The following is a 53,352-nucleotide window of genomic DNA, read 5'->3' on the forward strand; positions in this document are numbered from 1 at the left end:
TCGATACTTGATGATGATGGAAGATCCTGTAAGATCCCCCTAAACTCCATATGAAATCATAGGGTTACCAGTGACTTCCGCTTTTTTGCCCCAGGCAGCTTCCCAGGGATTGCAGAGCGTCTTCGATGCCAGGCTCAACAGCCGTGCTCGCCGTTTCCTGCGCAGTGCCAAGGCCGATACCACCCTCAATGCCTATCAGGCGGATACCCGTATCTTCGTCCACTGGTGCCAGTTGCAGGGACTGGATCCCCTGGCCTGCAATCACCTCGATATCATGAATTTCCTGGCGGATCAGGCCGATGGGGTACTCGCCCACTGGGTCTGGCTCGACAAGACCCGGGGCAGGGGAGAGCTGCGCAATGGGGAGCCGAGAAAACCGGCCACCCTGGTGCGCCGTCTGGCTGGGATCCGTTACGCCTTTCGTCAGAAGGGGATCGATCCCATGCCCACCGAGCACAGCGAGATCAAGGAGATGATGCGGGGGATAGTGCGTCTGGGTGATACGCGCAAGCGCAAGACTGGGGCCTTGACCCTGCAACCTCTGGCCCGGGTGCTGGAGGCGATCGACACAGATAACCTGGCGGGCCTGCGAGACCATACCTTGTTGCTGCTGATGTTCAGCGGAGCCCTGCGCCGCTCCGAGGCTGCCCGTATCGAGGTCGAGGATCTCGACTTCGTCGGGCGCGGAGTCAGGCTACGTCTCAAGCCGAGCAAGCATCAGCTTCATGAGACTGAGATAGCCCTGATCCCGGGGAGGGAACATTGCCCCATCGCGGCCCTGCGCCACTGGTTGACCATGAGTGGCATCAGCCAAGGGGCCCTGTTTCGCCGCATGACCCGCTGGGGCCAGCTCACCCAGGAACCGCTCGGGCCGCAGGGCATCAACCTGATGATCAAGCGGCGCACCGGCATGGCCATCGACGATCTCTATGTCAGCGGCCACAGCCTGAGAAGGGGGTTCATCACCTCGGCGGTGACGGCCGGCAAGCCGATGAACAAGATCATCGAGGTCACCCGCCACAAGGACATGCGCACCCTGCAGGAGTACTTCGATGACGCCAACAAGTTCGATGACCATGCCCTGCAGGGTCTGCTGTGAGTCATGTGCTGTCACTGCGTTACGCAGTTTTTTATGTTAAATGAACAGATGTCATGCACACCGTGATGGGGGAGTCCCAGCCAAGGTGGCCCTTCCTTCCCATCCCCTCAGCCTTTACCATGGTCGTCGGCTGGCCATGCAGGTGCCCGCCCGTCACTCCTCTGTTTCCCTGGAGAGTGAATGAGAGATAACGAATGACTTTTCTGGAGAAAGCAGCCCTATGAGCCAACAAGAGAAGCCTGAAAGGCCCCTCGACAATGCCCAGCGCCAGCGCCAGCACGTGAAGCGCAAGCAGGAGAGCCACAGCCGGTTGCAGTGCTGGATCAGTCTGCGCCATGCGAGTCGGCTGGCCGAGCTGGGTCGCCGGCTCGAAGATAGCCAGGCCTCCCTCATCGAGCAGGCGATCGATCTGCTCTATCAACATGAATGCCAGCAAGAGAAAACACCGGAGCCAGAGCCGCGCCAGTCAGCGTCCGAGATAACACATCCACGGCGGGCCCTGGCCGACACTGTGACGGAGTGAGAGATAACGAATTGCTTTGATAAAAAAAGCCAGGTACGAATTCCATGTACCTGGCATAGGGGAATTGGCTCCTTGCAGAGCCGTGCGCTAACTGGTTGCGGATAAAATAAAGCTTAGCCAAGGGGGAAGGCTTTGCAAGATCTGGAAAAATTTTCAACCAGTGTGTGGGTTTTTAAGACTCAAACAAGTTCGTGTCACGGACCAGATCCCGGGGCAGGGCATTCTTGATCCGGCTGCCGACCCACTTGCCGAGTCCCAGGGCATAACCCTGATAGCGCAGGATCACCTCGCCCTGACCGCTCTCTCCCGCCGGATGCAGATCCCGGCCCATCATGAATTCCCGCGCCTGATCGCTATCGAGCTCGACCCAGCCCTTGCTGGCCAGGTGGCCCTGGGCCAGTGCCCACTCGTGGGTGAGGCGATAGCCTTTCTTGTGGGTCTGCGCCAGCTTGAGACCGATACGGTCCAGCCGGATCTTGTTCATCAGCCGGGGGGCGAAGGGGAGGGGGAAGAGCCAGATCTCGTCATCGCGCACGAACAGGGCTCCCTCGGGGGCGATCCCATAATCGCGGATCAGCGCGTCTCTGAGGGAGGCTGCGTCGCGCTCCGCCATGGGGGTGAAGGGAAACTTGCCGAGGCGCCCTGGCTTGAACATGGGGTTGGTCACCGAGTGCCGCTTGCGCAACCTGGCGACGAAAAAGCCTTCACTGTCGTAGATCTGGGGCCAAACATGCAGGTATCCCTCCTGGGTACAGGCCTGCTCCGCACCGGGAAAGAGATCCCCCAGGGATTCGAAGCAGAGGGCATCTCCGAAGCGTTCGACCATGAAGCGGCAGATATCCTGGTTCTCTTCATGACTCAGGGTGCAGGTGGAGTAGACGATGACGCCGCCTGGCTTCAAGGCATGAAAGGCGCTCTCCAGCAGGGTGCGCTGCACCTGGGCAATTTCCCCTATGCTGGCCAGGCTCCAGTTGCGAAAGGCATCCTCATCCTTGCGCACCGTCCCTTCCCCCGAGCAGGGGGCATCGAGCAGGATGGCGTCGAAGGTTTCCGGCAACCACTGGCCGAATACCTTGGCATCGAAGTGGCTGAGCCCTATGTTGCTCACCCCGCAGCGCTGGACATTGGCCGCCAGCACCTTGACCCGGCTGCTGGAAAACTCGTTGGCGACCAGCATGCCGCGGTTCCCCATCAGGGCGGATATCTGGGTACTCTTCGAGCCCGGTGCCGCCGCCGCATCGAGCAACAGCTCGGCCTCGCTCACCCCGGCGGCGGCGAACAGGGCCGTCACCGGCAGCATGGAACTCGCCTCCTGGATATAGAAGAGACCGAGCAGGTGCTCCGCCGTGTTGCCAAGGGGCACGGTGTCGTCGGCCCGGGTCAGCCAGAAACCGGTTTCGCACCAGGGCACGGGAGCCAGGGTCCAGCCCTTCTCGGCCATGCGGGCCTGAAAGTCGGCGACGGCGATCTTGAGGGTGTTGACCCGGATGCTGCGGCGCAGGGGGCGGCGGCAGCTGGCCACGAACTCCGCCATGGAGAGATGGGCAGGCATGATGGCGGCGATGTGGCTCAAAAACGCGTCGGGAAGTAGGGTATTGTCGTGCACTTGGCATCTCGCTGGCCCAAAAACAGGGGCGATATGCTAGCACATCTTGCCGGCATGGCAGAGCGTCATGGCGCCGCCCTGTCAGGAAAGGGGCGCCAAAAAGCAGCCCGGCACTGGGCCGGGCTGCTCGGAGGATGAGGATGGCTCAATGGGTGAGCCGCGGACTCCAGCCGAGCCACTCCTCATCGGCCTTCTCATGGAGGGGGAAGCTCTGGCCGCTGCGCACCCTGGCCCCGGTGTTCTGCTCCGGGGTGGTGAAGGCGATCCCCCCCGCCACCAGACTCTGCAAGGTCTCCACCTGTATGGTGCCCCCGGTCAGGCCTATGTCGGCCTTGACCCCGGACACATTCCAGAAGCGGCTGTTGGCGCGCACCAGGTAGGCATAGTCAGGCTCCACCTGCACCTGGATCTGCACCTCGCTGCCATCGGGGGCGAGCGCCACCTGGCTCACGCTGCCCACCACCATCTTGCGAAACAGCAGGGGGCTGCCGACCGCCAGACCATTGAGGGCCGGGCTCTTGAGGGTGAGCATCAAGCCGGAGTGCGGCGACTCATGCAAGGGGAATCGGGTCTTGCCCGCCCCCTGGCCTGGGGTCGCCTCGATGAAGGCCCCCTTCACCAGGGTATCCAGGTGCGTGACGCCGGCAAAGCCGAGCTTGGCCTGCACCAGGGTGAAGCTGGCCCCGGACTGCAGGAAGCGATCGGCGTACCTGGCCTCGAGTTCGGCCAGGAAGATCACCTGGCCCATGGCCGGATCCAGCGCCACCCCCTTGACCTTGCCTATGGTGACGCCGCGATAGCGGATGGCAGAGCCTTCACCCAGACCGGGATTGCGGGAGGCGACCAGGGTGAAGGGGCGCACCATGGCCTGGGCCTGCTCCCTGTCGTCGAACAGCTTGCCATTGCCCTGACTGGTGGGGGAGTTGTCAAACTCTATCCCTCCCCGCAGCAGGGTGGCCAGGTTGCCCGCCTTGATGCGCACCCCGTCCAGCCCCACGTGAGTGTCGATGGCCGCCTTCTTCCAGAACTGGGTCTGGCTGCCCACCAGGGGGGCATAGACGGCATCTATCTCCAGGGCGATGCGCACCTCGCCGCCTTTCACCACCAGCTGGGTCACCTTGCCCGCCTGCAATCCCAGGTAAAACACCGGGGTGCCGATGGCGATGCCATCGGCCTGGCTCGCCCTCAGCCACCAGGTCTTGGCCACGGCCTTGGCCGAGCCGAGCAGGGCCAACTGCTCATCGGGATAGAGCCGATCGATGCGCCCGCCCTGACGGGCCTGCACCAGCTTGATGCCACCGGCCAGCCAGCTCGCTGCCGGGCTGGTTTCCACCTTGATGCCGCTGAGGTCGGCCTGGATCTGCAGCGGCGTCGCTCGATAGAAGCGAGCCCGCTCGAGCAGGGCACCATGGGTTTTTTCGATGAACACCCTGACCTTTGCGTTGCCGCCGGCATCCAGGGAGAGGGCACGAATGCTGCCCACCTGCAATCCCTTGTACCAGACCGGCGCCCCCTCGCTCAGGCCGGCGAGATCCTCCGTGGCCAGGGTCAGCTCCCGGCCCTTGGTCTCTGCCTGGGCACTGAGGATCAGGGTCTCGGCCCTGGGGCCCGCCACATAGTCGAGACGGATGGCAGGGCCGGCCAGCAGACGGTCGCCGTGCTCTATCCCCGCCAGGGAGAGCTTGACGCTCTCCCACACCAGACGGCTGTTGCGGGTGATGCGAAACGCCTGCTCAGGACTTATCAGGGCGCTCACCTCCCGCCCCTTGTCGGTCAGGCGAATGGGGTCGAGTCGTCCAATTTCTATGCCCTCGTAGAGGATGGGCATCCCCTCCTTGACCGGCAGATCCCCCACCTGCAGCCGCACTCGCTCGCCCCGGGCGGCCTCGGCCAGTCCCTTGTAGAGGACGAAGGTGGCGCCGCGCTCGGCCACGGGCGATTCGGCGGGCGAGTCGAAGGCGATGCCACCGCTCAGGATGGAGGCCAGGCTGCCCGCCTCCACGCTGACGCCGGCCAGGCTGAAGTTGCCCTTGATGCCGCTGATGTTCCAGAAACGGGTATCGGCCTTCACCAGGTGTTCGAAACGCGGCTCGATCACGATATCCAGCAACACCTGCTTGTCCTCCTCGCCAAGCCGGGTATTGATGACGCTGCCCACCTCCAGGCCGCGAAAATAGAGCTTGGCCCCTATCCCCACCGAGCCGAGGGAGTCGGCGCTCAGGTGCAGGGTGCGCCCCTGGGCCTGATAACCGGGGGGAGGGCCGTCGAGGGCATCGAACTCGTTGGCGACGGGATTGCTTTCCCGCCCTGGCTGCACATTGATGTAGTTGCCAGAGACCAGGGTATCGAGACCGGAGATCTCGGTCAGCGACGCCTTGGGGCTGACCAGCCAGAAGCCGGTGCCCTTGCGCATCAGGGCCCGGGCCCGACTGTCCACCTTGGCGAGCACGGCAATCTTGCGGCCATCTTCGGCCAGCGCCAGATCCTGCACCACCCCGATGGCCACCCCCTGGTAACGCAGTTGGGTCTTGCCCGGCAAGATGCCGTTCCCCTGCTCGAAGTTGATGCGGATCTGCTCGCCGCTGTTCTGGTATTGCTGATAGAGAAAACCCGCCGCCAGCAAGAGGGCGATGAGGGGCAGCAACCAGACCGGCGACAACCAGCGATGTTTCTTGATGACGGGTTCAGCCCCGACCATACCGACTCCTTATGGGGCGCTTGCGCGGCCCGCTGATCAGAAACGAAAAGATTAACGGGCCGCCTTGTCCCACAGCAGCCGGGTATCGAGCATGCGGGCCGAGAGCATGGTGAGCACCACCACCCCGGCGAAGGCCGTCGCCCCCGGGCCTGCCTGCACGTTGAGCAGCACGCCCCTATCGACCAGGGCGACCATGAGCGAGATCACAAACAGATCCAGCATGGACCAGCGACCGATGAAATCGATGATGCGATACATCACCAGCTGGCGTCGACGCCGCACCGGCTTGCGCCGCTGCAACTGCCAGCAGATCCAGCCCAGCCCCAGGATCTTCATGACGGGCACCACTATGCTGGCGGTGAGCACTATGGTGGCGATACCGGACATCTTGCTGCGATAAAGCGCCATGATGCCGCTGAAAATGGTGTCCGATTGCAGCAACCCCTTGTTGTAGAAATGGGTGATGGGCAAGAGATTGGCCGGCAGCAGCATGAAGGTCGCCAGGGCCAGCAGTCCCCATGACCAGCGCAGGGAGTGGGGGGTTCGCAGGTGAAGGGCGCCGTGACAGCGGGGACAGAGGCGATGGGGGACAAAGCGCACCAGCAGGCCGCAGTGATGGCAGCGACACATGCCGAGCTCGCGGGCGCTGATCAGCGTCTGTTCCCTCGCCATCTCATCTTCTCGCTCAGTTTCCCTCATCGGGCTCCCCCTCGGCAACCTGGGGATCCAGGGCGACCCGCTCCCAGTAAGGGGCCGGATTGAACAGGATCAGCAGGGTCATGTTGAGCAGCATCAGGATGGAGAGGCTGAGCAGGCCACCCCCCAGGCGCACGTCGGCGATGTCGACCAGCTTGAACAGGGCGACCAGCAGGCTGACCAGATAGACCTCCAGCATGGCCCAGTGACGAAACACCTCCACCGCCTTGAGGGTCACGGGAATGACGCCAAGCCGGGTCGCCAGGCCAGAGGCCAGCAGCAGGATCCCCAGCAGCAGCCCGGTCGGCGCCAGCACGGCGCACCAGAGCACCAGGGCCGAGACCCAGTACTCATGGGCCTGCCACAGCATCTGGATGCCGCGCAGCAACGTCGCCTGGGAGTTCTCGCCGGCCAGGCGCAGATAGAGCAGGGGTTCGAAAAACGCCGAGGGGAGCAGCAGCAGACCGGTGAGGGAGAGCGCCATCAACTGGGAGGGGCGAAACCCGTAACGACCATAGAGGTGCTGGTGGCAGCGGGGGCAATGGGCGTGACGGCGCAGGGGCAATAACTTGCGGGCGATCAGCAAGTCGCAGGCCGGACAGACGATCACGTTATTGGGATCCGACATACGTTTCAACCTGTTGAAGGAGTGGGTGAAATTTACCTTAAAACCGGCTGGCTGTCTTGCCTCTCTCCCCCAGTGCCACGAAAGTATGATTGACGTTAACGTAAAGGTAATATTAGATAATCAGACCCGACAAATGAAAGGAGTCATGATGTCCAGCCCAATCCCCTCGGCCGGTCGCCGTTTTCGCGATGCCCTTACCCAGGAAGCCCCGTTGCAGATCGTGGGCACCATCAATGCCTACATGGCGCTCATGGCAGAGCGCAGCGGTTTTCGCGCCCTCTATCTCTCCGGCGCCGGGGTGGCCAATGCCTCCTACGGCCTGCCGGATCTCGGCATGACCTCGATGAATGACGTGCTGATCGACGCCGAGCGCATCACGGCCGCCACCCGGCTGCCGCTGCTGGTGGACATAGACACTGGCTGGGGCGGTGCCTTCAACATAGCGCGCACCATTCGCGCGTTCGAGCGGGCCGGGGTGGCCGCCGTCCACATGGAGGATCAGGTCGCGCAGAAGCGCTGCGGCCACAGGCCCAACAAGGCGGTGGTGAGCCAGGGGGAGATGGTGGACAGGATCAAGGCGGCGGTCGATGCCCGTCAGGATACAGACTTCGTCATCATGGCCCGTACCGATGCCCTGGCGGTGGAAGGCATAGGGGATGCCCTGGAGCGGGTCGCCGCCTATGTGGCCGCCGGGGCCGACATGATCTTCGCCGAGGCGGTGACCGAGCTTGGCCAATACGATCTGTTTGCCAAGGCCGCCGGGGTGCCCATCCTCGCCAACATGACCGAATTTGGCAAGACAGAGCTGTTTGACAGGTCGCGACTCGCCGAACACGGGGTGGGCATGGTGCTCTACCCCTTGAGCGCCAGCCGGGCGGCCAACCAGGCCGCCCTCAATGTCTACCAGCACATTCGCCAGGAGGGCCATCAGCGGGCCGTCGTGGAGAGCATGCAGACCCGGGAGGCCCTCTACGACTTCCTCGGATATCACCACTACGAACAGACCCTGGATCGTCTGTTCACCACCAAGGATTAGGAGGTTCGTCATGGGACAAGCAGCGAAAGAGCAAGGGGCAAGCAAGCCCCTTGGCGGCGCAGGATTGCGGGGGCAGAGCGCGGGGGAGACCAGCATCTGCACCGTCGGCAAGAGCGGTACCGGGCTCACCTACCGGGGCTATGACATTCAGGAGCTGGCCAGGGGGGCCGAGTTTGAGGAGGTGGCCCATCTGCTGCTCAAGGGCGCACTGCCCAGCGCCGCCGAGCTTGCGGCCTATCAGGCCCGGCTGCGCGCCATGCGCACCCTGCCCGCGGCCCTGCGCGAGGTACTCGAGCTCATTCCCGCCGATGCCCACCCCATGGACGTGCTGCGCACCGGCTGTTCCATGCTGGGGGATCTCGAGCCCGAAGATGGCTTCGAGCACGAACACCATGTGGCCGATCGGCTGCTGGCGGCTTTTCCCGGGATCCTGCTCTACTGGTACAAGTTCAGTCACGAGGGAGTGCGCATCGACACGGATACCTCGGAAACCTGCATCGGCGGCCACTTTCTCGCCCTGCTGCATCAGGCCCCCCCCAGCGAGCTGGCACGCCGGGTCATGAACGTCTCCCTCATCCTCTATGCCGAGCATGAATTCAACGCTTCCACCTTCGCCGCCCGAGTCTGCGCCTCGACCCTGTCGGACATGTTCTCCTGCGTCACCGCCGCCATCGGTACCCTGCGTGGTCCGCTCCACGGCGGTGCCAATGAGGCGGCCATGGCCATGATCGCACCCTGGCAGGACGAGGCACAGGCGCGGCGCGAACTGCTCGCCAAGCTGGCCGCCAAGGAGAAGATCATGGGCTTTGGCCACGCCGTCTACCGCACCTCGGATCCCCGCAATGCCATCATCAAGGAGTGGGCCGCCAAGCTGGCGGAAGCGGCGGGGGATGACAGGCTCTATCGCGTCTCCTGCGAGGCGGAGCGGGTGATGTGGGACGAGAAGGCGCTCTTCCCCAATGCCGACTTCTTCCATGCCAGCGCCTATCACTACCTGGGGATCCCGACCAAGCTGTTCACCCCCATCTTCGTCTGCTCCCGGGTCACCGGCTGGTGCGCCCACATCATGGAGCAGCGCGAGCACAACCGCATCATACGCCCGAGCGCCGACTACATAGGTCCGGCTCCCCGGCATTTTGTCTCCCTGCAGCAACGCTGAGGGGAGTACTCACCCGTCTCCCCACTCACCACAACGATAAGGAAATCATGATGTCCGCCAACGTCGACCTCAACCACAGACCCGAACCGGATCCCATCCTGGTCGAGATTGCCGATTACGTCTGTCACCAGCCCATCACCAGCCAGCTGGCCCTCGATACCGCCCGCTACTGCCTGCTCGACACCCTGGGCTGCGGCCTGCTGGCGCTGCGCTTTCCCGAGTGCACCAAGCACCTGGGCCCCATAGTGCCGGGCACCCAGGTGCCGCACGGTGCCCGGGTACCCGGCACCCAACTCTGCCTGGATCCGGTCAAGGGGGCGTTCGATATCGGCACCCTCATCCGCTGGCTCGACTACAACGACACCTGGCTCGCCGCCGAGTGGGGCCACCCCTCCGACAACCTGGGCGCCATTCTGGCCACCGCCGACTGGCTATCCCGTACCCGGGTTGCCGAGGGCAAGGCGCCCCTCACCATGGCCGAGGTGCTCATCGCCATGGTCAAGGCCCACGAGATCCAGGGCATCCTGGCCCTGGAGAATGCCTTCAACCGGGTCGGACTGGACCATGTGGTGCTGGTCAAGGTGGCGAGCACCGCCGTGGTGACCCGGATGCTGGGGGGAAGCCGGGATCAGGTGATCGACGCCCTCTCCCAGGCCTTCGTCGATGGCCAGAGCCTGCGCACCTATCGCCATGCTCCCAACGCCGGATCCCGCAAGAGCTGGGCCGCCGGCGATGCCACCTCCCGTGCCGTGCGCCTGGCCCTCATCACCATGAGCGGCGAGATGGGCTATCCCGGGGTGCTCAGCGCCCCCAACTGGGGATTCTATGACGTGCTGTTTGGGGGCAACCGCTTCGCCGTCAACCAGCCTTTCGCCAGTTACGTGATGGAGAATGTGCTGTTCAAGATAAGCTACCCGGCCGAATTCCATGCCCAGACCGCGGTGGAGTGCGCCCTCAAGCTGCACGCCGAGGTGAAGGACCGCCTCGACGAGATCGACAAGATAGTGCTCACCACCCATGAGTCGGCCATTCGCATCATCAGCAAGGTGGGCCCTCTCAACAACCCGGCGGACCGGGATCACTGCCTGCAATACATGGTGGCGGTGCCCCTCATCTTCGGTCGGCTGGTGGCCGAAGACTACGAGGATGACGTGGCGGCCGATCCCCGCATCGACGCCCTGCGCGCCAGGATGCTGGTGGAGGAGGACAAGGGCTACAGCCGCGACTACCTGGAATCGGACAAGCGATCCATCGCCAACGCCATCCAGATCTTCTTCAAGGATGGCAGCCACACCGCCAGGGTCCACGTCGCCTATCCGGTGGGTCATCAGCGCCGACGGGAGGAGGGGATCCCCCTGCTGCTGGCCAAGTACAGGGCCAATCTGGCGACCCGCTTCCCGGCCAAACGGGTCGAGGCCCTCTATCGTCTCGGCCAGGACAGGGAGGCGCTCGCCGCCATGCCGGTCAATCAGTTCATGGACCTGCTGGTGATCTGACGCCTCATCTTCCAATGCAATGCCCGCCACCCGGCGGGCATTTTGCTATGGGCGCCGCGCCCCCATGCTCAGGCCAGTGCCCGGATTTGCGATACTGTACGTTTATACATATACTTCTACCATCATCAACAAGGAGGCAATCATGGCCGTTGAAATCAAATATGTCGTCATGCGTGGGGGAGTAGAGAAGATGACCTTTACCAGCAAGAAAGAGGCCGACGCCTATGACAAGCTGCTCGACACCGCCGACGAGCTGCTGCAGTTGCTGGTCGGGGCTCCGGTCGAGCTCGCCCCCGAGCAGCAGGAGAGCCTGGCGTTCTACCTGGCACAGCAGCGGGATCTGCTGCAGACCGTGCTGCGGGGCGGCAAGGCGCAGCCCCTTGTCCCGGAGACAGACAAGGAAGCGAGCAAGGAGAAGAGTGCCAAGGAAAAACCCCTCAAGAGCGTGGCCTGAGGCAACCCAAGGGAGGGCAAGGGTCGGCTCGCCCCTATGCGCTGCACCGTGCCGTTTGCCCACTTGGGTCTCACCCGTTCTTGTTGCGACAGGCAACACCATGACGGCAAGGCCGAACCATGGGGCACCTGGTTATTGCGATGGCAACCGTGATGGCGAGCAACCGTCAGTCAGCGGGCTGGGACGGGTTGCCATGGCTGCATCTGAGGTGCATCGAGCAGAGGCCAGCGCCAGAGGAAAACCGGCATCCATTCAAACAAAAGCATAAGCAGTCAAACTTGAAAGTATTTCCCCGAAAATTTCCTAACAACCATGAATGGTTAAGCAATAACCTGCATAAACAAGGTGCATCTGGTACGCCAGAGCGCAACCGGGTGATCGCGGCAATGCGTCTGCGACCTATCATCCACTCCTGGCAATCACTCTATCTCAGGCAATCATCATGCACTCCCAGATCCCGCTTCCCCCTGCCATGCCTCTGTTCGACGGACTCGCCCACCTGGAGGCGGGCAATGCCCAGGTCAATCACTACCTGGCTCAGCTCAGCCTAAATCGGGTACCGGATGCGGGCCTGGTGTACGAGCTTGCGGTCGACTGGCTGCTTGAGCAGCGTCACAGCGAGAACAACTACAAGACCTATCGCAGCGAACTCACCACCTTCCTGCATTGGTGTTTTGCCGAGATGGCCATCAGCCCGCAGGATCTGAGTCGCCGCATCATGATGCGCTACCTCGATTACTGCCAGGCACCGCCTCCGTCCCTGATCGCCTATCGCAATGTGGCCCAGTTCATCAGCGACAAGGAGTGGGGAGAGCGTTTGCCCAATCCCCAGTGGCGCCCCTTCCTTGGCAAGCGGGAGCTGGGCCGCGAGCTCCCTTATCGGCTGAGCGAGCAGGCCATGAAGACCAAGCTCGCCATCCTCTCGGCCTTCTTCCAGTTCCTCATCCAGGAGGAGTACATGGACAAGAATCCGGCCCTGTTGCTGCAACGGGCCAAGCGCCCCCTGGCACAGGAGCAGGATCACCAGGGCAAGGCATTCAGCCAGTTGCAATGGTCCTATGTGATGCAGGCGGCGGATCAGCTGGCCGAGGCACAGCCGAGCCAGCATGAACGCACCCGTTTCCTTGTCTGTCTCATGTATGCCTGTTACCTGCGCATCTCCGAGGTGGCGGCCCGGCCCGGTTTCACCCCCGTCATGAGCCAGTTTCGACGCGATGGCAAGACAGGGGTATGGGGCTATTTCATTCCCCGCAGCAAGGGAGGCAAGCGTCGCACCGTCGCCGTTTCCCAGGATCTGCTTGAGGCATTGACTCGCTACCGGCGCTTCCTCGGTCTCTCGCCGCTGCCGACCCCGGACGAACAGACCCCCTTGTTCGTGCGCCACAAGGCGGCGGCCCATGGTCGTGAGCAGGGAGAGCTCAATGCCAACCTCGGCATTCGCCAGCTGCGGGATCTGGTTGCCCTGGTGATAGAGGCGGGGGCCTCGCTGGCCGAAGCCGACGGTTTTACCCAGGATGGCGCCGAGATGCGGACCCTGACCCCTCACGCCATCCGTCATACCGGCATCACCCACGACATCAATCTCAATGGCCGTCCCTTGTCCCATGTCCAGGCCGATGCCGGCCACGACAGCATAGATACCACCTCGAAATACCTGCACACCGCCAACAGCGAGCGCCATGAGAGTGCCTCAGCCAAACGGCTGGATCCCCTGCTAGGCAGGTGAGAGATAACAGACGAGGGATATCAGATTGGCTCGCCCATGGGTCTTGCTTTACTGACATCGGCTGAGCGGGTTTGAGAGTGGTCCAGACAGGCCCTCTTGTATCCGCTCACCCCAGCAGGCAAGATCTGCCCCATTCATCGGCCGGGTTGTCATGGGGTTCATATGCCGCGTTATGAGAGTCATGGGCTGCACAGCGCACAGATTGTGGGTCAGGTGATCACGAGCAAGCTCAGCGGCTCGTTCAACAGGGAAGGGTGCCTCTCCTGGGTGACCAGGATCAAGACCCTCATCGAAGGCCTCGATGGCAGACCATTCTGCCTGCTGATCGATACCCGGGACTACGAGGGCGGGACCGATGAGGCGCTCGCACTCGCAAATGAATTCAACCGCTGGCTCAATACCCAGCCGCTGGTCGCCAAGGCGCATCTGATCACCTCCCAGGTCCTCCATGCCATCGCCGTCGAGCGCGTGCCCCAACTCCAATACCAGACCATCAAGACCTTCAAGTGCATCGACGAGGCCCAGGCCTGGCTCGCCTCCCAGTTGAGCCAGGCCCAAGAAACTTGTGCGGCCGGGGACATGGGGATAAAGCCGCCCAGCTCGCCAGGGCAGGGGCACGAGGGCCCATGAAACAGACGCTGCGATAACGAAGACATATTTGGGAGAGGGGAGAGCCAAACCCACCGATGAGCCTGTGGCACTCTGTCCCCCATCGTCATCGATTGGCACCATGACGTACCAGACCTGAGCGCACTGATTGGCGGGTGGGAGAGGGGACAGGTTCCAGATCACGGGTAGACATCACGCCCGATGACAAGGTCGCCGGGTAGGGCGGAAGAGCGATGGGATGGAAGCGCCAGGGCGATAACGGGGCAGGGCGCCTTGACAGCAGATATACGCCAACGTGTTAGCCCAAGAGAAATTTCCGACGTGCTGCGTGCTGAATAGTAATACGGGGGTAATTCAATCCTCACATGCTCGATACAGCCACGGGACAGGGGGTATCTCTTACTTGATGCTTTTTTTATCACCATAAGGTTGTTTTGCAACCTAAACCCCCAATATCCGTATGGAACATATAGCTCGAAGAGGGGATATACACATGGCCAAGAATATTTGTGGTAACAAGGATGGGCAGAATGGCGAAAACCAAACTTACACCATTCCTGGGCGGGGGACAGTTCCTCGTGAAAAGCTTGTTGAAGAGATAAAGGAAGGAAAGCATCCTGACTTTCATATTTATGAGCGTAACAACGTCGAGTACGTGAGAGCTGATCCAGATAGTAATCAGCAAAACAACGTTGATAAGGATTAGGATTGATGCCGATAACCCTATTTATCGGCATCGGGCAGCTATGACCAGTCATCGAAGAAGACCCCCTGATCATAGAAGCCTTGCCAAGTGTCCTCAGTGACCTCGACCAGCTCAAAGGCGGTATCCGGGTACGTCATGGCCAGATAGACCCGCATCTCATGCAGGTCGCGGAACATCTCGACCTGACCCGCCACACACGCGGAAATGTCGCCTGTTGGCTCATCCTGCCAATAGACCTTGCGCTCGATGAGCGCGGGCAGATCCTGGTTTTGTGGGCTAGAGTGGGTCATGTGTGATGCAATCAAATGGTTGGTTGATTTCATTCAACCATGTGGCGAGTTGAATGGAAACAAGCCGTTTCTCGCCAAAATGGGTATGATGGGTCGATTGTCTAACCACTCAGGAGACAAAAACATGGACTCTAAAACGCTGCTTCTGGCCTACATGAGAGCCAAAAAGTACAGCCAATTCCAGGAAGTCGCCGCAGACCTGGGATTTACCAGCTCTTACATCTCAGCAGTGAACAAAGGAAAGTCACAACTCACTGATGCCACTGCAAAAAAAATGGCTGAAGCAGCTGGCTTAGACGTCAGCGAAGTGCTGTTAAGCATGGCGGCGGTCAGAGAGGAAGATCCGGAACTCAAACAGGCCTGGTATGACATCCTGGCGAAGTACACCAAAGGAGCCGGCACAGCGGTAGCCCTTGCCATAGCTGTGTTTGCGACCTCTAGCGACGGGCCTAACCTTACTGCGCATAATGTATATTATGTTAAATCAACTATTCCATTTCCTGTCACGCCTATACGAACTGTGTATAATGGCAACAATTGCTCCTCTCTCCGACCGGATGTCTTAAGTGGCTGAATTAACATCAGAACAACTGAAACCCGCTTTTGCGATTGACCTCTTTGCTCCCCTGAGCGAACTCGACCCCATTCCCTTTGCCGCCTTGCAACCCAGAGCCATTTCAGCCATCAAGCGTCTGGCCAGTTTCGACGGCGATTGCCCTGTGATGCTGATCAACGGCTTCCCCGGCGCAGACTACGAACAGGTGTGCCGCACCCTGATTGCCGACACCCATGGCAAGGACGGCGATCTGTTCGATCTCTGCTATACCGAGAACCTCAACAATCCGTTCAAGCCCATCTGGCTGCGACTGCAACCGGGCACAGGGTTCGAATTTTGCGAGATGGTTGGCGAGCTGCTCAAGCTGATGAGTCATCATCTGGATGCCGAGCGCCTGGTGACCCGCATCATGCGCAAGCAGAAGGATGACCCCAAGATAGCCGACTTCCTGTCGGATCTGTCGGCCCATGTCGCCCTCGGCCTCGAGTTTCAGCACCCCGTGCTCATCAACCTGCTGATCCATCACGAAGATCAGCAGGCCCCCGTGGTCTATGGCCGGGATCTGAACTGGGACACCCTGTTTGGCTCCATCAACTATCAGACCGAGCAAGGCTCGGTCTACGCCAACCAGCATCTGCTGGAGCCGGGCCTGATGCGTCAGGCCAATGGCGGCTATCTCATCTTGCAACTCGATGAGCTGCTGGATCAGCCCCACCTCTGGTTCAAGCTCAAGAACGCCATGCTCAAGGGCGAACTGGACTGGAATGCCTACCAGGAAGGCAAGACCCTGACCCCCTTCTTCGCCCCTGAGGCGACGCCAATCCGTCTCAAGCTGATCCTGGTCGGCGATCGGTTGGAAGTGGCCGAATTCCAGATGCTCGATCGCGACATGTCGGAGCGGATCTTCCTGCGCGCTGACCTGGTCTCCGAGGTGGAAATTGACGATGAGCTGCCGGACTTTCTTGGCTATCTGGCCTGGATCCGCCAGCGCTGGTCCCTGCTGGATTTCACCCCGGCGGCTCAGGCGGCGCTCTGTCGTCACGCCAGCCGGCTGTGCGACCATCAGGAGTGGCTCTCCCTCTCCGAGGTGCAGCTGACCGCCCTGATGCGGCTGGCAGACAGCCTGGCCCGTGAACTGGAGGCCGACATCATCGATCAGGAGCACATCGTCAATGCCCTGGCCGAGCAGGATTTCCGCTTGAATTACCTGGTTGAACAGTCCGATCAGGGGGTGATCGATGGCCAGATCCTGCTGCAGACCGAGGGAGAAGAGATAGGCCAGATCAATGGCCTCTCCGTGATCCAGGTCGCCGGTCACCCCTACGATTTCGGCGAGCCGGTGCGCCTCACCGCCACCGTTCATCTGGGGGATGGCGACGTGGCGGATATCGAGCGCAAGGCGGAGCTAGCCGGTCATATCCACGCCAAGGCGATGATGATCATCCACGGCTATCTCTCCAACAAATTTGGGGCTGAGAACCCCTCGCCCCTGTCGGCCAACCTGGTATTCGAGCAGTCTTATCACGAGATTGATGGTGACAGCGCCTCCCTGACCGGCCTGTGCGCCCTGCTCTCTGCCCTCGCCCGCCAGCCCATCTATCAGCATTTTGCCGTCACCGGCGCCGTCGATCAGTTCGGTAACGTGCAGGCGGTCGGCGGGGTCAACGAGAAGATCGAGGGCTTCTTCCGGGTGTGCCAGATCCACGGCCTCAACGGCAAGCAAGGCATTCTGTTGCCCGGCACCAATGCCCAGCAACTGAACCTCTCCGACGAGGTGATTGCCGCCGTCGAGCAGGGACAGTTCCACATCCACCCGGTGGACCATGTGGAGGAAGCCATCGAGCTGCTGACCGGCTGCGTGGCCGGGGAGCCGGATATGCCGGACACCCTGTTCTACCGGATCCAGCAGCGACTGGATGATCTCAACGGCACCCTGCCCAAAACGGGCATAATGCGCACCATACTGGGCCGTCTGTTTGGCCATTAACAAGTGATCGGAGTTGTCTAGCGCACAGGTGTACGCTAGATTGGCTCCGCTTTGACTCATATGAAGGATACACAGCGTGACCCAAGATAAAACCGCCTCTGCAGCTCCCCTCTCCCTCTGTGAACAAGGCAAGACCTCGTTCTCCCGCGAGGAGCTGCTCGCCTGCAGCCGTGGTGAACTGTTTGGTGAGGGCAACAGCCAACTGCCCGCCCCCAACATGCTGATGATGGATCGCATCGTCACCATCAACGATAACGGCGGCGAGCACGGCAAGGGCGAGATCCTGGCAGAGCTCGACATCACGCCGGACCTCTGGTTCTTCGATTGCCACTTCCCGGGCGATCCCGTCATGCCTGGCTGCCTGGGCCTGGATGCCATGTGGCAGCTGGTCGGTTTCTTCCTCGGCTGGAAAGGGGGTCCCGGCAAGGGTCGTGCCCTGGGCGTGGGTGAAGTGAAGTTTACCGGCCAGATCCTGCCGACCGCCAAGAAGGTCACCTACAAGATCACCTTCAAGCGGGTCATCAACCGCAAGCTGGTCATGGGGATTGCCGATGGCGTGGTCGAGGTGGATGGTCGCCCCATCTACAGTGCCACCGACCTGAAAGTGGGCCTGTTCAAGGACACCACCAGTTTCTGATCTTGCCATGTCACGGCAAGCATCAACGCAAAGGGGCCTGTCGGGCCCCTTTCCTGTCTTTGAATGGTGATGAAGTGACTACTTCATGAAGAGTCCTGAACTCCGTCCTTCCATGGCTTCACGCCACCCCCCCAACCATTGGCCGCGGGCGTCCAGACACTGGTACGGACAAGATTCGCTTTGTTTACCGACAACGCCAGCCTGATAACCGCGAGCGCGAGCTCTCTCCAGACGGTCCCGTTTTTGTCTCTTCATATTCAACGACCCTCTTCGTGGAACGAAAAAAGCGACCAGTTTTTCACCGGTCGCTTTCATCATTAACGCAAGGCCAAAGTCAGGTCAAACAAAACTTCCCATGCTAATCGGGCCTTGTGACACAAGGCACTGAACTGCATTACATTTTTATGACCCGCTTTTTTCAGCCACGGCGACGCAGCCAGGCGAAAGGCAGACCCAGCAGAGTCAGCCAGAACAGGCTGCCACCACCACCGCCGCCATCGCCATCCTGACCAGTCTGGTTGACGACCGGAGCATTGGCCACCACACGATTGGCGGCTATGCCTTCGTAGTTGGGGCTGTCCGGGCTCAGCTTGACGCTGACCACGGTGGCATTGCTGCGGTTGTTAAGGTCGTTCTCGCTGGCGTAACGATAGGCGGTGGCTGCGACGGTGCCGTCCGCGCTGATGCCGCTGGCATAGGCGATGTGGTAGTAGGCGCCATTCTGGCTGCAGCTCTTGCTGCCGGCATCGTTCAGGCCGCAGATGAGGTCGTTGAGATACCAGTTGTTGCCGTTGGCGGCGTTGAGCAGGAAGGCTTCCTGCATGCGGTTGGTCCCGCCGCTCACCGGTTGGGTCTGATGACGGGAGTCGCGCCAGCCGACCACCATGTTGTGATCGTTGATGGCCGCAGCTTCCGAGTTGGCACCGTTGATCGGGCTGTTCTTGAGGGGCACGGCGGCATTGCTGGTCGGGCTGTTCAGGTTGAACACGAACATCTCGACCGGGCGGTTCTGGCCCTTGTTGGTACCAAAACGCTGGTTGCCTATCACATAGCCGTTGGCATTGACGCCGCTGGCCCAGCTGGCGCGCAGGCTGGCATCACTGTCATCGGGCTTGCCGTCGGACAGGGGAATGGCCTTGGTGGCACCGGCCGTCTTGCCGGTCAGGTCCAGGGTCCAGTAGGCGGCGAGATCCTGGCTGTGTTCCGCATACTCTTCGTCGGTGGCCGAATAACCGACCGCGACCCAGCTGCCATCCTTGAGCTTGGCCGCCTGGAGGGCGGAAGCGGTCTGCACCATGTTGGTGTCATCGTCGTAGTAGTTGGTTGGCTGGAACAGGGTGGCGGCGCCATTGTCCACCAGCCAGAAGGCGGCCTGGGTATCGACCCCCGGGCAGTAACGGTAGTCACCGAAGTTGTCGTCATCACCGCTGTAGCACTCCTTGTACTCGTCGGTGGTGACCTTGCGATTCTTGCCGGTGGCGGCAGTCCCTGTCACCAGGTACTGGCTGCCACTGATCTGGGCCACGCTGGTGGCGCTGCTCAGCACATTGGTGCCGTTGACCAGGTAGCTGCCTTCCAGGGCGACCTGGTTGCCATTGTTGATCACGGCGAAGCCGGTCCGGCTGTTGGCCAGCCCATTGACCGCATTCTTGGAGGCCTTGTAACCCACGTAGGTGCCGTTGTCCGGCCCCATGGCCACCGCCAGACCATCGGTCTCGCTGCCGGAAAGACCCAGGTTGTCGCGCTGGGAGCTGGCATCGAGGAAATCGCGGCGCCACTGGTAGCCAAAGTTGGCATTGTCTTCCCAGAAGGCGTCACAGACGTCACCGGAGAGGATGCAATCCTGCTCGAAACGGAATCTGTCTACCAGAAAATCCGAGAAGGGGGCGGAGGAGAAGAAGCTGCCCGCATCGTTCTTCAGTTTCACCGCCAGCACGCTGTTGTCGGCGCTGATCCCGGTCGCATAGCCCTGCCCCACTTCGGTAATGGTGAAGAAGGGACTCTGTGCCGCCTGCGCATTGAGGCTGGCGCCGACCAGTACGGCCAGTATGGATAATTGCTTTTTCATCTACGTCCTTAGTCCTGATGTTTCAACGCTTCCAACTCCTCCCAACGGGAGAAGGCCTGTTCCAGTGCCGCCTCGGCAGCACTCAGGGCATGTAGCTTCTGCTGTGTCTGCTCGGCACTGAGCGAGAAGAAGCCGGGCTCATTGATTTCGCCCTGCAATGTATCAAGTTCGGCCTCAAGTTGCTCCAATTTTGCAGGCAGAGATTCCAGCTCCAGTTGCAACTTGTAGGAGAGCTTGCGGCTCTTTTTGGCGGGTTCGCTCGTCGTCGCGACCGTCTCTGTCGCCACCTGGGCCTTGTTCGCCGACTTGGCCGGCTGCGCCGCCTGCTGGGCGCGGGTCGCCATCATGTCGGCATAGCCCCCCACGTAATCGCTGATCCGCCCATCTCCTTCGAACAGCCAGCAGCCGGTCACCGTATTGTCGATGAAGCGGCGATCGTGGCTGACCAGCAGCAGGGTGCCGGGATAATCGGTGAGCAGCTCTTCCAAAAGTTCCAGGGTTTCGACATCCAGGTCGTTGGTTGGTTCATCCAGAATCAACAAGTTACTGGGCTTCAAGAACAGCTTGGCCAACAGTAGACGGTTTTTCTCGCCCCCTGACAAGGCCTTGACCGGGGTCCGCGCCCGCTTGGGCTCGAACAGGAAGTCCTGCAGGTAACCCAGGATGTGGCGGGAGCGGCCACGCACCATGACTTCCTGCTTGCCCTCCCCCACGTTGTCCACCACGGTCTGCTCGGGATCGAGCTGCTCGCGGTACTGATCGAAATAGGCCACTTCCAGGTTGGTGCCCCCCTTGACCTGTCCGCGACTGGGGGCGAGTTGGCCCAGCAGGAGCTTGATCAGGGTGGATTTGCCGCAGCCGTTGGGGCCGACCAGGGCAATCTTGTCACCCCGCAGCACCTGCAAGTCCAGCCCCTGGAACAGGGTGCGATCGCCAAAGTCCAGCCCCAGTCCTTCGGTCTCGAACACCAGCTTGCCGGAGCGGCTGACCTCGTCCAGTTGCAGCTTGGCCTTGCCTTGCAGCTCGCGGCGCTGAGAGCGTTCCCTGCGCATCGCCTCCAGGGCGCGCACCCGACCTTCGTTGCGGGTGCGGCGGGCCTTGATGCCCTGGCGCACCCAGACCTCTTCCTGGGCCAGCTTGCGGTCGAACTCGGCATTTTGCAGCTCCTCGACCCGCAGCGCCTCCTCCTTGCCCTGCAGATACTCGTCGTAGTTGCCGGGCCAGGAGGTGATCACGCCGCGATCGAGATCGATGATCCGGGTCGCCAGCTTGTGGATGAACTCCCGGTCGTGGGAGATGAAGACGATGGCACCGCGAAAATCCTTGAGGAACTCTTCCAGCCAGTTGATGGCCTCGATGTCCAGGTGGTTGGTCGGCTCGTCCAGCAGCAGCAGATCCGGGTCGCAGGCGAGGGCCCGGGCCAGGGCCACCTTGCGCAGCCAGCCGCCCGAGAGACTGTCGAGGGTCACGTCGGGATCCAGTCCCAGCAGGGTCAGCACCTGGCTGATGCGGGTCTCGAACTGCCAGCCGTTCTGATAATCGAGCTGCTCTTGCAACTCGCTCATCTTGCGGATGTTGGCATCCGAGGGATCATGGCCCAGCTCCAGGGAGATGTGGTGATACTGCTTGAGCAGCTCGCCGACACCCGCCAGCCCTTCGGCGGCATAGTCAAACACGGTGATCTCGCTCGAGGCCGGGGGATCCTGCTCGAGGCGGGTCACTTTCAAGTCCTGCTGCAGCACCAGACGACCGTCGTCCAGGGGCAGTTCGCTTGCAATCACCTTCATCAGGGTGGACTTGCCCGCCCCGTTGCGCCCCACCAGACAGAGGCGCTCGCCCCGCTCTATGGTCAGCTCGGCGTTGTCGAGCAGCGGGAAATCACTGAACGACAGCGAGGCGCCGTGCAATGTTAATAAAGCCATGTTCGTTCCTTATTGCGTATGAAAAAACGGGCGGCAGACTCTGCCCCCGTTTTTTCGCCAAATCAGCACGACGCCTGACGCCCGGCCCAGGCCGTCAGCTGTGCCAGGGTGAAGGGCCAGCCCAGTTCGCGGCCTGCGTCATCGCGCAGCACAGGAATGCGCACCCGGTAGGCTGCAAGCCAGTGCGCATCCTCCATGATGTCGCACTGGCGCGTGCTGGCGGCAAGGCCGGCCTGCTCCACCAGCGCCCAGGCCTGTTCGCACAGGTGGCAGCCGTCGGTGTGAAACAGGGTCAGCATCAGCCTTGCGTCTCGGCGTGGGTGATGATCCAGCAGTTGTGGATGTGCTGGTTGCGCTCGAAATCCTTGGGCCGGGTCTTGCCGGTGATGTTCTGGGCCTTGAGACCCGCGGCCTCGAGACCGGCCAGATCCATCTTGAAGTGGCGCTTGTTGTTGGAGAACACCAGGGTGCCGTCCGCCGCCAGCAGGCGTTTGAGGTGCTGCATCAGCAGCAGGTGATCCCGCTGCACGTCGAAGCTCTCGTCCATCCGCTTGGAGTTGGAGAAGGTGGGCGGATCGATGAAGATGAGATCGTACTGATCCTCGGCCTCGGAGAGCCACTTCAGGCAATCGGCCTGGACAAACTTGTGTTGACGACCCACCAGGGAGTTGAGCCGCATGTTGTCCTGCGCCCAGTTGAGGTAGGTGTGGGACATGTCCACCGTGGTGGTCTCGCTCGCCCCGCCAAGGCCCGCGTGCACGGTGGCACTGCCGGTGTAGGCGAACAGGTTCAGGAAACGCTTGCCGCGGGCCATCTGGCCCAGCATGCGGCGGGTCTGACGGTGATCGAGGAAGAGGCCGGTATCCAGGTAGTCGTAGAGGTTGACCCAAAGCCGCGCCCCGTACTCCTGCACCTCCATCCGGTGCTGCTCTTCGGAGAGCTTCTGGTACTGCTGCTTGCCTTCCTGACGTTCACGCACCTTCAGGATCACCTTCTCGCCGTCCATGCCGGTCACCTTGATGGCGGCCTGCACCATGTCGAGCAGACGCTGACGGGTCTTCTGGGCGGGGATGTCCTTGGGCGCGGCGTACTCCTGCACCACCAGGTAGTCCCGATAGCGGTCGATGGCGGCGTTGTATTCCGGCAAGTCGGCGTCATAGAGGCGATAGCAGTCGATCCCCTCCTTGCTGGCCCACTTCTCGAGGGTCTTCAGATTCTTGCGCAGACGGTTGGCAAAGTCCTGGGCCACCTCTTTCTGGGAGGCCACGGAGTCCAGCGCAATCTGGTAGTTGCGCAGCTGGCACTCCAGGGCCCCGTTGAACAGGCGATACTGCTTGTCGGCCCGCAGGCGCAGGCAGCTCAAAAGCTCAGGAGAGGCAGACAAAATAGTGACCTTCCAGCCCTGGAAGCTGCGGCGCAGGGCATCGCCCAGGGCCTGGTGCACTTCCAGCAGAGCCGGGAATTCCCCCAGACGCTCGCCATAGGGCGGGTTGGAGATGAGCATGCCGACTTGGCGCGCCTCCCCGTCTGCGGCAGGCATCGGCAGCGGGTTCTCGAGCGCGGTGACATCGGCCTGCTTGAAGGTGATGAGGTGGGCTACCCCGGCCGCCTTGGCGTTGTCACGGGCCTTCATCAGAACCCGGGTATCCGCATCGCAACCGAACAGCTTCACCTCGCAGCGCTGCATGCCGCGCTTGGCACGCACCTGGGCTTCCATCATCAAGCTCTGCCACAACTCGCTATCGTGTTGCAGCCAGCGATCGAACCCGAAGCGTTCGCGGCGCAGGGCCGGCGCCATGTCGGCGGCGATGAAGGCCGCTTCGATGAGCAGGGTACCTGAGCCGCACATGGGGTCCATCATGGGCTCGCCGGCCCAGCCGCTACGGGCAATCATGGCCGCCGCCAGGTTCTCTTTGAGCGGCGCCTCCCCTGTGCCCTGACGGTAGAAACGCTGGTGCAGCGCCGGGCCGGACAGGTCCAGGGTGATGTTGGCCTTGCCCTTGCCCAGGTGCGCCATGATGCGGATGTCCGGGGATTTCTTGTCCACGTCCGGGCGCACATGGCCACGCTTGGTGAAGCGATCGACGATGGCATCCTTGATCTTGAGCGCGCCGTACTGGGTGTTGCGAATGGCGGGGTTGGTACCGGTGAAGTCCACGGCAATGGTGGCGGTACCGGAGAAGTGCTCTTCCCAGGGAATGGTGTGGGCGCCGAGATAGAGATCCAGATCGTCGTTCATCTGGAATTCGGACAGCACCAGCACGATGCGGGAGGCAAAGCGGCTCCACAGGCAGGCCTTGTAGCCGATGGCCAGTTCGCCCTTGAAGTGGACGCCGGCCACGGTCTCACGGACCTGCTCCGCACCCAGGTTGGTCAGCTCGACGGCCAACAGGTTTTCCAGCCCCTTGGGGCAGGTTGCAAAAAATTCTTTCATCACGCTCACGGGGAACCCATAAAAATAGGCCCGCATTATACCCCATTCGCGGCCGTCTTGGCTGCCCCGAACATCACCCACGCCCCTCAATTCACGAGCAAAGGGAGCACGCCGGATAAAAGCGGGGGGTGAACTGTCCCTCGTCCCTGCGCTCCTGCCCCGGGATCAGTACCTTCTCTTGAAAAAGGCAGCAGCAATATGGGCGTCGGGAGGGAGAGTCGATGGGACAACGTTGGTCTGCCTGCCGGCAGGCAAGAGAGGGAAGAAAGAAAGTTCTGTGGGGATCAGCCGACCTGGCGCAGCTCGGGAGCGGCCCTGTGGTAGAGGCCGAAGCGGTTGTTCATCACCTTGATCACGGCAAACCTCGGCATCAGCTTGTTGCCGCTCAGCATCAGTTCCTCGGTCAGATTGAGGCAGACGCTGGCTTGCTCCCCCGCCTCTATCACCATGAACACCCCTTCACCGTGCTGGGTGTGCATGACCACCAGCTCCCCCCGTTCCGGCATCAGCTGCTGACCCAGTTCAATAAAGAACCAGCTCTGGGGCATCAGGGGTTTATAAAAACGGCTCACCGCGATGGCATTTAATACCAGCTGCACCTGATGGGGAACGCTCCAATTGAGATCGGTGGCGTTGTCCATCAGCTGATAATAGAGGGAAGCATCATCGACACAGAAAGGCTGGGTAGTAAAAGAGGCAGGCACCAGCTGACGCCCTTGATATTCGGTCGCGAATATCATCTCATCGCTCAGTTCCAACATCAGACGGTCGGACTTCGCATCATAATGCCATTGCCATTGATCGTTCGGTTGGAGAAACATGAGACGCCCTTCCTTGCTGCAGTAATTCGACTCTATTCCAAGTCGATAATTTCGGCAACCTTAATTCCGGGCGTCTTTATATTAAATCGACCAGATACGTCAGATATTGGTCACTATCTCTTTCACCAGGGCCGGTCCCTTGTAAATAAAGCCGCTATATATTTGGACCAGAGTGGCACCGGCTTGCAGCTTCTCCCGGGCAGCCATGGCGCTGTCGACGCCCCCGACACCGATAATAGGAATGGCTCCTTTCAGCTCCTGAGCCAATAAACGGATCACCTCGGTGCTTTTGTGCTGAAGGGGTCGGCCGCTCAATCCCCCAGCCTCACCGGCATGGGGCATGTCATAGATCATTTCACGGGCGAGCGTGGTATTGGTGGCGATGACACCATCGATGCCATTTTTCAACAAGGATCCGGCCACCTGTTTAATTTCATCCAGGCTGAGATCCGGGGCGATTTTAACCGCCAGCGGCACATACTTTTTATATTGCGCCGCCAGCACTTGCTGACGCTCTTTGAGGGCGGCCAGCAGTTCATCCAGTGCGTCCCCATACTGCAGCTGGCGCAGGCCCGGGGTATTGGGAGAGGAGATGTTGACGGCGATATAACCGGCATGATCATAAACCTTGTCCATGCAGATCAGATAATCGTCTTTGCCATTCTCGATGGGCGTATCTTTATTCTTGCCGATATTAATGCCGATCACTCCCTGATATTTGGCGGCCTTGACCCGATCCACCAGATGATCCACCCCAAGGTTGTTGAAGCCCATGCGGTTGATGATCCCCTCGGCCGGTATCACCCGAAACAGGCGAGGCTTGTCGTTGCCGCTCTGGGGCTTGGGAGTCACTGTGCCCACTTCAATGAAGCCGAATCCCATGGCACCGAAGGCGTCGATGCACTCGCCGTCCTTGTCGAGCCCTGCCGCCAGACCGACCGGATTGGCAAAATTAAGCCCCATGCAGGTGACGGGGCGTTGGGGCAAGGATTGGCGGAAAAAGATATCGAGCGGTGTGCCATGAAGACGGGCGAGTTGCTTGAGGGAGAGCTCGTGAGCCTGCTCCGGATCCAGCTTGAACAATAAATGCCTGGCGAGGGGGTAAAACATCTTTGCTCCTTAAAAAAAGCCCCGGCAACTGGCCGGGGCTTTTGGGGTGATGATGCCACTCGATGTTATATCGAGGTTCGGCAATTCAACTGGAGCAGGTTCAACTCCCGCAAGGCCACCGAGAACTTGGCGAACTCGTGAGTGCTGGTGGTCTTGAAGTCGGCCAGCATATGGGTCCAACGGGACAAGAGTTGCTCATGCTCCGCAATCCAGTCGGCCAGTATGGTATCGCATTCTCCCTGATCTTTGCACCCTTCCAGCACGACGGAAGTGAGGCTGCGTTGCTGCCAGTCCAGATCCTCACGGAAGGAGGCCCTCGCCATCGCCTGCCAGTGGTTGCCCACCGGCTGATGGTTGATCTGCTCCAGGAACCAGTGCAGATCCAGCTTGGCACCGAGGCGATAGTAGACATTGGCCACCCGCAGTATGTCGCTCTGCTGATCCGCCGCAATCTGCGCCAGATCCAGGCAGGAGAAGAGGCTGCTCATGTGGGCCACCTGACGGGCGATGGCCTCTGGCACCTGCTTGTCCATCAGGGCGGCGACCGCCTGGCGGTGTTCGGCCACCTCTCCCTCGTCCATCACCTCGTAGAGGTGCTCGCTCAGGGTCTCGAAGGCGGGGCGGAAGAAGGCGATGTTCTCCCCTATGCTCCAGCCGCGGTTGCGGGCACGCAGGAACCAGCGGGTGGCGCGACGCACGATGCGGCGGCTGGCGAACATCAGCTCGAGCTGGGTCTCGGCGCTCACCCGGTTGTCCAGGGATTCGATGTCGCGCCACAGGGGATCGAATCCGAACACTTCCCGGGCCATGGCGAAGCAGGCGGCCACCTCGGCCACGGAGGCGCCGGTCTCGTCGCGCATCCGGGTCGCGAAGTTGAGCCCCATGTCGTTGACCAGCATGTTGGCCACCCGGGTCGCGATGATCTCGCCCCGCAGCGGATGCTGGGCCAGGGCCTCGCCGAAGCGTTGCTGCAGCTGCTCGGGGAAGCTGGTGACCAGCATGCGGGCCAGGAAGGGCTCGTCGGTGATCTCGGGGCAGTTGAGCTGCTCCTTGAGCACCATCTTGCCGTAAGCCACCAGCACCGCCAGTTCGGGGCGGGTCAGGCCCTGCCCTGCCGCCATGCGCTCGGAGAGATCCTCGTCGGAGGGGAGGAACTCCAGCGCCCGATCCAGCTTGCCTTCGCGCTCCAGCCCCTGGATGAAACGCTGCTGCTCCTTGAGCTGATCGCCGCCACGGAACTGGGTGACAGAGATGGACTGGGACTGGCGATAGGCGTTGGTCAGCACTATGTCGGCCACGGCGTCCGTCATCTCGTAGAGCATCTGGTTGCGCTGCTTGAGGGTCAGTTCCCCTGCGGCCACCAGCTGGTTCAGCAGGATCTTGATGTTGACCTCGTTGTCGGAGCAGTCCACCCCGCCCACGTTGTCGGTGAAGTCGGTGTTGATCCGGCCACCCTGGCTGGCGTACTCGATACGGCCGAGTTGGGTGAAGCCGAGGTTGCCCCCCTCGCCCACGATGCGGGCCCGCAGATCGCGACCGTTGACCCGCAGGGCGTCGTTGCTGCGATCCCCCACTTCGCCGTCGCTCTCCTTGTGGCTCTTGACGTAGGTGCCGATGCCGCCGTTCCAGAGCAGATCCACGTTCAGGCAGAGCAGCGCCTTGATCAGCTCGTTCGGGGCCATGCTGGCCTTGTCGGTGCCGAGCAGGGTCTGGATCTGCGGGCTCAGCTTGATGGACTTGGCAGAACGCAGGAAGATGCCGCCGCCGGCCGAGATAAGCTCACGGTTGTAATCGTCCCAGCTCGATCCCGCCAGCTCGAACAGGCGCTTGCGTTCGGCGAAGGTGCTGGCCGCGTCCGGCGTCGGGTCGATGAAGATGTGCATGTGGTTGAAGGCGCCCACCAGCTGGGTGTGCTCGGAGAGCAGCATGCCGTTGCCGAACACGTCCCCCGCCATGTCCCCTATCCCCACACAGGTGAAGTCGGTGGTCTGGCAGTCGATGTCCAGCTCGCGGAAGTGGCGCTTGACCGACTCCCAGGCGCCGCGCGCCGTGATGCCCATCTTCTTGTGGTCATAACCGACCGAGCCGCCGGAGGCAAAGGCATCGCCCAGCCAATGGCCATATTCCTGGCTTATCTCGTTGGCGATGTCGGAGAAGGTGGCCGTGCCCTTGTCGGCGGCCACCACCAGGTAGTAATCATCTTCGTCGTGACGCACCACGTCCCTGGGCGGGATCACCTCCCCTGCGATGATGTTGTCGGTGACATCGAGCAGGCCGCGGATAAAGAGGCGATAGCAGGCCTTGCCCTCCTCCTGGATCACGGCGCGGGTCGCCCCGGCCGGCATCTGCTTGCAGTAGAAGCCACCCTTGGCGCCGACCGGCACTATGACGGTGTTCTTCACCTGCTGCGCCTTCACCAGACCCAGTACCTCGGTGCGGAAGTCTTCCTTGCGATCGGACCAGCGCAGGCCGCCCCGGGCCACCTTGCCCCAGCGCAGATGCCCCCCTTCCACCCGAGGCGAGTAGACGAAGATCTCGAATTTCGGCAGGGGCAGCGGCATGTCGCTGATCCCGGCGGGGGCCAGCTTGAAGGAGATGTAGGGCTTGACCTCTCCCTCCTTGTCCAGCTGGTAATAGTTGGTACGCAGGGTCGCCTCTATCATTTCCATGTAGCGGCGGATGATGCGGTCGTCGTCCAGGTTGGCCACCAGATCCAGCTTGGCGGTGAGCTGCTCGTGCAGCTTGGCCAGAGCCTTGGCATCCTGTTTGCCTGCCGGGTCCAGGCGCGCCTCGAACAGGGAGAACAGCAGCTGGGCCAGCTCGGGATAACGGGTCAGGGTCTCCTCGATATAGCTCTGGCTGAAGGAGACGCCGGTCTGGCGCATGTATTTGGCGTAGGCGCGCAGCACAGAGACCTGACGGCCGGTGAGGCCGGCCCCCAGCACCAGGCGGTTGAAGCCGTCATCTTCCAGGGTCTTGTTCCAGACGGCGGCAAAGGCCTGCTGGAAGCGCTGCTGGCTCTGGGCCAGGCTGAAGGGCTGATCGCCGCGCAGCAGCATGGAGAAGTCGAGGATCCAGAACACGTCGCCGTTGGGGGTCTTGACCTGATACGGGGTCTCGCCTATCACCCTCAGCCCCATGTTTTCCAGCATGGGCAGCACGTCCGAGAGGTGGATGGGTTCGGCTCGGTGGAACAGCTTGAGACGGACCCGGCGATCGTCCTCCTCCTCCTGGGCGCGGTAGAACAACATGCCCAGCGGCTCGGCCTCGCTCAGGTTGTCCAGGGCCATGATGTCGGCCACGGCAGAGCCCGGCAGCACATCTTCTTTATAGGCGCGGGGGAAGGCGTCGTTGAAGCGGCGACCCAGCGCGTTGCCCTTGGCCTCGCCATAATGGGCCAGCAATACGGAGTCCAGGCGATCGTCCCAGCTGCGGGCCGCTTCAATCAGGTTGTTCTGTACTTGGTTCACATCCACATCCACGTTGTTATTGTTCACCCGGACTATGTAGTGAGTCCGGGCCAGCACGCCCTCGGAGAAGTAGACGTTGAATTCCACCTCTTCGCTGCTGCCAAAATATTTCTGCAATATCTCCTGGGTCTTGATCCGCAGCGCCGTGTTGTAGCGCTCCTTGGTGACATAGACCATGCAGGAGAAGAAACGACCATAGACATCCCGGCGCACGAACAGGCGCAGCATGTCCCGCTCCTGCATCGCCAGTACCCCCTGCCCCGTGGCCAGCAGCTCCTCTTCCCGGGCCTGGATCAGCTCGTCGCGGGGATAGGTCTCCAGCACGTTGAGCAGCGCCTTGTAGGCGTGGGAGCCCGTCTCAAAGCCGGAGGCCGCCATGATGTGCTCGAGACGGTGGCTGATGAGGGGGATCTGGGTGGCGCTGGTGTTGTAGATGGAGGAGGCGTAGAGGCCGATGAAACGATCCTCTCCCACCACCTTGCCATGCTCGTCGAAGCGCTTGATGCCGATGTAATCCACATAGGCCGGGCGGTGTACCCGGGACTTGCTGTTGGACTTGGTCAGGATCAGCAGATGGTTGGAGAGGGCGGCGTGACGGGCGCTGGCGGGCATGTTGCCAAGGCGCTGGCCCTCGTCCTTGATGGAGTTCTTCATCAGGCCCAGGCTCGACTCCGGCTGGGGCAGGATCTCGTGATCCCCCTCCACCGCCTTGACGTCGTAGCGACGATAGCCCATCAGGGTGAAGTTGTGGGCGGCAACCCACTTGAGGAAGGCGACGGTGGAGTCCACCTCCTCCTTGCTGACCGGGTTCTTGCGCTTGGGCAGCTCCTCGATGATCTCGTTCAGGCGTGCCAGCATGGGCTGCCAGTCGCCGACCGCCAGCGCCACCTCACCGGCCACCGAGTCGAGCTCGGCGGCCAGGGCCTGCATCTGGCTCTCTTCGGTCAGATGATCGATCTCGATGAGGAAGGCGGTCTCGGCCGATGTCTGCTGCGCCGTGTGCTCCAGATCCAGGATCGCCTCTATCTTGCCATCCTGGCCGCGAATGAGGTGCAGCGGTTGATGCAGCATCATGTGGGCCGTGATGCCCCGGCGCTTGAGCGCCATGCGGATGGAGTCCACCAGGAAGGGGGAATCCTGCAGGATGATCTCGACGATGGTATGGGGCGACTGCCAGCCGTGGCGGGTCAGCTCTGGGTTGTAGACCCGGATGTAGGGCTCGGTGCCGGTGCGCTGGTTGAGGGCGTTCCACAGGCTGAGGGCGGCGCCGTAGAGATCGCTGTCATTGCGATCGTGCAGGTCATCGCTCGCCATGTTGCCGTAGAACTTGGCAACGAAGCGCTCGACCAGGGAAGCACTCTTTTGGGGTAACTTTTGATGGATCAGGCTGAGAACGTTTTCGAGCAGAACTGAGGTAGGGGCGTCTTTCAATGCCATTGCTAGTTTCCTTATCGGACCGACATCACCGACAGCGACATCCACCCTGGATGCCCGCTGGTACAGAGTTGTGCGAAGTGTAATGGGTCGGATCCGGGAAGGCGAGCGAAGCTGATAATGAAATGTTAAAAACTAGCGGCAGATCACGGCTCAGGCTGTCATTAATTTTGTCATTTTAGAAAAATGCAGAAAATATCACTGATAAACTCCGTTTTAACCCGATAGTTAGTGATATTAAGCAGATAATTACGCGGTTTGCTGTTTGGTTTTTGTTAATTTATGCGTTCCAGGCCGATGAAGCGGTGATCGTCCCCCGTCTTGAGCAAAAAACGGCCATGGACCCCGCTCTGACCGACGAAAGGACGGATCTTGTCCAGCCCCAGCTCCAGGGTCAGTCCCTGATCGCTGCGCACCACCAGACGGCGGGCATGGCCCTGGTACATCAGCAATATCTCGTCACGGGACAGACTCAATCCAAAGGTAAACTGCTTCACTCCCTCTTCTCCTCCTGCAGGCCGCCGACCCGGGTCGGCTGGCATCAATGACAGGGCCGGACTATCTGCCCGGCCCTGTTTCCCTTCACTGGCGCAAGGTTACTGGGCCAGGGCCTTGCTTACCTTCTCGTAGAGATCCCGGGCCAGGCTCGGCAATCCCTGCAACCTTGCCAGCTCGGCGCGGATCAGCCCCTTGCGTGCCTCGTCCAGCCGCTTGAACTGGATAAGCGGGGTAATGAGCCGCGACGCCACCTGGGGGTTGATGCTGTTGAGCTCGATCAGCAGATCGGTCAGGAAGCGATACCCGGACCCGTCCCTGGCATGGAACTGCACCTGGTTGCCCATGGCGAAGCTGCCCACCAGGGCCCGCAACCGGTTCGGGTTGCGGATGCTGAAGGTGGGATGGCTCATCGCCTGTTTCACCTCATCCAGCACGTCGGCGGCCGGCTTGGCGCCCACCAGCCGCAGCCAGTTGTCCAGCACCAGGCCATCCTGGGCCCACTTGCCTTCAAAGTCCGCCAGCAGTGCGGCGCGGCAAGGCAGCAGATGGCTGTTGGCCACCTGCAGCGCCGCCAAGGTATCGGTCATGTTGTCGGCCGCCCCGTACTGCTCGCGCACCAGGGCATCGGCGCGTTCTGCATCGAGCGCCGCCAGATAACCCAGCACCACGGCCTTGAGGGCCCGCTTGGCCATGTCGGCGTGCACCACCTGATAACCGGTCAGACGCAGGCTGTCATAGGTGGCCGCCAGCCGCGGGCCAAAGGCCTCGGCAAGACGGGTATGAATGGCATCCCGCACCCGATGGATGGCGTCTATGTCCACCACCTCGAACAGCTCGGCCAGGGTCGCCTCCCCCGGCAGCGTCAGGATCTCCGCCTTGAGGGCGGGATCGAGGCTGGCCTCGTCCAGGATGGCGACAAAGGCGGCCAGCAGGGTAGCGGAGAGTTCAACCTCCTGCCCTTGCTGCACCCGGGTGACACCGTCGAACACCGCCTTGTTGATCAGCATCTGGGCCGCATCCCAGCGGGCGAACTCGTTGCGGGCATGGCGCATCAGGAAGGCCAGGGCTTGCTCGCTGTAGTCATAATGCAGCTTGACCGGGGCACTGAAGTCCCGCAGCAGGGAGGGCACAGGCCTCACCGGCACCTGGTCGAACACGAAGGTCTGCTCTGCTTCCAGCACGTCGAGCACATTGCCGATGGCCTGACCCTGGTATTGCAGCGGGATGACGGCCCCCTGCTCGTCATAGAGCTCGATGTCGAAGGGGATATGGAGCGGCAGTTTCTGCGGCTGATCCTGGGTCGGCGGCGTGTGCTGGCGTACGTGCAGGCGATAGACGCCGCTGTCGCCATCGTAGTCGTCGGTCACGGTGAGCTCCGGGGTGCCGGACTGACTGTACCAGCGGCGGAAACGGCCGAGATCCCGACCCGAGGCATCTTCCATCGCCTGCACGAAGTCATCGCAGGTGGCGGCGGAGCCGTCGTGACGCTCGAAGTAGAGGCGCATACCGGCCTGGAAGGCCGCTTCTCCCAACAAGACGTGCAGCATGCGGATCACTTCAGCGCCCTTCTCGTAGACGGTCAGGGTGTAGAAGTTGTTCATCTCTATCACCACATCCGGACGGATGGGATGGGCCATGGGGCCGGCATCTTCGGCAAACTGCGGGCCGCGCACGGTACGCACGTTGTTGATGCGGTTGACGCCGCGCGAACCCAGATCCGAGGAGAACTCCTGATCCCGGAACACGGTCAGCCCCTCTTTGAGGCTTAACTGGAACCAGTCGCGACAGGTGACCCGGTTGCCGGTCCAGTTGTGGAAGTATTCGTGGGCGATGACCCGCTCGATGCCGTGATAGTCGCCATCGGTGGCGGTGGCCGGGTTGGCCAGCACGAACTTGGAGTTGAAGACGTTGAGCCCCTTGTTCTCCATGGCGCCCATGTTGAAGAAATCCACCGCGACGATCATGTAGATGTCGAGGTCATACTCGAGGCCGAAGCGCTGCTCGTCCCAGCGCATGGCGTTGACCAGGCTCTCCATGGCGAAACCGGCGCGGTCCAGGTTGCCCTTGTCGACGAAGATCTCGAGGGCCACCTCGCGGCCGCTCTGGGTGGTGTAGTGGCTACGCTCCACGTCGAAGTCGCCGGCCACCAGGGCAAACAGGTAACTCGGCTTGGGGAAGGGATCCTGCCACTGCACGAAGTGGCGGCCACCGTCCAGATCGCCGCTGTCGACCTTGTTGCCGTTGGAGAGCAGGTAGGGATACCTGGCCTTGTCGGCGGTGATGCGGGTGCTGTAACGGGCCAGGATGTCGGGCCTGTCCAAGTAATAGGTGATGCGGCGAAAGCCCTCCGCCTCGCACTGGGTGCAGTAGGCATCACCGGACTTGTAGAGTCCTTCCAGCGCCGTGTTGCCGGCGGCGTCCAGATCCGTGACTATGGTCAGCACGCACTCGGCGGGCAGGTTGCTGAGTCGCAGCTGGTTGTCGGTCAGCTCGTACTGCTCGCACGCGACCCCGTCTATGCTGACGCTCACCAGCTGGAGATGCTCGCCATCGAGCGCCAGCACCTCATTGTGCTCGCCGTTGCGACGCACGCGGGAGATGGCGGTGACACGACAGAGGGGGTCCTGCAGCTGGAAATCGAGATCCAGGCTGTCTATCCAGTAGAGAGGGGCTTGATAATCCTGGCGATATTTGGCCGTCATGGCCTGGGAGTGATCGGTCATTATTATGTGGCTTCCACGCTTGTTATGGGCGTATCGAGGCTGTCACAAGGCCAACCCCGGGTCAAATGGTTTGCATTCAGGCAAGAGAAAGGGCGACTTGCGTCGCCCTTTTGTTCATGACTCGCCGAGCCTCACCTCAGTGGGGTGCCAGCTTGACCAGATCCGCCGTGATGTTGGCGGACTCCAGCAGGTACTCATCAGGCGCCTCAAAGTCGGCAGGCAACTCGTCCAGGCTCTTGATGGCAGGCTTGCCCATCCGCCCCAGGCGTTCGTTGGCCCGCTGCAGGGCCAGGGCATCCTGCTTGTCCTGTTCGGCGCGCCGCTGCGCTTCGTTCAGGGAGAGGGATTTCTTGTCCTTCTCGGCACGATACTCCTCTATGTCCTGCAGCACGTAGGCGAACTCGGGATCCGTCTTGATCCTGGCCTGGTGCGCCGCCTCCAGCTTGGGGATCAGGCTGGTGAAGTTGCCCAGGGTCTGATAATCCGCCGAGGCAATCTTGTCCCAGGGCAGCGCATGGAACTCACGGCTCTCCCCCGTCTCCTCCGGCGTGACCGGGGTCGGGAAGCTGATGTCCGGCGCGACGCCCTTGTTCTGGGTACTGCCGCCATTGATGCGGTAGAACTTGGCGATGGTGTACTGCACGTGGCCCAGGGGCTGATCGTAGAAGTCGTACACCTTGGCCAGGCTGCGATGCTGCTGCACAGTGCCCTTGCCAAAGGAGTTTTCCCCCAGGATCAGGGCGCGGCCATAGTCCTGCATGGCGGCGGCGAAGATCTCGGAGGCCGAGGCGCTGTAACGGTCGATCAGCACCGACATGGGCCCGCCGTAGTAGACCTGGCCATCGTCATCGCCATTGACCGAGATCCGGCCCATGTGATCCCGGATCTGCACCACGGGACCACTGGCAAAGAAGAGCCCGCTCAGAGCGGAGGCCTCGGTGAGGGCACCGCCGCCGTTGCTGCGCAGGTCCACCACCAGACCGTCGATCTTCTGCTTGTTGAGGCTGGCCAGCTCCTTGATGACATCGTCATGGAGGTTGACGTAGAAGCTCGGGATCTCGAGCACCCCAATCTTCTTGCCCTGGGTCTTGATCACCTTGGACTTGGCGGCCCTGTCTTCCAGGCGCACCTTGTCCCGGGTCAGCTCGACCTGTTCGGTCTTGACGCTGGCGCCCTTGCCACGCTGGATCTCGAGGCGCACCTTGCTGCCCTTGGGCCCCTTGATCAGCTCGACCACGTCATCCAAGCGCCAGCCGATCACATCGACTATCTTGCCATCCTCCTGCCCCACGCCGACGATCTTGTCATCGGGCTTGAGGTGGTTGGACTTGGCGGCGGGGCCACCCGGCACCAGGGAGCGGATCACGGTGAAGTCATCTTCCGCCTGCAACACGGCGCCTATCCCTTCCAGCGAGAGGTTCATCTCGGTGTTGAAGCGATCGGCATTGCGGGGGGAGAGATAGCTGGTGTGAGGCTCGATGGCGCGCGAGAAGGAGTTCATGAAGAGCTGGAACACATCCTCGCTCTCGGTCTGGGACATCCGCTTGATGGCGTTGTTGTAACGCTTGCCGAGCAGCTCCTTGATCTCGGGCCACTCCTTGCCGCTGAGCTTGAGGCTCAGGGCATCGAACTTGACCCGCTGGCGCCACAGCTCGTTGAGCTCGGCTTCATCCCTGGGCCAGGGTGCCCCTTCCCGATCGAAGACATACTGGTCGGGCTGGGTGAAATCGAAAGGGGTATCGAGCAGTTGGAGGGCGTATTCGAACCGCTCATAGCGTCGCTGCTGACTCAGATTGAACATATCGTAAGCGGGCGCCAGACGGCCCCGCTCGAGATCGGTATCGAAGCCATGACGGTATTTTTCGAACCGCTTGATGTCAGAGGCCAAAAACAGGTTGCGGCTGAAGTCCAGATTCTCGAGATACTGATCGAACACCACCTCGGAGAAGGCATCGTCCAGCTTGAACTGCTTGTAGTGGGAGCGGGTAAACAGATTGGCAATTCGCTTGCTGGCCGTAGCATGTTGGCTCTCTTGAGCCAACACAGGCAAATCACTTTCCTTGAGCACCGGCTCGACGGCCTGTGCAAGCCCGGCAAGCGCCAGGCTACAGGCGACGAGGGAAAAACGAATTACGCCATGCTTCAACATTTGTCTCCTTAGAGAACCAGATGCTCGAATTTGACGCGCAGCATCATGCCGGTCTGCAGCTGAACCTGCACATCATCCTTGGTGATTTCCTTGATGGTCGCCGGGACCGGAGACTTGCCCAGCACCACGTTGACGGCTTGTTCCACTTTCAGCTCACCGGCCTGGGCCTGACGATACTGCTTGGGAGCAGCAGCGGCGGCATCCGGTTTGCGCGGGGCAGGACGACGGGGCTTCTTCGGTTTCTCTTCACGCTTGCCAGCGGCATCGGCCTTCACCTCGCCCTTGGACTCTTTCTTGTCGTCCTTGTTGCGACGGTTGGCAAAGACGCGGTCCTTGCTCTCCTTGAGCGCCTGCTTGGCGTGCTCGATGTGCTCTTCGGTCAACAAATCGCCCGGGTTACCATCGAGATCGACGCGAGCCTGGCCGGCCTTGAGGCCGTGCAGGTAACGCCAGCTGGAAGTGTATTGACGCAGGGCGGAACGCAGCATGGTCTTGGAGACCCTGTCATCGTCAGCAAGACGCTCGGCCAGATCCTGGAAGATGCCAATCTTGAGTGGCTTAGCCTCTCCTTCAGCGATGAAGCAGGCCGGGAATTTCTCGACCAGGTAGGCAACGATCTCTTTACTGTTCTTCAGCTTTTCAGTGTTTTCCATGTATAACCTTGGCTTTCATATAAACGCACGGGCAACCCCGAGCACAACAAAGGCCCCATTATAGAGAGCTTGGGACCTTTTGCGAACCATCTCGCACCTAACTTACAGCAGGCGTTCCAATATTTGGACCGTTTCTTCCAGCCCGACCCGGTCAATCTGGTCAAAACGGTTGAAAACGGGACTGTCGATATCCAGCACCCCTATGATGACGCCATCACGGCGCAGCGGGATCACAATCTCCGAATTGCTGGCTCCGTCGCAGGCGATGTGCCCCTCGAACTGGTGCACATCGTCGATGAGCTGGGTCTGCCCCTCGGCCACCGCCGTGCCGCAGACGCCGCGCCCGACCGGGATGCGCACGCAGGCGGGTTTGCCCTGGAAGGGACCCAGTACCAGTGTCTCCCCCTGCAACAGATAAAAACCGACCCAGTTGATGTCGGTCAGCTCCAGGTTGAGCAGGGCGCTGAGGTTGGCCAACTTGGCGATGAGGTCGGGTTCCCCTTCCAGCAAGGCATGGGCCTGCTGGTTGAGCGTGCGATAAAATGCTTGTTTTTCAATCATGATGAAATGGTCTTGATTCTCAGATAACCAGTGCAAGGTACCGCCCTGCCTGAAAAATTCAAATTAAATTTGCGCCGCCCCCCCTCAACGGGTCACCGACAGCGCCACCTGTTGCCGTTCGCCATTGTCCCATTCGATGACCAGCAGCCACACCATGCGGTGACTGGTGCAGGCCCCGACCTGGGTGCTGGCCAGCCAGTGCCCTTCCCCTTGTCGCTCGAAAAACACCGGGATGCGCCCCATGAACATCTCCTGCCCCTCCAGCCAGCTCTTGCTGGGCACTTGCCCCTGCGCCACCCCGTCAAGGCGTATCTGAAACGCCTGTTCTGCTCGCAGAGGAGGGTCGCTCAGGGCCACAGTGAGCGGCGCCCCCCCGACCAGGATCTGGCAGGGGGTGTGGGACAGATCACAGATCCGATCATTTTTCGCGTCCGCTCCCACCCCGTCCACACCGTCGAACCAGGTCCGATAGGCCATCAAGCCGAGCAAAATAGTCAACACGATGAGCAGATGGGCAAATTTGCGTGAAGTGAGTCTCTCTTTCATTAAAAAACAACCTTGTAAGCTGGCTTTTAAATGCCATTTTCGTGATCTTGCGCATGGTAAAAATTGCGCGATGCGCCTGCGCTCGGAGCCAAATATATCACTGTTTATACTGTTATTTTACCTGTCACTTCAGTATCATTCCCATCGAATTTTCATTTAGCTACTTTTTGCTTTTCCTTTCGTTAACAGTCGTTAACAACTGGAAATGCAGTCGCTGATGAATTGAGTTGTCAGTCCCGGCCACCGGGCAAAAATCAAACAACAGCAGCATCGGAAGCGGAATACAACGATGAGCCATACAACAAACCACCCTGAGTACAACTACACGGTTGTCCGTCAGTTCACCATCATGACTATCGTCTGGGGAATTGTCGGCATGTCGGTAGGGGTACTGATCGCAGCCCAATTGATCTGGCCTGCCCTCAACTTCGATACCCCCTGGCTGACCTACAGCCGCCTGCGTCCCCTGCATACCAACGCGGTCATCTTCGCCTTCGGTTGCAGCGCCCTGATGGCGACCTCCTTCTACGTGGCACAGCGCACCTGCCAGACCCGGCTGTTCGGCGGTCCCCTGGTGGGCTTCGTGTTCTGGGGCTGGCAGGCCATCATAGTCGCCGCCGCCATCTCCCTGCCCATGGGATACACCACCTCCAAGGAGTACGCCGAGCTGGAGTGGCCCATCGACATCGCGATCGCCGTGGTCTGGGTCTCTTACGCCATCGTCTTCTTCGGTACCCTGATGAAGCGCACCACCTCCCACATCTATGTGGCAAACTGGTTCTTCGGCGCCTTCATCATCACGGTGGCCGTGTTGCACATCGTCAACAACATGGAAGTGCCGGTCAGCGGCATGAAATCCTACTCCATGTACTCGGGCGCCATGGATGCCATGGTGCAGTGGTGGTATGGCCACAACGCGGTCGGCTTCCTGCTCACCGCCGGCTTCCTGGGGATGATGTACTACTTCGTGCCCAAGCAGGCAGGCCGTCCTGTCTACTCCTACCGTCTCTCCATCGTGCACTTCTGGGCGCTGATCTCTCTCTATATCTGGGCCGGCCCGCACCATCTGCACTACACGGCGCTGCCCGACTGGGCCCAGTCCCTGGGGATGGTGATGTCCCTGATCCTGTTCGTCCCCTCCTGGGGTGGCATGATCAACGGCATCATGACCCTGTCCGGCGCCTGGCACAAACTGCGTTACGATCCGGTACTGCGCTTCCTGATCGTCTCCCTGTCGTTCTACGGCATGTCCACCTTCGAAGGCCCCATGATGGCCATCAAGACGGTCAACGCCCTCTCCCACTACACCGACTGGACAATCGGTCACGTCCACTCCGGTGCCCTGGGCTGGGTTGCCATGATCTCCATCGGCGCCGTCTATCATCTGATCCCGAACCTGTTCAATCAGGGCCGGATGTACAGCGTGCGTCTCATCAACATCCACTTCTGGCTGGCGACCGTGGGCACAGTGCTCTACATCGTTGCCATGTGGATTTCAGGCGTGATGCAGGGTCTGATGTGGCGTGCGGTCAACGACGACGGCACCCTGACCTACAGCTTCGTGGAAGCCTTGCAGGCCTCCTATCCCTTCTACTTCGTGCGCTTCCTGGGTGGCTGCTTCTTCGTCACCGGCATGCTGCTGATGGCCTACAACAGCTATCGCACCATCACTGCGCCCAAGGGTTCCCTCGAACCCGTCGCACAGCCAGCCTGATCTGAAGGGGTTAAAGCATGAGCAACAATAATCGTCACGAAATCTTTGAAAAAAGCGTCCCCATGCTGGTGATTGGCATCATTTTCGCCATCAGCCTGGGGGGCCTGGTCGAGATCACGCCGCTGTTCTTCCAGAAGCAGACCAACGAGCCGGTGGAGGGCCTCAAGGCCTACACCGCCCTGCAGATGGAAGGGCGTGACATCTATATCCGCGAGGGCTGCACCGTCTGCCACAGCCAGATGATCCGCCCGTTCCGCGCCGAGACCGAGCGTTACGGCCACTACTCGGTCGCCGGTGAGAGCGTGTGGGAACACCCCTTCCTGTGGGGTTCCAAGCGTACCGGTCCGGATCTGGCCCGGGTCGGCGGCCGCTATTCCGATGACTGGCACCGCGCTCACCTGATCAACCCGCGCGACGTGGTGCCCGAGTCCAACATGCCCAGCTTCCCCTGGCTCGAGACCAACATCCTGAGCGGCGAGCTGACCGGCAAGAAGCTGGCACTGTTCCGGGATCACTTCGGCGTGCCCTACACGGATGAAGACATCCAGGGTGCCGAGGCGGCAGTGAAAGGCAAGAGCGAGCTCGATGCCCTGGTCGCCTATCTGCAATCACTGGGTCATGCCCTGAAATAAGGAGTCGGGAGATGGATTACGGCACCTTTCGCGGACTCTATACCCTGCTGCTGATGCTGATGATGTTCGGCATCATCGCCTGGGCCTATAGCAAGCGCCGCAAGGCCTCCTTTGACGAGGCCGCCAACCTGGTTTTTGCCGATGACGAGCAACCCAGTGCTGATAACAAGAACGCAGGAGCGAAGCAATAATGAGCACTCTGTTAAGCATTTTTGTGACCTTGGTGTCACTGGGTACCATAGTGGGCTGCTTCCTGCTGCTCATGTGGTGCCGCAAGGACAAGATGGGTGTCGAAGAGGGCCAGTCCATGGGCCACTCCTTCGACGGCATCGAGGAGATCAACAATCCGCTGCCCAAGTGGTGGAGCTACATGTTCCTCTTCATGATAGTGATTGGTCTGCTCTACCTGCTCGCCTTCCCGGGCCTTGGCAACTTCAAGGGCCTGCTGGGCTGGCAGAGTTCCCACCAGGACATCCGCTCCCTGGCAGAAGGCAAGGCAGCCATCGAGGCCGCCAGGCAAGAGGGCAGCGCCCCCGAGTATGACCGCGAGCTGGCCAAGGCCGATCAGGTCTATGGTGCCAAGTTCAAGGAGCTCACCTATCAGGCCGATGGCAAGAGCTACAAGGCCATCGAGCAGATTGCCGCCGACAGCGAGGCGCGCAAGGTAGGTCAGCGTCTGTTCCTGCAGAACTGTGCCCAGTGTCATGGTTCGGATGCCCGCGGTGGACGCGGTTTCCCGAACCTGACCGATGCCGAATGGCAATGGGGCGGTCAACCGGATCAGATCAAGACCACCATCATGAACGGCCGCCAGGGGGTGATGGCCGCCTGGGGTGAGGTGCTTGGCAAGGATGGGGTCAAGGAAGTGGCGGCCCATGTGCTGAGCCTGTCCGGCCGCAAGGTCGACATGGTGGAAGCGAAGAAAGGGGAAGCACGCTTTGCGGTGTGCGCCGCCTGTCACGGCCCGGATGCCAAGGGCGGCATCGCCGTCGGTGCGCCGGATCTGACCAACACCACCTGGTTGTACGGTGGCTCCCGTCAGGTCGTCGAGGAGACCATCACCCATGGTCGTCACGGCGTGATGCCCGCCTGGAAGGACATTCTGGGCGAAGACAAGGTTCACCTGCTCGCCGCCTATGTGTACAGCCTCTCCCATGGCGCAGAAGCGGCACAATAACAGCAGTAACATGTGATAAACACGTGATTACTCAGCAAAAAGCCTCGACTCTTCGAGGCTTTTTGTTATCTTGTGTCGCGCTGATTTCTCATTTTCGTTAATCATAGGTTTCACGGTAGTAGCACCATGACTCAACCCTGGTATCGCCAATTCTGGCCCTGGTTTCTCATCGCCCTCCCCGCCACCGTCGTCGTCGCCGCCATCGTCACCGCCATCATTGCCAGCAAGGATGGGGTCAATCTGGTGGCGGAGGACTATTACAAGCAGGGCAAGGAGATCAATCAGGATCTCAGCAAGTTTGACCGTGCCGAGGCGCTCCATATCCGCATCGCACTCCAGCAGCAGGATCAGGTACTGACCCTCAAGCCCGTGAGCGGAGATATGGTGCCCAACCAGGCGCTGCGCCTCTCCCTGTTCCACCCCACACTGGCCGGACGTGACAGCGAGCATCTGCTGACCAGCGATGCCAGCGGCACCTATCGCCTCCATCTGGATCAACCCCTGAGCGGCAAGTGGCACATTCGGGTCGATGCCTTTGACCACGAATGGCGTCTGCAAGAGACGGTGCATTTCCCCCTGACCGAGCCGGTGGAGCTCGATCCCAAGGGGCGTTGACCCCAGGACGACCGGCCCTCTGCTTGCGGCCGGCCACATCATTACCATCATGCCCCGTTCACGGGCTCACCCCCAAGGAGGGACATGCCATGTCCGGCTGTTTTCACTGTGGCGAGCCGGTGCCGGCCAACAGCCAGTATGCGTTTGAGATCAAAGGGATACTCAGGCCAATGTGCTGCCCAGGCTGCCAGGCGGTCGCCCAGACCATCATGGAGTGCGGCCTCTCCAGCTACTACGAACACCGCACCGCCCCGGGCGCCAAGGGGGAGATGATCCCCGCCGAGCTGGCCGCCCTCTCCCACTATGATCTGGCCGATGTGCAGCAGGAGTTCGTCACCGACACCGGCGCCCTGCGGGAGATCCAGCTCAGCGTGGAGGGGCTCACCTGCGCCGCCTGCGCCTGGCTCATCGAACGCCACCTCACCACCCTGCCCGGTCTGCGCTACATAGTGGTCAACACCACCACCCACAGGGCCCGCATCAAGTGGGATCCGGCCCTGCTCTCCTTGAGCGAGATCCTCAAGGGGTTCGCCCGCATCGGCTACCGGGCCTACCCCTTCCAGACCCATCAACAGGAGGCCCTCTACGCCCGCGAGGTGCGCCGCTACATGTTCCGGCTCGCCCTGGCGGGGCTCGGCTCCATGCAGGTGATGATGTGCGCCGTGGCGCTTTACATGGATCTCTTCATCAGCGTCGAGGAGGAGTTCATGATCTACTTCAAGTGGATAAGCCTGCTGCTCTCCACCCCCATCATGATCTACTCGGCCCAGCCATTTTACGCGGGGGCCTGGCGCAGCCTGCGCCAGGGCCAGCTATCGATGGATGTGTCGGTGTCGCTGGCACTGCTCGGCGCCTTCGCCGCCTCCATCTGGGCAACCGTCTTCAACACGGGTGAGGTCTATTACGACTCCATCACCATGTTCGTCTTCTTCCTGCTGCTGGGGCGCTTTCTCGAGTTGCGCGCCCGGCGCAAGGCGTCGGAGTCCAGCTCCAACCTGGCGCGGCTGGTGCCCATCATGGCGACCCTGGTCGATGAACAAGGGGAGCACGAGGTGGCCGCCAAGACCCTCAAGGTGGGGGACAAGGTCCGGGTACTGGCCGGGGCCACCCTGCCCGCGGACGGCATTATCATGCAGGGGCGAGCCAGCCTCAACGAGGCCATGCTGACCGGGGAGCAGCTGCCGCTGACCAAGGGAGAAGGCGACGCCGTCTACGCCGGAACCATCAACACGGATGCACCGCTGCTGGTGCGGGTCAACCAGCCCATCGCCCACTCGCGCATCGCCCAGATCATGCGCATGCAGGATGAGGCCCTCGCCGACAAGCCCGCCATCGCCGAGCTGGCCGATACCCTGTCGCGCCACTTCATCCTGGTACTGCTCATCATCGCCGCCGCCGTCTGGACTTTCTGGCACTTCCATCAGCCGGAGCAGGCCTTCTGGGTCACCCTGGCGGTGCTGGTCGCCACCTGCCCCTGCGCCTTGTCCCTCGCCACCCCGACCGCCCTCACCTCGGCCACCGCCCACCTCACCCGCAGCGGCATACTGCTGCGCCGGGGCCATGTGCTCGACATCCTGACCCGGACCAACCGGGTGGTGATGGACAAGACCGGCACCCTCACCACGGGGGAGATCCAGCTCGGCGCCATCCAGCTGCTGGGGGACATGGAAGAAGCCCAGTGTCTCGCCATTGCCCGGGCGCTGGAATCCCAGTCCGAGCATCCCATCGCCCGCGCCTTTCGCGCCCCCGGCGAAGTGGGTCTGGCCGTGCGCGATATCCAGCCGGTCATCGGCCATGGCATCAGGGGCACGGTCGCAGGTCACCCCTATCGCCTCGGCAGCGCCGCCTGGCTCGGCATCGCTCCCGATGACACTCCCGGCCTGACCGTCTATCTCTCGGGGGAGCATGGCCCCCTCGCCCGCTTCCAGCTGGAAGACCGCCTGCGCCCCGACGCTCACGCCCTGATCGACGCCTTCAAGGCCGCCGGTCTCAAGACCACCATACTCACCGGGGATGGCTCGGCCCAGGCCGACGAGATTGCCCGCACCCTCGGGGTGGACGAGCTGATAAAAGGCGCCACTCCGGATGGCAAGCTGGCGTACCTCAAGGCCAGGGAGGCGGCCGGGGATATCAGCATCATGGTGGGGGATGGCATCAATGACGCCCCCGTGCTGGCGGGGGCCCATGCCTCCTTTGCCATGGCAGGCGGCACGGATCTGGCCAAGAACAGCGCCGACGCCATCCTGCTGGGCGACAACCTCGCCCGCCTGCTGGAGGCACGCACCCTGGCCCTGCGCACCCGCAGGATCATCAAGGAGAACTTCGCCTGGTCCATCGGCTACAACCTGCTGGTGCTGCCACTCGCGGCCAGCGGCTGGTTGCCCCCCTATCTGGCGGCGGCCGGCATGTCCCTGAGCTCCCTCATCGTCGTCACCAACTCCATGCGCTTGAACCGGGATACCATCACTCGATCATCCGGGGCGGCCCAAGCTGAGCCTCCGGCAACAGGAAACGGGCATCCGCCGCTCGCCGGGCTATCATGACCCTCTTCACCACAAGGCCAGTGCCATGAACATCATCTTCGTCCTGATCCCCATCGCCATCCTGTTTGTGATCATCGCCGCCGTCGTCTTCTTCTGGGCCATACGCTCGGAGCAGTTCGAGGATCTCGACAGGCAGGGCTCCAACATACTGTTCGATGAAGATGACGCCCCAAGGCAAGGAGACAAGGACAGCAAAGATGATCGGCAACCTTGATCTGCTAGGCGCCCTGCTGGTGGGATTGGCCGGGGCCGGCCACTGCATCGGCATGTGCGGCGGCGTTTCCGCCGCTCTCTCCATGGCCATTCCGCCAGCAAGGCAACACTTCTGGGGACGCCTTGGCTACCTCCTGTACTACAACCTGGGGCGGATCTTGAGTTACGTACTGGCCGGCGCCCTGGTGGGGGGGCTGCTGGCCACCACGGGAGAACTGGGAGCGGGCAAGCACGCCATCGCTGGCCTTCGCCTCCTCGCGGCCCTGCTGATGATAGCCCTGGGCCTCTATCTGGCCGGCTGGTGGCAGGGAATATTGCTGCTGGAGCGGCTGGGGGCCAGAGTCTGGCCCCATATCCAGCCCCTGGCAGGCAAGTGCCTGCCTCTCGACGCGCCCTGGCAGGCCCTCCCCTTTGGCATGGTGTGGGGCTGGCTTCCCTGCGGGCTGGTCTACTCCATGCTGACCTGGAGCGCGGCGGCGGGCTCGGCCGGCAAGGGGGCCCTCATCATGCTTTGCTTTGGTCTCGGCACCCTTCCGACCCTGTTTGCCCTCGGCGGTCTGGCCGACAGACTGCGTTACTGGCTCACCCTGCGCAGCCTGCGTCTGGCGGGGGCTCTGCTGCTGATTGTTTACGGTCTGCATACCCTGGTGGTGGGATTAGCATCCCTTTGAAACCCTATCCAAAACGGATGGGTTGATGGTAGACTTGTTTGATATAAATCAATTATTCCAAATGAGCCTATGATCCCGGACAAGAAACCTGGCAGACGTATTCAGAGCGGTGGCTGTGCAATTCATTGCCAGGATTGCAGCATCAGCCAGCTCTGCATCCCCTTCAGCCTCAATGACAGCGAGCTGGATCAGCTCGACAGCATCATAGAGCGCAAGAAGCCGATCCAGAAAGGCGAAGAGCTGTTCAAGGCGGGCGATGAGTTGAAATCCCTCTACGCCATCCGTTCCGGCACCATCAAGTCTTATACCATCACCGAACAGGGTGACGAGCAGATCACCGCCTTCCACCTGGCTGGCGATCTGGTCGGCTTCGATGCCATCAACAAGCACAGCCACCCCTCCTTCGCCCAGGCGCTGGAGACCGCCATGGTGTGCGAGATCCCGTTCGATGTGCTCGACGAGCTCTCCGGCAAGATGCCCAAGTTGCGCCAGCAGATCATGCGGCTGATGAGCAACGAGATCATGGGGGATCAGGAGATGATCCTGCTGCTTTCCAAGAAGAATGCCGAGGAACGTCTGGCCGCATTTCTCAGCAACCTCTCCCAGCGGTTCAGCGATCGCGGCTTCTCCGCCAAGGAGTTCCGTCTCTCCATGACCCGGGGCGACATAGGCAACTATCTGGGGCTCACCGTCGAGACCATCAGCCGTCTGCTGGGTCGCTTCCAGAAATCGGGCCTCATCGGGGTCAAGGGCAAATACATTACCGTGCTCGATCAGGCTGCCCTCTCCGCCATGGCCGGCATCACCCGTCCCTGCGCCTGACACCTCCCTCCGGGGCCGGATCCCTTGCCCAATAATTTGATCCGGCCCACGTCATTCCCTCTGCTCCTGCGCTAAGCTGTAAAGGCTAAAGGCCTGTCATCATTGGTCTTTTGTCCAAGGAGGAGCACATGGTCAACTACCGAAAAATCCTGGTGGTCATTAACCCGGAGCAAGAGCGCCAAATCGCCCTCGAGCGTGCAGTCAAGGTGGCCGAGCTGGAAACAGACGCAGTGCTTACCCTGTTGCTCACCATCTACGACTTCTCGTACGAGATGACCGCCATGCTCTCGAGCGACGAGCGGGACGAGATGCGCGCCGGCGTCATCAGCCAGCGCCGGGAGTGGCTGGACGAGATCCTCACCCCCTATCGTGCCAGGGGCATGCAGTGCGAGGTCAAGGTCGTCTGGCACAGCCGTCCCTTCGAGTCCGTCATTCAGGAGGTGATCAACGGCAAGCATGATCTGGTGGTCAAGGCGACCCACCATCACAACTTCCTGCAGACCTTCATCTTCACCCCCACGGATTGGCACCTGCTGCGAAAATGCCCCTGCCCCGTCTTGCTGGTCAAGGAAGGGCACTGGCAGCGCGGTGGCAATATCATCGCCGCCATCAACTGCTCGAGCGACGACAAGGAGCAGCAAGGGCTCAACGATCGCATCACGGAGGAGGGGCTGGGGGTGGCCGATCTGCTCGGTGCCAGCCTCTATCTGGTCAATACCTTCCCGGGCACACCGGTCAATGTGGCCATCGAGTTGCCCGAGTTTGATCCCCACGCCTACAACGAGGCGATCCGCAAGCATCATGAATCCCTGCTGCTCAGCCATGCCGAGCGCTACCAGATCAATCCGCTCTGGACCCGGGTTGCCGAAGGCCTGCCGGAGGAGGTGTTGCCGGATCTGGCCGACGAGCTCAAGGCAAGCCTGATGATCATGGGCAGCGTCGGGCGCACCGGGCTCTCAGCCGCCCTGCTTGGCAACACGGCCGAGCAGGTGATAGACCGCCTGCCCTGCGACATCCTGATCCTCAAACCGGCCGACTATCAGTGTCCCGTCGAGGCCAAGTCGACGGAACCGTAACGGCGCCTTGCCCTCCCCCGGGACATGGCTATAATAAGCCGCTTATTTTTGTCCCGGGTTTGAGGTCATGGTGCAAGAGCTGAACGCCAAAGAAAAATACAGTTTCAACAAGCTGCAAAAGCGCCTTCGGCGCAACGTAGGTCAGGCCATCGCCGACTTCAACATGATTGAAGAGGGTGACAAGGTGATGGTCTGCCTCTCCGGTGGCAAGGACAGCTACGGTATGCTCGACATACTGCTGAGCCTGCAGGCCAGTGCCCCCATCCACTTCGATCTCATCGCCGTCAACCTGGATCAGAAGCAGCCGGGCTTCCCCGAGCACGTCTTGCCCGCCTACCTGAGCGAGCTGGGTGTTCCCTTCGAGGTCGTCGAGGAGGATACCTATGCCATCGTCAAGGAGAAGGTCCCCGAAGGCAAGACCACCTGCGCCCTCTGCTCACGGCTGCGTCGCGGCATCCTCTACCGCCGCGCCCAGGAGCTGGGTTGCACCAAGATAGCCCTTGGCCATCACAGGGACGACATCCTCGAGACCCTGTTCCTCAACATGTTCTATGGCGGCAAGCTCAAATCCATGCCCCCCAAGCTGGTGAGCGACGATGGCAAGAACGTGGTGATCCGCCCGCTCGCCTACTGCAAGGAGAAGGATCTGGCCCGCTATGCCGAGGTCAAGGCCTTCCCCATCATCCCCTGCAACCTTTGCGGCTCTCAGGAGAACCTGCAGCGCAAGGCCATCAAGCAGATGATGCAGGACTGGGATCGCCGCTTCCCGGGCCGTATCGAAACCATGTTCACCGCCATTCAGGACGTGGTGCCGAGCCACCTGCTCGATCACCAGCTGTTCGATTTCAAGAGCATCAACCGGGATTCCGGTATCATTGACGGTGGCGACAAGGCGTTCGATCCCCCCGAGCTGCCAAAAGCCCCCCTGCTCGACATCGACGAGATGGACATGCTGGACGTGATCGAAGTGCGCTGATGACGCCTTCGCCATGAAAAAGGAGCGCGCTGCGCTCCTTTTTTGATCTGGCACCCGCCGGGCTGGCGAGCAGGGTTCACCCCTTGTGCAGCCAGGGGGTCAGGCGCACCAGTCGCCCCGCCACCACCAGGCTCCCCCCCTCGAAGTCGGCCAGCTGCTGATTGTCGATGGTCAGGCTGCCCCCTTGCCAGGGCAGTGTCAGCTGCTGCGCCCCCTTGCGCAGGTAGGCATGACCGGACGCAGGCGTGAGGGAGAGCCGCACTCCGGCCTGGCCCGGGAGAAAATGCTTGCCTATCATGCCCGCCATCTTGTCGAGCAGGGCCTGCATCTCTCCCTGGGCCCCCAGCAGATCCGACACCGTCACCGCCCCATCCTCAGCTTGCGCGAGCTCGGCCATCACCTGCACCGAGAGATCGCAACGGCCATGGCGGTCCGCCATCTCCAGCAGCACCTTGCCCTTGTCCAGATAGACCTGCTCGTCAAAGGGCAGGATCAGCCCTCCATCCTCGGCCACGACGGCGGGCCTGTCCCGGTTGTCGCTGTGAATGCGCGCCGACTGGGCCAGACACGGCTCCCCCTTCTCGGGATCCATCAGATAGAAGCCGAGTCGGGCCCGGCCGAAATCGCCCTTCGCCTGGGTTTTCATGTGTCCGTAGAAGGTGCCGTAATCCAGAGCAAGGGGCTGCGCCATCAGGGCCCCCGGCAGCAGGGCGCCGGCCAGGATCAGGGGTTTGTACCAGAGCGTCATGTCACATCCTTATGCATTGAAATGATCCGGTGTCGCCGGCCCTTCGCTGACCTCCACCGCGATGCCGCACAGATCCCGATAGAGGATCCCCTTGCAGTTGAAGTAGAGGGGGGCAACCCAGATCAGCCCCAGCCCCATGGGGATCATGGCCAGCAGGCAGAGCCCCAGCAGTATGCCGTGCAGCAGCACCAGGGAGGGCCAGCCCCGGGCAAAGACCCGCAGCGAGACCAGGATGGCCTGGGCCGGGCTCAGGCCCCGCTCCAGCACCAGGGGCACGGTAAACACCAGCCCCATGCCCACCAGGGCGGAGGGGATGAAGGCGAGCACCACGGGCAGGCCCAACAGGGCGAACAGGGGACCAAACAGGCTGGTCAGCAGGCTGCCGAGCAGGCTCAGGGTCCCCAGGCGCAGGAAGTGGCGGAAGAAATCAAAGACCTGACTGGCCCGGGCCCGCAGCCCGATGGCCTGGGCCAGCCCCAGCATGTCCAGGGCCGAACTCATGGGGGCCATGGCCACCGTCAGCAACAGGCTGACGAACATGGCGCTGTCCACCCCCTCCTCGCTGCTGAGCAAGGGAGCGAGCAGCACATTGCTGAGCAGGATCCAGATCGCCATGACCCCCATGATGGCAAACAACAGGCCGAAGCCGTTGCTGCGCGTCTGTTGCCAGCTCTCCTGCAAGATGGCCCTTACATCGAGCCGATACCCCTTGCTCAGGGACTCCTCGAGGGAGCCGCCTATCCGCATTCTGTTGCTCACTAAATTGCCCACGCCCAGGTGAAAGAGAAATAACAAGGGGCGTATTATAGCGGTTCGAGGGGGGAAACCCAGTCTTTTTGCCTGGGGCCAATAGGGTAAAAAGTCTTTAAATTCATGGCATGGCGACCAAAAGGATCCCGAATTCTGCGCACAGGCGCCGGGCTCAGGCCCCAGGCTGTATGGCTGCCCGTCCCGCAGGCACCGCTCTTCTGCGCGCCATCACCCCATGCTTTCCCCCGAGGCAAGCGATGAGCCATGGCAACCCCGGCAGTGAGGGCCATCGCCGCTGGCCGGCAAGTCCGGTGCGCCCAGGGGCTTGATTGACCCCACGTCTTGCCCCGACCGCACCAATGTGGGGCTCAAGCTGAGATCGTTTTCACACTTTCGTCACCTGGGCATGGATCTTGGGGGCCCTTGCGCCTATGGTTCACGGCATACGCAACCGGTTGCGTAACCGGTTGCTCATCATGTCATCGGCCAGGATGAAGTGGCTGCATCCCCCGTCAGCGGGATCCAGCTCCCTTCGCCGAAGCGCCAGGAGAGAGAAGTATGAAACGAGGCAAGCTGCTCAACGCCCCCCTGAGTGCCCTGGTGGCACGGATGGGCCACACCGACGAGATCACCGTCTGCGACGCGGGCCTGCCCATCCCGGCCGGCCCCGAGCGCATCGATCTCGCCCTGATGGCGGGCACGCCGAGCCTTGCCACCGTGTTGACCGCCCTGCTCACCGAGCTGGTGGTGGAGAAGGTGATCATGGCAAGCGAAATAAAACTGATCAGCCCCGATGCCCATCAGGCGCTGGTGGCGCAGATTGAGGCCCATGCAGCGGCACAGGGCAAGCCCATCGCCATCGAATACTGCCTGCACGAGGCGTTCAAGGCCCGCACCCACCAGAGCAAGGCCATAGTGCGCAGCGGCGAGGTGACCCCCTACGCCAACCTCATTCTCTGCGCCGGTGTGGCGTTCTAAGCCTTCAAGGAAGCTGCCAATGAGCACAACCTCCTCACCCATGCCGCCCCTTGCCGGGGGCGCCAATACGCTCCCCTCGCCCATTCTCTCGCTCACCGGGATCGTCAAGACCTTCCCCGGGGTGCGCGCCCTCGACGAAGCGGGCCTCAAGGTCTATCCGGGCCAGGTGATGGCCCTGCTCGGCGAAAACGGCGCTGGCAAATCCACCCTGATGAAGGTGCTGACCGGCATCTATCAGGCCGACAGCGGCACCATCAGCTATCGCGGTCAGCCGGTGCACTTCAAGGGTCCCCGCGACTCCCAGGATCAGGGGATCAGCATCATCCACCAGGAGCTGAACCTGCTGCCCGAGCTCTCCATTGCCGCCAACATCTTTCTCGGCCGCGAGCCGCGCACCCGCTTTGGCAGCATAGATCACAAGCAGCTGCGCGAGCGGGCAAGCACCCTGCTGGCACGCCTCGGCGTCAAACACGGCCCGGATACCCGGCTCGGGGACTTGTCGATTGGCGAGCAGCAGATGGTGGAGATCGCCAAGGCGCTGTCGTTCGATGCCAACGTCATCATCATGGACGAGCCCACCGATGCGCTGACCGACACAGAGACAGAGCAGCTCTTCACCGTCATTCGCGAACTGCGCGAGCAGGGCTGCGGCATCGTCTACATCTCCCACCGCTTGAAGGAGATCTTCGAGATCTGCGATCGGGTCACAGTGCTGCGGGACGGCAAGTGGATTGGCGAGCAGGCGGTGAGGGATCTGGATGAAGACAGGATCATCGAGATGATGGTGGGCCGCCGGCTGGAGGAGCAGTACCCGCGCCTGGCCCGCGAGCTCGGCCCAATCAGCCTGCAGGTGAAAGAGCTGGCCGGCCCCGGCGTGCGCGGGGTGAGCTTCTCCCTGCGTCAGGGGGAAATTCTCGGCTTCAGCGGCCTGATGGGATCCGGCCGCACCGAGCTGATGAAGCTCATCTACGGCGCCAGCCCCATCAACAGCGGCGCTGTCGAGGTCGATGGCAAGGTACTGGTGCCGCGCACCCCGGCCGACGGTCTGGCCGCGGGCATCGCCTATATCTCCGAGGATCGCAAGGGAGATGGCCTGGTGCTGGAGCTCTCGGTGCGCGAAAACATGAGCCTGTGCGCCCTCGGCGAGTTCATCCGTGGCGGCAAGATTGACGGCCAGGCCGAGCGCCAGGCGGTGGGGGATTATGTGCGTCTGTTCAACATCAAGACCCCGAGTCAGGATCAGCTCATCAAGCTGCTCTCCGGCGGCAACCAGCAGAAGGTGGCCATCGCCAAGGGGCTGTTGACCCGGCCCAAGGTGCTGATCCTGGACGAGCCGACCCGCGGCGTCGACGTCGGCGCCAAGAAGGAGATCTACCAGCTCATCAACCAGTTCAAGAAGGAGGGGATGAGCATCATCCTGGTCTCCTCCGAGATGCCGGAAGTGCTCGGCATGAGTGACCGCATCCTGGTGATGCACGAAGGGCGCATCAGCGCCGAGTTCAATACCCGGGACGCCAATCAGGAGAAACTGATGGCGGCGGCCGTGGGTAAACAGTGGCAAGCAGAGCAAGAGGCAGCACAATGACAACCCAAACCCTTCCCCGCCGCGGCGTCATGAGCAAGGCATGGTGGATCGAGAACAAGTCCCTGGTGGCCCTGCTGGTGCTGATCGGCGTGGTCTCCTTCCTGAGTCCCAACTTCTTCACCGCCGACAACCTGCTCAACATACTGCGCCAGACCTCGGTCAACGCCATCATGGCGGTGGGCATGACGCTCGTTATTCTGACGGCCGGCATCGATCTGTCGGTGGGCTCCGTGCTGGCCCTGTGCGGCGCCCTGGCCGCCACCATGGTGGCCATGGAGCTGCCCATCGCTCTGGTGATCCCGCTCACCCTGGGGGCCGGCGCCCTGCTCGGCGGCATCAGCGGCCTCATCATCGCCAAGGGCAAGGTGCAGGCCTTCATCGCCACCCTGGTGACCATGACCGCCCTGCGCGGCGTCACCATGGTCTACACCGAGGGGCGCCCCATCTCCACCGGTTTTAGCGAGGGCTCCGATCACTTCGCCTGGCTCGGTACCGGCTACCTGCTGGGTCTGCCGGTCCCTATCTGGCTGATGGCCATCGTCTTCCTGCTGGCCTGG

General features: G+C 61.6%; 46 protein-coding genes and 1 pseudogene. 26 read left to right on the forward strand and 21 right to left on the reverse strand.

Translation table 11 applies throughout. The features are described 5' to 3' along the window. Nucleotides 1-157 precede the first annotated feature (157 nt). Both BN1119_RS00565 and BN1119_RS19715 read left to right on the forward strand, forming a co-directional pair. The gene (locus BN1119_RS00565; RefSeq protein WP_162625751.1) at nucleotides 158-1,099 is read left to right on the forward strand and encodes a tyrosine-type recombinase/integrase; all 942 of its coding nucleotides are present in this window, start codon (nucleotides 158-160) and stop codon (nucleotides 1,097-1,099) included. A gap of 220 nt (nucleotides 1,100-1,319) precedes the next feature. Further along, on the forward strand, nucleotides 1,320-1,622 hold the full coding sequence (locus BN1119_RS19715) for a RepB family protein (protein ID WP_084205225.1): 303 nt from the start codon (nucleotides 1,320-1,322) through the stop codon (nucleotides 1,620-1,622). A gap of 172 nt (nucleotides 1,623-1,794) precedes the next feature. Here the strand turns inward: BN1119_RS19715 and rsmF are convergent, their stop codons facing one another. The 4 genes from rsmF to BN1119_RS00590 form a co-directional block, all read right to left on the reverse strand. Then, complete coding sequence (rsmF, locus tag BN1119_RS00575; protein WP_041992337.1) at nucleotides 1,795-3,228, reverse strand: 16S rRNA (cytosine(1407)-C(5))-methyltransferase RsmF; 1,434 nt, start codon at nucleotides 3,226-3,228, stop codon at nucleotides 1,795-1,797. 145 nt (nucleotides 3,229-3,373) lie between these two features. Next, on the reverse strand, nucleotides 3,374-5,926 hold the full coding sequence (locus tag BN1119_RS00580; protein ID WP_041992340.1) for an MlaD family protein: 2,553 nt from the start codon (nucleotides 5,924-5,926) through the stop codon (nucleotides 3,374-3,376). A gap of 51 nt (nucleotides 5,927-5,977) precedes the next feature. After that, a complete protein-coding gene (locus BN1119_RS00585; RefSeq protein WP_157438598.1) occupies nucleotides 5,978-6,598 on the reverse strand; it encodes a paraquat-inducible protein A in 621 nt (206 codons plus the stop codon). Between the two features lie 13 nt (nucleotides 6,599-6,611). Continuing rightward, nucleotides 6,612-7,250: a paraquat-inducible protein A gene (locus BN1119_RS00590; RefSeq protein ID WP_041992344.1), complete on the reverse strand. Its 639-nt coding sequence runs from the start codon at nucleotides 7,248-7,250 to the stop codon at nucleotides 6,612-6,614. A gap of 148 nt (nucleotides 7,251-7,398) precedes the next feature. On the opposite strand from BN1119_RS00590, the gene prpB reads away from it, so the two are divergent. From prpB to BN1119_RS19720, 7 genes are all read left to right on the forward strand, one after another. Next, a complete protein-coding gene (gene prpB, locus BN1119_RS00595; protein WP_041992347.1) occupies nucleotides 7,399-8,286 on the forward strand; it encodes a methylisocitrate lyase in 888 nt (295 codons plus the stop codon). Nucleotides 8,287-8,296: 10 nt separating this feature from the next. Continuing rightward, nucleotides 8,297-9,445 (forward strand): bifunctional 2-methylcitrate synthase/citrate synthase, encoded by a 1,149-nt coding sequence (gene prpC, locus BN1119_RS00600; protein WP_041992350.1) that lies wholly within the window; start codon nucleotides 8,297-8,299, stop codon nucleotides 9,443-9,445. A 50-nt stretch (nucleotides 9,446-9,495) separates the two neighbouring features. Continuing rightward, nucleotides 9,496-10,941, forward strand: coding sequence for a bifunctional 2-methylcitrate dehydratase/aconitate hydratase (locus tag BN1119_RS00605; protein ID WP_041992353.1), 1,446 nt, complete (start codon nucleotides 9,496-9,498; stop codon nucleotides 10,939-10,941). Nucleotides 10,942-11,083: 142 nt separating this feature from the next. Then, a complete protein-coding gene (locus tag BN1119_RS00610) occupies nucleotides 11,084-11,395 on the forward strand; it encodes a YebG family protein (RefSeq protein WP_041992356.1) in 312 nt (103 codons plus the stop codon). 472 nt (nucleotides 11,396-11,867) lie between these two features. Then, the gene (locus BN1119_RS00615; protein ID WP_209434878.1) at nucleotides 11,868-13,121 is read left to right on the forward strand and encodes a tyrosine-type recombinase/integrase; all 1,254 of its coding nucleotides are present in this window, start codon (nucleotides 11,868-11,870) and stop codon (nucleotides 13,119-13,121) included. 162 nt (nucleotides 13,122-13,283) lie between these two features. Then, nucleotides 13,284-13,751 carry a hypothetical protein gene (locus BN1119_RS00620; RefSeq protein WP_052448013.1) on the forward strand — a complete coding sequence of 156 codons (468 nt, stop codon included), beginning with the start codon at nucleotides 13,284-13,286 and terminating at the stop codon, nucleotides 13,749-13,751. A gap of 472 nt (nucleotides 13,752-14,223) precedes the next feature. After that, the gene (locus BN1119_RS19720) at nucleotides 14,224-14,436 is read left to right on the forward strand and encodes a DUF3892 domain-containing protein (RefSeq protein ID WP_084205226.1); all 213 of its coding nucleotides are present in this window, start codon (nucleotides 14,224-14,226) and stop codon (nucleotides 14,434-14,436) included. Between the two features lie 38 nt (nucleotides 14,437-14,474). Here BN1119_RS19720 and BN1119_RS00625 read toward each other — a convergent pair whose 3' ends face one another. After that, a complete protein-coding gene (locus BN1119_RS00625) occupies nucleotides 14,475-14,726 on the reverse strand; it encodes a hypothetical protein (protein WP_041992359.1) in 252 nt (83 codons plus the stop codon). On the opposite strand from BN1119_RS00625, the gene BN1119_RS00630 reads away from it, so the two are divergent. From BN1119_RS00630 to fabA, 3 genes are all read left to right on the forward strand, one after another. Beyond that, on the forward strand, nucleotides 14,725-15,300 hold the full coding sequence (locus BN1119_RS00630; protein ID WP_244463654.1) for a helix-turn-helix domain-containing protein: 576 nt from the start codon (nucleotides 14,725-14,727) through the stop codon (nucleotides 15,298-15,300). The two genes, BN1119_RS00625 and BN1119_RS00630, sit on opposite strands and share 2 nt — an antisense overlap. Then, complete coding sequence (locus BN1119_RS00635) at nucleotides 15,293-17,269, forward strand: Lon protease family protein (protein WP_041992361.1); 1,977 nt, start codon at nucleotides 15,293-15,295, stop codon at nucleotides 17,267-17,269. Before BN1119_RS00630 ends, BN1119_RS00635 begins: the two co-directional genes overlap by 8 nt. 76 nt (nucleotides 17,270-17,345) lie before the next feature. Continuing rightward, nucleotides 17,346-17,906 carry a 3-hydroxyacyl-[acyl-carrier-protein] dehydratase FabA gene (gene fabA, locus BN1119_RS00640; protein WP_041992363.1) on the forward strand — a complete coding sequence of 187 codons (561 nt, stop codon included), beginning with the start codon at nucleotides 17,346-17,348 and terminating at the stop codon, nucleotides 17,904-17,906. Nucleotides 17,907-17,984: 78 nt separating this feature from the next. Here the strand turns inward: fabA and rmf are convergent, their stop codons facing one another. The 14 genes from rmf to BN1119_RS00705 form a co-directional block, all read right to left on the reverse strand. After that, on the reverse strand, nucleotides 17,985-18,161 hold the full coding sequence (gene rmf, locus BN1119_RS19725) for a ribosome modulation factor (RefSeq protein WP_084205227.1): 177 nt from the start codon (nucleotides 18,159-18,161) through the stop codon (nucleotides 17,985-17,987). Between the two features lie 163 nt (nucleotides 18,162-18,324). After that, entirely contained in the window at nucleotides 18,325-19,974 is a 1,650-nt protein-coding gene (locus BN1119_RS00645) for a DUF3466 family protein (protein ID WP_041992365.1), read from the reverse strand. 8 nt (nucleotides 19,975-19,982) lie between these two features. Next, nucleotides 19,983-21,896, reverse strand: coding sequence for an ATP-binding cassette ATPase Uup (gene uup, locus BN1119_RS00650; protein WP_041992368.1), 1,914 nt, complete (start codon nucleotides 21,894-21,896; stop codon nucleotides 19,983-19,985). A 62-nt stretch (nucleotides 21,897-21,958) separates the two neighbouring features. Beyond that, entirely contained in the window at nucleotides 21,959-22,195 is a 237-nt protein-coding gene (locus tag BN1119_RS00655) for a glutaredoxin family protein (RefSeq protein WP_041992371.1), read from the reverse strand. Then, the gene (gene rlmKL / locus BN1119_RS00660; protein ID WP_041992373.1) at nucleotides 22,195-24,366 is read right to left on the reverse strand and encodes a bifunctional 23S rRNA (guanine(2069)-N(7))-methyltransferase RlmK/23S rRNA (guanine(2445)-N(2))-methyltransferase RlmL; all 2,172 of its coding nucleotides are present in this window, start codon (nucleotides 24,364-24,366) and stop codon (nucleotides 22,195-22,197) included. Before rlmKL ends, BN1119_RS00655 begins: the two co-directional genes overlap by 1 nt. A gap of 248 nt (nucleotides 24,367-24,614) precedes the next feature. Next, the gene (locus tag BN1119_RS00665) at nucleotides 24,615-25,151 is read right to left on the reverse strand and encodes a cell division protein ZapC (protein ID WP_041992376.1); all 537 of its coding nucleotides are present in this window, start codon (nucleotides 25,149-25,151) and stop codon (nucleotides 24,615-24,617) included. 99 nt (nucleotides 25,152-25,250) lie between these two features. Then, entirely contained in the window at nucleotides 25,251-26,261 is a 1,011-nt protein-coding gene (pyrD, locus tag BN1119_RS00670) for a quinone-dependent dihydroorotate dehydrogenase (protein ID WP_041992379.1), read from the reverse strand. A 65-nt stretch (nucleotides 26,262-26,326) separates the two neighbouring features. After that, complete coding sequence (locus BN1119_RS00675; protein WP_041992382.1) at nucleotides 26,327-31,168, reverse strand: NAD-glutamate dehydrogenase; 4,842 nt, start codon at nucleotides 31,166-31,168, stop codon at nucleotides 26,327-26,329. 272 nt (nucleotides 31,169-31,440) lie between these two features. Then, on the reverse strand, nucleotides 31,441-31,662 hold the full coding sequence (locus BN1119_RS00680) for a DUF2835 family protein (protein WP_041992385.1): 222 nt from the start codon (nucleotides 31,660-31,662) through the stop codon (nucleotides 31,441-31,443). A gap of 99 nt (nucleotides 31,663-31,761) precedes the next feature. Continuing rightward, the gene (pepN, locus tag BN1119_RS00685) at nucleotides 31,762-34,386 is read right to left on the reverse strand and encodes an aminopeptidase N (protein WP_041992388.1); all 2,625 of its coding nucleotides are present in this window, start codon (nucleotides 34,384-34,386) and stop codon (nucleotides 31,762-31,764) included. A gap of 136 nt (nucleotides 34,387-34,522) precedes the next feature. Then, entirely contained in the window at nucleotides 34,523-36,535 is a 2,013-nt protein-coding gene (gene prc, locus BN1119_RS00690) for a carboxy terminal-processing peptidase (protein ID WP_041992391.1), read from the reverse strand. An 8-nt stretch (nucleotides 36,536-36,543) separates the two neighbouring features. Beyond that, nucleotides 36,544-37,188 (reverse strand): RNA chaperone ProQ, encoded by a 645-nt coding sequence (proQ, locus tag BN1119_RS00695; RefSeq protein ID WP_041992394.1) that lies wholly within the window; start codon nucleotides 37,186-37,188, stop codon nucleotides 36,544-36,546. Nucleotides 37,189-37,290: 102 nt separating this feature from the next. Continuing rightward, nucleotides 37,291-37,749, reverse strand: coding sequence for a GAF domain-containing protein (locus tag BN1119_RS00700; protein ID WP_041992396.1), 459 nt, complete (start codon nucleotides 37,747-37,749; stop codon nucleotides 37,291-37,293). 84 nt (nucleotides 37,750-37,833) lie between these two features. Continuing rightward, nucleotides 37,834-38,295 carry a hypothetical protein gene (locus BN1119_RS00705; protein WP_041992399.1) on the reverse strand — a complete coding sequence of 154 codons (462 nt, stop codon included), beginning with the start codon at nucleotides 38,293-38,295 and terminating at the stop codon, nucleotides 37,834-37,836. Between the two features lie 289 nt (nucleotides 38,296-38,584). Between BN1119_RS00705 and ccoN the strand changes: the two genes are divergently transcribed. The 11 genes and pseudogenes from ccoN to ttcA all read left to right on the forward strand — a co-directional run bounded on the left by ccoN (nucleotide 38,585) and on the right by ttcA (nucleotide 48,734). After that, nucleotides 38,585-40,009: a cytochrome-c oxidase, cbb3-type subunit I gene (ccoN, locus tag BN1119_RS00710; RefSeq protein WP_041992403.1), complete on the forward strand. Its 1,425-nt coding sequence runs from the start codon at nucleotides 38,585-38,587 to the stop codon at nucleotides 40,007-40,009. Nucleotides 40,010-40,026: 17 nt separating this feature from the next. Continuing rightward, entirely contained in the window at nucleotides 40,027-40,641 is a 615-nt protein-coding gene (ccoO, locus tag BN1119_RS00715) for a cytochrome-c oxidase, cbb3-type subunit II (RefSeq protein WP_041992406.1), read from the forward strand. 11 nt (nucleotides 40,642-40,652) lie between these two features. Next, nucleotides 40,653-40,832 (forward strand): cbb3-type cytochrome oxidase subunit 3, encoded by a 180-nt coding sequence (locus tag BN1119_RS00720; protein ID WP_041992409.1) that lies wholly within the window; start codon nucleotides 40,653-40,655, stop codon nucleotides 40,830-40,832. Beyond that, nucleotides 40,832-41,818 carry a cytochrome-c oxidase, cbb3-type subunit III gene (ccoP, locus tag BN1119_RS00725; protein WP_041992412.1) on the forward strand — a complete coding sequence of 329 codons (987 nt, stop codon included), beginning with the start codon at nucleotides 40,832-40,834 and terminating at the stop codon, nucleotides 41,816-41,818. The genes BN1119_RS00720 and ccoP overlap by 1 nt, the downstream gene beginning before the upstream one ends. Nucleotides 41,819-41,944: 126 nt before the next feature. After that, entirely contained in the window at nucleotides 41,945-42,433 is a 489-nt protein-coding gene (locus BN1119_RS00730; protein ID WP_041992415.1) for a FixH family protein, read from the forward strand. Between the two features lie 89 nt (nucleotides 42,434-42,522). Beyond that, a pseudogene (locus BN1119_RS00735) lies at nucleotides 42,523-44,889 on the forward strand (heavy metal translocating P-type ATPase); the annotation flags it as partial. A 112-nt stretch (nucleotides 44,890-45,001) separates the two neighbouring features. Continuing rightward, nucleotides 45,002-45,190, forward strand: coding sequence for a cbb3-type cytochrome oxidase assembly protein CcoS (gene ccoS, locus BN1119_RS00740; RefSeq protein WP_041992418.1), 189 nt, complete (start codon nucleotides 45,002-45,004; stop codon nucleotides 45,188-45,190). After that, nucleotides 45,174-45,860, forward strand: coding sequence for a sulfite exporter TauE/SafE family protein (locus BN1119_RS00745; protein ID WP_041992420.1), 687 nt, complete (start codon nucleotides 45,174-45,176; stop codon nucleotides 45,858-45,860). Before ccoS ends, BN1119_RS00745 begins: the two co-directional genes overlap by 17 nt. Before the next feature lie 69 nt (nucleotides 45,861-45,929). Beyond that, nucleotides 45,930-46,682 carry an FNR family transcription factor gene (locus BN1119_RS00750; protein WP_041992423.1) on the forward strand — a complete coding sequence of 251 codons (753 nt, stop codon included), beginning with the start codon at nucleotides 45,930-45,932 and terminating at the stop codon, nucleotides 46,680-46,682. A gap of 128 nt (nucleotides 46,683-46,810) precedes the next feature. Continuing rightward, nucleotides 46,811-47,758: a universal stress protein UspE gene (gene uspE, locus BN1119_RS00755; RefSeq protein WP_041992426.1), complete on the forward strand. Its 948-nt coding sequence runs from the start codon at nucleotides 46,811-46,813 to the stop codon at nucleotides 47,756-47,758. Nucleotides 47,759-47,825: 67 nt separating this feature from the next. Continuing rightward, nucleotides 47,826-48,734, forward strand: coding sequence for a tRNA 2-thiocytidine(32) synthetase TtcA (ttcA, locus tag BN1119_RS00760; RefSeq protein WP_041992431.1), 909 nt, complete (start codon nucleotides 47,826-47,828; stop codon nucleotides 48,732-48,734). A gap of 76 nt (nucleotides 48,735-48,810) precedes the next feature. On the opposite strand, the gene BN1119_RS00765 is transcribed toward ttcA, so the two are convergent. Continuing rightward, nucleotides 48,811-49,482: a DUF2987 domain-containing protein gene (locus BN1119_RS00765; protein ID WP_041992434.1), complete on the reverse strand. Its 672-nt coding sequence runs from the start codon at nucleotides 49,480-49,482 to the stop codon at nucleotides 48,811-48,813. Between the two features lie 9 nt (nucleotides 49,483-49,491). Continuing rightward, on the reverse strand, nucleotides 49,492-50,229 hold the full coding sequence (locus tag BN1119_RS00770; RefSeq protein WP_041992437.1) for a DUF2189 domain-containing protein: 738 nt from the start codon (nucleotides 50,227-50,229) through the stop codon (nucleotides 49,492-49,494). Between the two features lie 561 nt (nucleotides 50,230-50,790). Between BN1119_RS00770 and rbsD the strand changes: the two genes are divergently transcribed. The 3 genes from rbsD to BN1119_RS00785 all read left to right on the forward strand — a co-directional run. After that, nucleotides 50,791-51,210 (forward strand): D-ribose pyranase, encoded by a 420-nt coding sequence (rbsD, locus tag BN1119_RS00775; protein ID WP_041992439.1) that lies wholly within the window; start codon nucleotides 50,791-50,793, stop codon nucleotides 51,208-51,210. A gap of 19 nt (nucleotides 51,211-51,229) precedes the next feature. Then, nucleotides 51,230-52,795: a ribose ABC transporter ATP-binding protein RbsA gene (gene rbsA, locus BN1119_RS00780; RefSeq protein ID WP_041992442.1), complete on the forward strand. Its 1,566-nt coding sequence runs from the start codon at nucleotides 51,230-51,232 to the stop codon at nucleotides 52,793-52,795. Beyond that, the coding region (locus tag BN1119_RS00785; RefSeq protein WP_409337741.1) for an ABC transporter permease subunit at nucleotides 52,792-53,352 on the forward strand (561 nt) is incomplete at its 3' end. The genes rbsA and BN1119_RS00785, both read left to right, overlap by 4 nt.

This window comes from Aeromonas bivalvium (assembly GCF_000819765.1).
GTDB classification, from domain to species: Bacteria; Pseudomonadota; Gammaproteobacteria; order Enterobacterales; family Aeromonadaceae; genus Aeromonas; species Aeromonas bivalvium.

Excerpts from the sequence above, each read along its gene's own strand:
- BN1119_RS19715 (WP_084205225.1), top strand. The coding sequence starts at position 1,320 with ATGAGCCAACAAGAGAAGCCTGAAAGGCCCCTCGACAATGCCCAGCGC.
- BN1119_RS00580 (WP_041992340.1), bottom strand. The coding sequence starts at position 5,926 with ATGGTCGGGGCTGAACCCGTCATCAAGAAACATCGCTGGTTGTCGCCG.
- BN1119_RS00585 (WP_157438598.1), bottom strand. The coding sequence starts at position 6,598 with ATGGCGAGGGAACAGACGCTGATCAGCGCCCGCGAGCTCGGCATGTGT.
- BN1119_RS00590 (WP_041992344.1), bottom strand. The coding sequence starts at position 7,250 with ATGTCGGATCCCAATAACGTGATCGTCTGTCCGGCCTGCGACTTGCTG.
- prpB (WP_041992347.1), top strand. The coding sequence starts at position 7,399 with ATGTCCAGCCCAATCCCCTCGGCCGGTCGCCGTTTTCGCGATGCCCTT.
- prpC (WP_041992350.1), top strand. The coding sequence starts at position 8,297 with ATGGGACAAGCAGCGAAAGAGCAAGGGGCAAGCAAGCCCCTTGGCGGC.
- BN1119_RS00605 (WP_041992353.1), top strand. The coding sequence starts at position 9,496 with ATGTCCGCCAACGTCGACCTCAACCACAGACCCGAACCGGATCCCATC.
- BN1119_RS00610 (WP_041992356.1), top strand. The coding sequence starts at position 11,084 with ATGGCCGTTGAAATCAAATATGTCGTCATGCGTGGGGGAGTAGAGAAG.
- BN1119_RS00615 (WP_209434878.1), top strand. The coding sequence starts at position 11,868 with ATGCCTCTGTTCGACGGACTCGCCCACCTGGAGGCGGGCAATGCCCAG.
- BN1119_RS00620 (WP_052448013.1), top strand. The coding sequence starts at position 13,284 with ATGCCGCGTTATGAGAGTCATGGGCTGCACAGCGCACAGATTGTGGGT.
- BN1119_RS19720 (WP_084205226.1), top strand. The coding sequence starts at position 14,224 with ATGGCCAAGAATATTTGTGGTAACAAGGATGGGCAGAATGGCGAAAAC.
- BN1119_RS00630 (WP_244463654.1), top strand. The coding sequence starts at position 14,725 with ATGTGTGATGCAATCAAATGGTTGGTTGATTTCATTCAACCATGTGGC.
- BN1119_RS00625 (WP_041992359.1), bottom strand. The coding sequence starts at position 14,726 with ATGACCCACTCTAGCCCACAAAACCAGGATCTGCCCGCGCTCATCGAG.
- rmf (WP_084205227.1), bottom strand. The coding sequence starts at position 18,161 with ATGAAGAGACAAAAACGGGACCGTCTGGAGAGAGCTCGCGCTCGCGGT.
- BN1119_RS00645 (WP_041992365.1), bottom strand. The coding sequence starts at position 19,974 with ATGAAAAAGCAATTATCCATACTGGCCGTACTGGTCGGCGCCAGCCTC.
- uup (WP_041992368.1), bottom strand. The coding sequence starts at position 21,896 with ATGGCTTTATTAACATTGCACGGCGCCTCGCTGTCGTTCAGTGATTTC.
- BN1119_RS00655 (WP_041992371.1), bottom strand. The coding sequence starts at position 22,195 with ATGCTGACCCTGTTTCACACCGACGGCTGCCACCTGTGCGAACAGGCC.
- rlmKL (WP_041992373.1), bottom strand. The coding sequence starts at position 24,366 with ATGCGGGCCTATTTTTATGGGTTCCCCGTGAGCGTGATGAAAGAATTT.
- BN1119_RS00665 (WP_041992376.1), bottom strand. The coding sequence starts at position 25,151 with ATGTTTCTCCAACCGAACGATCAATGGCAATGGCATTATGATGCGAAG.
- pyrD (WP_041992379.1), bottom strand. The coding sequence starts at position 26,261 with ATGTTTTACCCCCTCGCCAGGCATTTATTGTTCAAGCTGGATCCGGAG.
- BN1119_RS00675 (WP_041992382.1), bottom strand. The coding sequence starts at position 31,168 with ATGGCATTGAAAGACGCCCCTACCTCAGTTCTGCTCGAAAACGTTCTC.
- pepN (WP_041992388.1), bottom strand. The coding sequence starts at position 34,386 with ATGACCGATCACTCCCAGGCCATGACGGCCAAATATCGCCAGGATTAT.
- prc (WP_041992391.1), bottom strand. The coding sequence starts at position 36,535 with ATGTTGAAGCATGGCGTAATTCGTTTTTCCCTCGTCGCCTGTAGCCTG.
- proQ (WP_041992394.1), bottom strand. The coding sequence starts at position 37,188 with ATGGAAAACACTGAAAAGCTGAAGAACAGTAAAGAGATCGTTGCCTAC.
- BN1119_RS00700 (WP_041992396.1), bottom strand. The coding sequence starts at position 37,749 with ATGATTGAAAAACAAGCATTTTATCGCACGCTCAACCAGCAGGCCCAT.
- BN1119_RS00705 (WP_041992399.1), bottom strand. The coding sequence starts at position 38,295 with ATGAAAGAGAGACTCACTTCACGCAAATTTGCCCATCTGCTCATCGTG.
- ccoN (WP_041992403.1), top strand. The coding sequence starts at position 38,585 with ATGAGCCATACAACAAACCACCCTGAGTACAACTACACGGTTGTCCGT.
- ccoO (WP_041992406.1), top strand. The coding sequence starts at position 40,027 with ATGAGCAACAATAATCGTCACGAAATCTTTGAAAAAAGCGTCCCCATG.
- BN1119_RS00720 (WP_041992409.1), top strand. The coding sequence starts at position 40,653 with ATGGATTACGGCACCTTTCGCGGACTCTATACCCTGCTGCTGATGCTG.
- ccoP (WP_041992412.1), top strand. The coding sequence starts at position 40,832 with ATGAGCACTCTGTTAAGCATTTTTGTGACCTTGGTGTCACTGGGTACC.
- BN1119_RS00730 (WP_041992415.1), top strand. The coding sequence starts at position 41,945 with ATGACTCAACCCTGGTATCGCCAATTCTGGCCCTGGTTTCTCATCGCC.
- ccoS (WP_041992418.1), top strand. The coding sequence starts at position 45,002 with ATGAACATCATCTTCGTCCTGATCCCCATCGCCATCCTGTTTGTGATC.
- BN1119_RS00745 (WP_041992420.1), top strand. The coding sequence starts at position 45,174 with ATGATCGGCAACCTTGATCTGCTAGGCGCCCTGCTGGTGGGATTGGCC.
- BN1119_RS00750 (WP_041992423.1), top strand. The coding sequence starts at position 45,930 with ATGATCCCGGACAAGAAACCTGGCAGACGTATTCAGAGCGGTGGCTGT.
- uspE (WP_041992426.1), top strand. The coding sequence starts at position 46,811 with ATGGTCAACTACCGAAAAATCCTGGTGGTCATTAACCCGGAGCAAGAG.
- ttcA (WP_041992431.1), top strand. The coding sequence starts at position 47,826 with ATGGTGCAAGAGCTGAACGCCAAAGAAAAATACAGTTTCAACAAGCTG.
- BN1119_RS00765 (WP_041992434.1), bottom strand. The coding sequence starts at position 49,482 with ATGACGCTCTGGTACAAACCCCTGATCCTGGCCGGCGCCCTGCTGCCG.
- BN1119_RS00770 (WP_041992437.1), bottom strand. The coding sequence starts at position 50,229 with ATGCGGATAGGCGGCTCCCTCGAGGAGTCCCTGAGCAAGGGGTATCGG.
- rbsD (WP_041992439.1), top strand. The coding sequence starts at position 50,791 with ATGAAACGAGGCAAGCTGCTCAACGCCCCCCTGAGTGCCCTGGTGGCA.
- rbsA (WP_041992442.1), top strand. The coding sequence starts at position 51,230 with ATGAGCACAACCTCCTCACCCATGCCGCCCCTTGCCGGGGGCGCCAAT.